The organism is Roseateles saccharophilus, assembly GCF_031458095.1.
GTDB classification, from domain to species: domain Bacteria; phylum Pseudomonadota; class Gammaproteobacteria; order Burkholderiales; family Burkholderiaceae_C; genus Pelomonas; species Pelomonas saccharophila_A.
The window spans coordinates 230687-286696 of record NZ_JAVDXU010000001.1; the positions used below are offsets into that span (position 1 = coordinate 230687).

Annotated in this window: 50 protein-coding genes (2 of these 50 only partly in view); 36 read left to right on the forward strand and 14 right to left on the reverse strand. The window is 68.5% G+C overall.

The window, feature by feature from the left end:
* The 14 genes from gyrA to J2X20_RS01000 all read left to right on the forward strand — a co-directional run.
* On the forward strand, window positions 1–626 hold the final stretch of the coding sequence (gyrA, locus tag J2X20_RS00935; RefSeq protein ID WP_310259499.1) for a DNA gyrase subunit A. The gene continues 2017 nt to the left of window position 1, outside the view; 626 of the gene's 2643 nt are visible here — the last part of the coding sequence; its start codon lies beyond the left edge, outside the window; it ends in the stop codon at window positions 624–626.
* A gap of 1 nt (window position 627) precedes the next feature.
* Window positions 628–1215 (forward strand): DUF2059 domain-containing protein, encoded by a 588-nt coding sequence (locus J2X20_RS00940; RefSeq protein WP_310259502.1) that lies wholly within the window; start codon window positions 628–630, stop codon window positions 1213–1215.
* Window positions 1216–1231: 16 nt separating this feature from the next.
* The gene (serC, locus tag J2X20_RS00945; RefSeq protein WP_310259505.1) at window positions 1232–2320 is read left to right on the forward strand and encodes a 3-phosphoserine/phosphohydroxythreonine transaminase; all 1089 of its coding nucleotides are present in this window, start codon (window positions 1232–1234) and stop codon (window positions 2318–2320) included.
* Window positions 2313–3410, forward strand: a complete 1098-nt coding sequence (pheA, locus tag J2X20_RS00950) for a prephenate dehydratase (RefSeq protein WP_310259509.1) — start codon at window positions 2313–2315, stop codon at window positions 3408–3410. The genes serC and pheA overlap by 8 nt, the downstream gene beginning before the upstream one ends.
* Before the next feature lie 9 nt (window positions 3411–3419).
* Complete coding sequence (locus tag J2X20_RS00955; RefSeq protein ID WP_310259511.1) at window positions 3420–4316, forward strand: prephenate dehydrogenase; 897 nt, start codon at window positions 3420–3422, stop codon at window positions 4314–4316.
* Window positions 4316–6316, forward strand: coding sequence for a bifunctional 3-phosphoshikimate 1-carboxyvinyltransferase/cytidylate kinase (locus J2X20_RS00960; protein WP_310259513.1), 2001 nt, complete (start codon window positions 4316–4318; stop codon window positions 6314–6316). Before J2X20_RS00955 ends, J2X20_RS00960 begins: the two co-directional genes overlap by 1 nt.
* A 198-nt stretch (window positions 6317–6514) precedes the next feature.
* On the forward strand, window positions 6515–8230 hold the full coding sequence (gene rpsA, locus J2X20_RS00965) for a 30S ribosomal protein S1 (protein ID WP_310259515.1): 1716 nt from the start codon (window positions 6515–6517) through the stop codon (window positions 8228–8230).
* Between the two features lie 111 nt (window positions 8231–8341).
* Complete coding sequence (locus J2X20_RS00970) at window positions 8342–8641, forward strand: integration host factor subunit beta (RefSeq protein ID WP_056202110.1); 300 nt, start codon at window positions 8342–8344, stop codon at window positions 8639–8641.
* A gap of 26 nt (window positions 8642–8667) precedes the next feature.
* Complete coding sequence (locus J2X20_RS00975) at window positions 8668–8967, forward strand: LapA family protein (protein WP_310259522.1); 300 nt, start codon at window positions 8668–8670, stop codon at window positions 8965–8967.
* Window positions 8957–10099 carry a lipopolysaccharide assembly protein LapB gene (gene lapB, locus J2X20_RS00980; protein WP_310259525.1) on the forward strand — a complete coding sequence of 381 codons (1143 nt, stop codon included), beginning with the start codon at window positions 8957–8959 and terminating at the stop codon, window positions 10097–10099. Before J2X20_RS00975 ends, lapB begins: the two co-directional genes overlap by 11 nt.
* Window positions 10083–10829, forward strand: a complete 747-nt coding sequence (locus J2X20_RS00985; RefSeq protein ID WP_310259528.1) for a glycosyltransferase — start codon at window positions 10083–10085, stop codon at window positions 10827–10829. Before lapB ends, J2X20_RS00985 begins: the two co-directional genes overlap by 17 nt.
* Window positions 10826–11773 (forward strand): glycosyltransferase family 32 protein, encoded by a 948-nt coding sequence (locus tag J2X20_RS00990; protein WP_310259531.1) that lies wholly within the window; start codon window positions 10826–10828, stop codon window positions 11771–11773. Before J2X20_RS00985 ends, J2X20_RS00990 begins: the two co-directional genes overlap by 4 nt.
* On the forward strand, window positions 11770–12732 hold the full coding sequence (locus J2X20_RS00995) for a glycosyltransferase family 2 protein (RefSeq protein ID WP_310259534.1): 963 nt from the start codon (window positions 11770–11772) through the stop codon (window positions 12730–12732). The genes J2X20_RS00990 and J2X20_RS00995 overlap by 4 nt, the downstream gene beginning before the upstream one ends.
* 277 nt (window positions 12733–13009) lie before the next feature.
* On the forward strand, window positions 13010–13720 hold the full coding sequence (locus J2X20_RS01000; RefSeq protein ID WP_310259537.1) for a hypothetical protein: 711 nt from the start codon (window positions 13010–13012) through the stop codon (window positions 13718–13720).
* 135 nt (window positions 13721–13855) lie between these two features.
* On the opposite strand, the gene J2X20_RS01005 is transcribed toward J2X20_RS01000, so the two are convergent.
* Entirely contained in the window at window positions 13856–14887 is a 1032-nt protein-coding gene (locus J2X20_RS01005; RefSeq protein ID WP_310259540.1) for a glycosyltransferase family 4 protein, read from the reverse strand.
* Between the two features lie 37 nt (window positions 14888–14924).
* On the opposite strand from J2X20_RS01005, the gene J2X20_RS01010 reads away from it, so the two are divergent.
* Both J2X20_RS01010 and J2X20_RS01015 read left to right on the forward strand, forming a co-directional pair.
* A complete protein-coding gene (locus tag J2X20_RS01010) occupies window positions 14925–16661 on the forward strand; it encodes an ATP-binding cassette domain-containing protein (protein WP_310259543.1) in 1737 nt (578 codons plus the stop codon).
* Window positions 16658–16933, forward strand: coding sequence for a ComEA family DNA-binding protein (locus tag J2X20_RS01015; RefSeq protein WP_310259548.1), 276 nt, complete (start codon window positions 16658–16660; stop codon window positions 16931–16933). The genes J2X20_RS01010 and J2X20_RS01015 overlap by 4 nt, the downstream gene beginning before the upstream one ends.
* Here the strand turns inward: J2X20_RS01015 and J2X20_RS01020 are convergent.
* Window positions 16907–18169, reverse strand: coding sequence for a patatin-like phospholipase family protein (locus J2X20_RS01020; protein WP_310259551.1), 1263 nt, complete (start codon window positions 18167–18169; stop codon window positions 16907–16909). The genes J2X20_RS01015 and J2X20_RS01020 overlap by 27 nt on opposite strands.
* A 65-nt stretch (window positions 18170–18234) precedes the next feature.
* Window positions 18235–21783, reverse strand: coding sequence for a DNA polymerase III subunit alpha (gene dnaE / locus J2X20_RS01025; protein WP_310259554.1), 3549 nt, complete (start codon window positions 21781–21783; stop codon window positions 18235–18237).
* Window positions 21784–22033: 250 nt separating this feature from the next.
* Here dnaE and J2X20_RS01030 point away from each other — a divergent pair, with 250 nt between their 5' ends.
* Genes J2X20_RS01030 through J2X20_RS01040 form a run of 3 tightly spaced genes read left to right on the forward strand, consistent with a single transcriptional unit; the run spans window position 22034 to window position 24867 of the window.
* Window positions 22034–23011: a glycoside hydrolase family 43 protein gene (locus J2X20_RS01030; protein ID WP_310259558.1), complete on the forward strand. Its 978-nt coding sequence runs from the start codon at window positions 22034–22036 to the stop codon at window positions 23009–23011.
* Entirely contained in the window at window positions 22990–23865 is an 876-nt protein-coding gene (locus J2X20_RS01035; RefSeq protein WP_310259561.1) for a hypothetical protein, read from the forward strand. Before J2X20_RS01030 ends, J2X20_RS01035 begins: the two co-directional genes overlap by 22 nt.
* Window positions 23866–23913: 48 nt before the next feature.
* Window positions 23914–24867, forward strand: coding sequence for a peptidylprolyl isomerase (locus tag J2X20_RS01040; RefSeq protein WP_310259565.1), 954 nt, complete (start codon window positions 23914–23916; stop codon window positions 24865–24867).
* Here the strand turns inward: J2X20_RS01040 and feoB are convergent.
* From feoB to J2X20_RS01065, 5 genes are all read right to left on the reverse strand, one after another.
* Complete coding sequence (gene feoB / locus J2X20_RS01045; protein WP_310259568.1) at window positions 24852–26723, reverse strand: ferrous iron transporter B; 1872 nt, start codon at window positions 26721–26723, stop codon at window positions 24852–24854. The genes J2X20_RS01040 and feoB overlap by 16 nt on opposite strands.
* Window positions 26716–26979 carry a FeoA family protein gene (locus J2X20_RS01050; RefSeq protein ID WP_310259571.1) on the reverse strand — a complete coding sequence of 88 codons (264 nt, stop codon included), beginning with the start codon at window positions 26977–26979 and terminating at the stop codon, window positions 26716–26718. The genes feoB and J2X20_RS01050 overlap by 8 nt, the downstream gene beginning before the upstream one ends.
* Before the next feature lie 116 nt (window positions 26980–27095).
* Window positions 27096–30938 (reverse strand): hybrid sensor histidine kinase/response regulator, encoded by a 3843-nt coding sequence (locus J2X20_RS01055; protein ID WP_310259574.1) that lies wholly within the window; start codon window positions 30936–30938, stop codon window positions 27096–27098.
* On the reverse strand, window positions 30938–32170 hold the full coding sequence (locus J2X20_RS01060; RefSeq protein WP_310259576.1) for an urea ABC transporter substrate-binding protein: 1233 nt from the start codon (window positions 32168–32170) through the stop codon (window positions 30938–30940). The genes J2X20_RS01055 and J2X20_RS01060 overlap by 1 nt, the downstream gene beginning before the upstream one ends.
* Window positions 32171–32181: 11 nt before the next feature.
* Window positions 32182–33348: a response regulator gene (locus tag J2X20_RS01065; protein ID WP_310259579.1), complete on the reverse strand. Its 1167-nt coding sequence runs from the start codon at window positions 33346–33348 to the stop codon at window positions 32182–32184.
* A gap of 181 nt (window positions 33349–33529) precedes the next feature.
* Here J2X20_RS01065 and J2X20_RS01070 point away from each other — a divergent pair, with 181 nt between their 5' ends.
* The 12 genes from J2X20_RS01070 (at window position 33530) to J2X20_RS01125 (ending at window position 46242) form a co-directional block, all read left to right on the forward strand.
* A complete protein-coding gene (locus J2X20_RS01070) occupies window positions 33530–35797 on the forward strand; it encodes a hybrid sensor histidine kinase/response regulator (RefSeq protein ID WP_310259582.1) in 2268 nt (755 codons plus the stop codon).
* Entirely contained in the window at window positions 35794–37818 is a 2025-nt protein-coding gene (locus tag J2X20_RS01075; RefSeq protein ID WP_310259585.1) for an ATP-binding response regulator, read from the forward strand. The genes J2X20_RS01070 and J2X20_RS01075 overlap by 4 nt, the downstream gene beginning before the upstream one ends.
* The gene (locus tag J2X20_RS01080) at window positions 37815–38918 is read left to right on the forward strand and encodes an HD-GYP domain-containing protein (RefSeq protein WP_310259588.1); all 1104 of its coding nucleotides are present in this window, start codon (window positions 37815–37817) and stop codon (window positions 38916–38918) included. The genes J2X20_RS01075 and J2X20_RS01080 overlap by 4 nt, the downstream gene beginning before the upstream one ends.
* Window positions 38919–39022: 104 nt before the next feature.
* Entirely contained in the window at window positions 39023–39763 is a 741-nt protein-coding gene (locus J2X20_RS01085; RefSeq protein ID WP_310259591.1) for a sulfurtransferase, read from the forward strand.
* The gene (locus J2X20_RS01090) at window positions 39760–40836 is read left to right on the forward strand and encodes an alpha/beta fold hydrolase (RefSeq protein ID WP_310259594.1); all 1077 of its coding nucleotides are present in this window, start codon (window positions 39760–39762) and stop codon (window positions 40834–40836) included. The genes J2X20_RS01085 and J2X20_RS01090 overlap by 4 nt, the downstream gene beginning before the upstream one ends.
* An 18-nt stretch (window positions 40837–40854) precedes the next feature.
* Window positions 40855–41640 carry an ABC transporter substrate-binding protein gene (locus J2X20_RS01095; RefSeq protein WP_310259596.1) on the forward strand — a complete coding sequence of 262 codons (786 nt, stop codon included), beginning with the start codon at window positions 40855–40857 and terminating at the stop codon, window positions 41638–41640.
* Entirely contained in the window at window positions 41640–42419 is a 780-nt protein-coding gene (locus J2X20_RS01100) for a transporter substrate-binding domain-containing protein (RefSeq protein ID WP_310259599.1), read from the forward strand. The genes J2X20_RS01095 and J2X20_RS01100 overlap by 1 nt, the downstream gene beginning before the upstream one ends.
* Window positions 42420–42603: 184 nt before the next feature.
* Entirely contained in the window at window positions 42604–43296 is a 693-nt protein-coding gene (locus tag J2X20_RS01105; RefSeq protein WP_310259603.1) for an ABC transporter permease, read from the forward strand.
* Entirely contained in the window at window positions 43293–43979 is a 687-nt protein-coding gene (locus J2X20_RS01110; protein ID WP_310259605.1) for an ABC transporter permease, read from the forward strand. The genes J2X20_RS01105 and J2X20_RS01110 overlap by 4 nt, the downstream gene beginning before the upstream one ends.
* Window positions 43980–43981: 2 nt before the next feature.
* Entirely contained in the window at window positions 43982–45097 is a 1116-nt protein-coding gene (locus J2X20_RS01115; RefSeq protein ID WP_310259607.1) for a succinylglutamate desuccinylase/aspartoacylase family protein, read from the forward strand.
* Window positions 45098–45107: 10 nt separating this feature from the next.
* On the forward strand, window positions 45108–45878 hold the full coding sequence (locus J2X20_RS01120; protein ID WP_310259610.1) for an ABC transporter ATP-binding protein: 771 nt from the start codon (window positions 45108–45110) through the stop codon (window positions 45876–45878).
* Window position 45879: 1 nt separating this feature from the next.
* A complete protein-coding gene (locus J2X20_RS01125) occupies window positions 45880–46242 on the forward strand; it encodes a YbaN family protein (RefSeq protein ID WP_310259615.1) in 363 nt (120 codons plus the stop codon).
* Here J2X20_RS01125 and J2X20_RS01130 read toward each other — a convergent pair.
* From J2X20_RS01130 to J2X20_RS01145, 4 genes are all read right to left on the reverse strand, one after another.
* Window positions 46239–47024, reverse strand: a complete 786-nt coding sequence (locus J2X20_RS01130; protein WP_310259617.1) for a hypothetical protein — start codon at window positions 47022–47024, stop codon at window positions 46239–46241. The genes J2X20_RS01125 and J2X20_RS01130 overlap by 4 nt on opposite strands.
* Window positions 47021–48037, reverse strand: coding sequence for a hypothetical protein (locus J2X20_RS01135; protein ID WP_310259620.1), 1017 nt, complete (start codon window positions 48035–48037; stop codon window positions 47021–47023). Before J2X20_RS01135 ends, J2X20_RS01130 begins: the two co-directional genes overlap by 4 nt.
* 66 nt (window positions 48038–48103) lie before the next feature.
* Entirely contained in the window at window positions 48104–50146 is a 2043-nt protein-coding gene (locus tag J2X20_RS01140) for a M3 family metallopeptidase (protein WP_310259623.1), read from the reverse strand.
* A gap of 78 nt (window positions 50147–50224) precedes the next feature.
* Window positions 50225–50890 (reverse strand): hypothetical protein, encoded by a 666-nt coding sequence (locus J2X20_RS01145; RefSeq protein WP_310259625.1) that lies wholly within the window; start codon window positions 50888–50890, stop codon window positions 50225–50227.
* Between the two features lie 114 nt (window positions 50891–51004).
* On the opposite strand from J2X20_RS01145, the gene J2X20_RS01150 reads away from it, so the two are divergent.
* The 3 genes from J2X20_RS01150 to argG are packed head-to-tail and all read left to right on the forward strand — an operon-like array spanning window position 51005 to window position 53155.
* Window positions 51005–51565 (forward strand): YaeQ family protein, encoded by a 561-nt coding sequence (locus tag J2X20_RS01150; RefSeq protein ID WP_310259627.1) that lies wholly within the window; start codon window positions 51005–51007, stop codon window positions 51563–51565.
* The gene (locus J2X20_RS01155; RefSeq protein WP_310259629.1) at window positions 51562–51828 is read left to right on the forward strand and encodes a GNAT family N-acetyltransferase; all 267 of its coding nucleotides are present in this window, start codon (window positions 51562–51564) and stop codon (window positions 51826–51828) included. The genes J2X20_RS01150 and J2X20_RS01155 overlap by 4 nt, the downstream gene beginning before the upstream one ends.
* Before the next feature lie 10 nt (window positions 51829–51838).
* On the forward strand, window positions 51839–53155 hold the full coding sequence (gene argG / locus J2X20_RS01160) for an argininosuccinate synthase (protein ID WP_310259631.1): 1317 nt from the start codon (window positions 51839–51841) through the stop codon (window positions 53153–53155).
* Between the two features lie 158 nt (window positions 53156–53313).
* Here the strand turns inward: argG and J2X20_RS01165 are convergent, their stop codons facing one another.
* Together J2X20_RS01165 and murB are read right to left on the reverse strand one after the other, a co-directional pair.
* A complete protein-coding gene (locus J2X20_RS01165) occupies window positions 53314–54129 on the reverse strand; it encodes a DNA ligase (RefSeq protein ID WP_310259634.1) in 816 nt (271 codons plus the stop codon).
* Window positions 54129–55202, reverse strand: coding sequence for a UDP-N-acetylmuramate dehydrogenase (gene murB / locus J2X20_RS01170; protein WP_409034119.1), 1074 nt, complete (start codon window positions 55200–55202; stop codon window positions 54129–54131). Before murB ends, J2X20_RS01165 begins: the two co-directional genes overlap by 1 nt.
* Before the next feature lie 38 nt (window positions 55203–55240).
* Between murB and J2X20_RS01175 the strand changes: the two genes are divergently transcribed.
* Entirely contained in the window at window positions 55241–55729 is a 489-nt protein-coding gene (locus tag J2X20_RS01175; RefSeq protein WP_310259641.1) for a YajQ family cyclic di-GMP-binding protein, read from the forward strand.
* Window position 55730: 1 nt separating this feature from the next.
* On the forward strand, window positions 55731–56010 hold the start of the coding sequence (locus J2X20_RS01180) for a retropepsin-like aspartic protease family protein (RefSeq protein WP_310259645.1). It continues 380 nt past the right edge of the window; the window shows 280 of its 660 coding nt (coding positions 1–280); it begins with the start codon at window positions 55731–55733; its stop codon lies beyond the right edge, outside the window.

Here is a 56010-nt window from a genome sequence, read left to right on the forward strand (position 1 = left end):
ACTTCAGCAACCCGCGCAAGGCCGGCATCATCGCCGTCGACCTGGACGAGGGCGACCATCTGATCGGTGCGGCGCTGACCGACGGCCATCACGACGTGATGCTGTTCAGCGATGGCGGCAAGGCCGTGCGCTTCGACGAAGACGATGTGCGCCCCATGGGCCGCACTGCCCGCGGCGTGCGCGGCATGATGCTGGAGCCCGACCAGCGCCTGATCGCCATGCTGGTGGCCGAAGACGAAACCCAGAGCGTGCTGACCGCCACCGAGAACGGCTATGGCAAGCGCACCTCCATCGTCGAGTACACGCGACACGGCCGCGGCACCAAGGGCATGATTGCCATCCAGCAGAGCGAGCGCAACGGCCGCGTCGTCGCCGCCACCCTGGTGCGCCCGGAAGACGAAATCATGCTGATCACCGACAAGGGCGTGCTGGTGCGCACCCGCGTCGCCGAGATCCGCGAACTCGGCCGCGCGACGCAAGGCGTCACGCTGATCGCGCTGGATGACGGCGCCAAGCTGTCAGGCCTGCAACGCATCGTCGAGAACGATGCCAACGAAGCCGATGCCAACGCCGAAGGCGGTGAAGCAGGCGCGGCCGATGACACCCCCGAAGCTCCCAAGGACTGACATGACTTCTCGCAAGCTGGGCCTGGCCCTCGCCCTGGCCCTGGCCGCCGGCAACGCCCTGGCCGACCCCTCCCCGGCCAAGAAAGCCTTGATCGACAAGATCGTCGCTCTGCAGCAGCAGGCCCTGGCCGACAACCTGGCCGCCAGCATCGTGCAAGGCCCCCTGCCCCAGCTGATGAACGGCGGCCGCGCCGCCCTGCAGCAGGTGCCCGCCGACAAGCGCGAAGCCACGGCCAAGGCCATGGACGCCGAGCTGAAGAAGTTCATCGACGAGAACGTGCCCTATCTGAAGGACAAGGTCTCCAAGGCCGTGCCCGCCACGGCTTCGGCCCTGCTGGACGAACGCTTCAACGAGGACGAACTGAAGCAGATCGTGGCCTGGGCAGAATCGCCGGTCAGCCAGAAGTTCGGCCTCGCCAGCGTTGAACTGCAGAAGGCCGTCGCGCAAAAGGTGATGGCCGAGGCCGGCCCGACGCTGGAAGGCCGCCTCAAGACCACGCAGAACAACCTCGCCAAGCTGCTGGGCCTGCAGCCGCCGCCGGCCAACACGGCGCCCAAGCCCGCAGCCTCGGCACCCGCCAAGAAGTAGCTCCCCGCCCATCTCGATGATCTCATCCCGCCCGTTCAATTTCTCCGCCGGCCCGGCGACCCTCCCTGAACCGGTGCTGCACCGGGTGGCGAGCGAGATGCTGGACTGGCACGGCAGCGGCATGAGCGTCATGGAGATGAGCCACCGCGGCAAGGAGTTCTGCGCCATCCTCGAAGCGGCCCTGGCCGACCTGCGCGAACTCCTCGCCGTGCCGGCCAACTTCCGCATCCTCTTCATGCAGGGCGGCGGCCTGGGCGAGAACGCCATCGTGCCGCTGAACCTGAGCCGTGGCGGCAAGGTGGACGCCATCGTCACCGGCTCCTGGTCGCGCAAGAGCGCGGCCGAGGCGCGCCGCTACGCCGATGTGCATATCGCGGCCGAGGGCAATGGCCGCAACATTCCCAAGGACTGGCAGCTGCGTGACGACGCAGCCTATGTCCATGTCTGCACCAACGAGACCATCGATGGCGTCGAGTTCCACGACCTGCCGCGCATCGCCAACGGCGTGCCCCTGGTCATCGACTGCTCGTCCCACATGCTGTCCCGCCCCATCGTCTGGGACCATGTCGGTCTGGCTTTCGGCGGCGCGCAGAAGAACATCGGCCCCGCCGGCGTGACCCTGGTCTTCGTTCGCGAAGACCTGCTCGGCCACGCCCTGGACATCTGCCCCACGGCCTTCAACTACGAGACCGTGGCCGCGAACAACTCCATGTACAACACGCCGCCGACCTTCGGCATCTACGTTGCCGGCCTGGTGTTCCAGTGGGTCAAGGGCCTGCAATACGCCGGCAAGCGGGGCCTGGCGGCCATCGAGCAGCGCAATATCGACAAGGCGGCGCTGCTGTACTCGGCCCTGGACGCCTCCGGCTTCTACGAAAACCGCGTCGAGCCGAGCTGCCGCTCGCGCATGAACGTGCCCTTCTTCCTGAAGGACGAGAAGCTCAACGACAGCTTCCTCGCCGAAGCCAAGTCGGCCGGCCTGCTGCAGCTCAAGGGCCACAAATCGGTGGGCGGCATGCGTGCCTCGATCTACAACGCCATGCCGCTGGAAGGCGTGCAGGCCCTGGTGTCTTTCATGAAGGATTTCGAGGCCCGCCATGGCTGAACCCATCGCCTCCCAGGCCCTGCTCGCCCTGCGCGACCAGATCGACGGCCTGGACAAGCAACTGCTGGAGCTGCTGAACCAGCGCGCCCGCGTGGCCGAGCAGGTCGGCGAGATCAAGCGCGCCGAGGGCACGCCCTTCTTTCGCCCCGACCGCGTCGCCCAGGTCATCGACAAGATCCGCGCCGCCAACCCCGGCCCGCTGAAGGCCGAGCATGTGTCGGCGATCTGGCGCGAGATCATGTCCGCCTGCCTGGCGCTGGAGTCGCCGCAGCGGGTCGCCGTGCTGGGCCCCATGGGCACGTTCTGCGAGCAGGCGGCGCTGGAATACTTCGGTGGCGCGGCCGACATGACGTATTGCGCCAACTTCGACGAGGTCTTCCACGCGACGGCCAGCGGCAGCGCGCAGTTCGGCGTCGTCGGGGTGGAGAACATGACTGAGGGCGTCGTCACGCGCTCGCTGGATCTCTTCCTGCACACGCCCTGCCATGTCGTCGGTGAGGTCAGCCTGCTGATCCGCCACAACCTGATGCGCAAGGAACCGTCGATGCACGGCATCGAGGCCGTGCTGGCGCATCCCCAAGCCCTGGCGCAGTGCCAGAACTGGCTGAACAAGCACTTGCCCGACGTGGAACGCCGCGCCGTGTCCAGCAATGCCGAGGGCTCGCGCCTGGCCGCGACCAACCCGGCCTGGGCGGCATTGGGCAGTGAACGCGCCTCGACGCTGTTCGGCCTGCACATCACGGCCCACGCCATCCAGGACGAGGCCTACAACCGCACCCGCTTCGCCATCATCTGCCTGCCGCAGACCATGGCGACGCCGCCTGCCACCGGGCGCGACTGCACCAGCCTCGTCGTCTCCGTGCCCAATCGCCCGGGCGCCATGCACGATCTGCTGGTACCGTTGAAGAAGCATGGCGTGTCCATGACGCGCCTGGAATCCCGCCCGGCCCGCACCGGCCAGTGGGACTACTACTTCTACATCGACCTGGACGGCCATCCGACCCAGCCCCATGTCGCCAACGCGCTGGCCGAGTTGCGCGAGCTCTGCGCCTTCTTCAAGATGCTCGGCGCCTACCCCGTGAAGAACTGAGGCCTGACCATGTTCAACCAGCTCGGCGTGATCGGATGCGGCCTGATGGGCGGCAGCTTTGCGCTGGCGATGAAGAAGGCCGGCCTGGTGCGCCGCGTCATCGGCTACAGCAAGTCGCCGTCGACGACCGAGCAGGCCAAGAAGCTCGGCGTCATCGACGTCGCCGCCGAATCGGCGCTGCTCGCCGTCTCGGGCTCGGACATCGTGCTGATCGCCGTGCCGGTGTCCGCCACCGAGGCCACGTTGAAGGCCATCCGCCACCTCGTGAACCCCGGCGTGCTCTTCATGGACGTGGGCTCGACCAAATGCGACGTCATCGAGGCCGCCCGCCGGGCCCTGGGCGAGCGCGCCTCCAGCTTCGTGCCCTGCCATCCGATTGCCGGCAAGGAGTCGGGCGGCGTCCAGCATGCCGAGGCCAATCTCTACGAAGGCCGCCAGGTCATCCTGACGCCCCAGCCCTTCACCAATCCTCAGCTCGTGCAGCGCGCCACTGATGTCTGGTCGGCCCTGGGCTCGACGGTGCTGAAGATGCGCCCGCACAACCACGACGCCGCCTTCGCGGCCGTCAGCCATCTGCCGCATCTGCTGGCCTTCGCCTATTTCCAGGCCATTGCCGAACAGCCCGCTGCGCGCGACTACCTGAGCCTGGCCGGCCCCGGCTTTCGCGACTTCACGCGCATCGCCGCCGGCGAGCCCGCGGTCTGGCGCGACATCCTGCTGGCCAACAAGCACGAGGTGCTGGCCCAGTCCAAGCGTTTCCGCACCATGCTGGACCAGCTCGAAGCCCTGATCGAAACCGGTGACGCCGCGGCCCTGGAAGCCGCGCTGCGCCCCATCGCCGAAGGCCGCTCCGCCTGGGGCAATCCGCCCCCTGTTACCCCTCCCGGCCGCCCGGCCGGCAAGTGATGTTCAAGATCCCCTTCCTCGACCTGCCGCCGCTGCGCGGTGCCGCGGGCACGGTGCGCCTGCCCGGCTCCAAGAGCATTTCCAACCGCGTGCTGCTGCTGGCAGCCTTGAGCGAAGGCAAGACCGTCGTGCGCGACCTGCTGGCGTCCGATGACACGGCCGTCATGCTGGACGCGCTGCGGGCCCTGGGCTGCGGCGTGTGGCGCGAGGGTGAAGCCATCGTCATCGACGGCCTGGGCGGCCAGCTGCGCGCCAAGGAAGCCCAGCTGTTCCTCGGCAATGCCGGCACGGCCATGCGCCCTCTCACCGCGGCGCTGGCGGTGCTGGCGGCCACGCAAGGCGGCAGCTTCGAGGTCTCGGGCGTGCCGCGCATGCACGAGCGGCCCATCGGCGATCTGGTCGACGCGCTGCGCGGCCTGGGTTGCGCCATCGACGACCTCGGCAACCCCGGCTACCCGCCGCTGCGACTGCGTGGCCCCTCGGCGCTGGCTCTGGATACGCCAGTGCGGGTGCGGGGCGACGTGTCCAGCCAGTTCCTGACCGCCCTGCTGCTGGCCCTGCCCCTGGTCGCCGAACGCGACATCCGCATCGAGGTCATTGGCGAGCTGATCTCCAAGCCCTATATCGAGATCACGCTGGCCCTGCTGGCACGCTTTGGCATCGAGGTCAGGCGCGAGGCCTGGGAAGCCTTCGTCATCCCGGCCGGCAGCCGCTACCGCTCCCCGGGTGAGGTGTTTGTCGAAGGTGATGCGTCTTCGGCCAGCTACTTCGTCGGCCTGGGCGCCATCGCCGCGGCCGACGCGCCCATGCGCATCGAGGGCGTTGGCAGCGAGTCGCTGCAGGGCGATGTGCGCTTCATCGAAGCCGCCGCCGCCATGGGCGCAGAAGTCAAGGCCGGCCCCAACTGGTTGGAGGTGCGCCGCGGCGCCTGGCCGCTCAAGGGCATCACGCTGGACTGCAACCACATCCCCGACGCGGCGATGACGCTGACCGTCATGGCGCTGTATGCCGACGGCCCGACGACGCTGATCAATATCGCCAGCTGGCGCGTCAAGGAGACCGACCGCATCGTCGCGATGGCGACCGAATTGCGCAAGCTGGGCGCAACGGTCGACGAGGGCCCGGACTGGATCCGCGTGCAGCCGCTGCGGGACTGGAAGGCCGCCGCCATCCACACTTATGACGACCACCGCGTCGCGATGTGTTTCTCGCTGGCGGCCTTCAACGGCTTGGTCACGGAAAGCCCCGTGCCGGTGCGCATCCTCGAACCGCATTGCGTCGCCAAGACGTTCCCGGACTATTTCGAGACGCTGTTCGGCGTTGTCACCGCGAAAGCCGAGGACATCCCGGTCATCACCATCGACGGCCCCACCGCCTCCGGCAAGGGCACGCTGGCCGACGAAACGGCCAAGGCCCTGGGTTTCGAGGTGCTGGATTCCGGGGCGCTGTACCGCGTGACCGGCCTGGCCGCCCGCCGTGCCGGCCTGGACCTGGACAACGGCGAGGCCGTCGCCGCCATCGTGCCGACGCTCAAGCTCAGCTTCCGCGACGGCCATGTCTTCCTCGGCGACGAGGATGTCAGCGCGCGGCTGCGCGCCGAAGCCACTGGCCTGCTCGCCTCCCAGGTTGCGGTGCACACGCCGGTACGTCAGGCCCTGCACGAGCTGCAATTGAGCTTTCGCCGCCTGCCCGGCCTGGTGGCCGATGGCCGCGACATGGGCACGGCCATCTTCCCGGACGCGCCGCTGAAGGTATTTCTGACGGCAAGCGCCGCCACGCGCGCCGAGCGCCGCTATAAGCAATTGATTTCCAAAGGGATTTCGGCTAATATCAAAGGCTTGCGCGAAGATTTGGAGGCGCGGGACGAACGGGACAAGAACCGCTCGGCCTCACCTCTGGCTCCCGCTCAAGACGCGCTGCTGCTGGACAACTCGGCACTGGGCATCGAGGAATCGGTGACTCAGGTGCTGGATTGGTGGCAACAACGCAGGCCGTTCTGACGTCGCAACCCTTTCCGGGTATGGCGATTGCCTGAATGGTCCAGGCCTAAGAAGCCAGGGCCCGCCGGCCTCCATCGGATGCCAGTCCGATTGGCAGAGGAACGCAAGTTCCTCGTGATCGGCGGAACTCAACAAACTAACCCGCAGGTTCGCCTGCACCGCAGCGCCGCTTTCGGCGGCGCATCAGGATCCATCAACATGTCCCAAACCCAAACCGCCCAAGCCTCCGGCATGGAATCCTTTGCCGCCATGTTCGAGGAGTCGCTGCAGCGCTCCGACATGCGCGCCGGCGAAGTGATCTCCGCTGAGGTCGTTCGTGTCGAGCACAACTTCGTCGTCGTCAACGCCGGCCTGAAGTCCGAGGCCTATGTGCCCATCGACGAATTCAAGAACGACCAGGGCGAACTGGAAGTCCAAGTCGGCGACTTCGTCTCCGTCGCCATCGACGCCATCGAAAACGGCTACGGCGACACCATCCTGTCGCGCGACAAGGCCAAGCGCCTGGCCTCGTGGCTGAGCCTGGAAACGGCCCTGGAGTCCGGCGACTTCGTGACCGGCACCGTCTCCGGCAAGGTCAAGGGCGGCCTGACCGTCCTCGTCAACGGCATCCGCGCCTTCCTGCCCGGTTCGCTGCTGGACACCCGCCCGGTGAAGGACATGAGCCCGTTCGAGGGCAAGACCATGGAATTCAAGGTCATCAAGCTCGATCGCAAGCGCAACAACGTTGTGCTGTCGCGTCGTGCCGTGGTCGAAGCCTCCATGGGTGAAGAGCGCGCCAAGCTGCTGGAAACGCTGTCGGAAGGCGCGATCGTCCAGGGCGTGGTCAAGAACATCACCGAGTACGGCGCCTTCGTCGACCTCGGCGGCATCGACGGCCTGCTGCACATCACCGACATGGCCTGGCGCCGTGTCCGTCACCCGAGCGAAGTGGTGACGGTTGGCCAGGAACTGACGGCCAAGGTCCTGAAGTTCGACGCCGAGAAGAACCGCGTCTCGCTGGGCATCAAGCAGCTGGGCGACGACCCGTGGTTCGGCGTGGCCCGCCGCTACCCGACCGGCACCCGCCTGTTCGGCAAGGTCACGAACATCGCCGACTACGGCGCCTTCGTCGAGATCGAGCCGGGCATCGAAGGCCTGGTCCACGTCTCCGAGATGGACTGGACCAACAAGAACATCGCTCCCAGCAAGCTGGTCTCGCTGGGCGACGAAGTCGAAGTCATGGTCCTGGAAATCGACGAAGACAAGCGTCGCATCAGCCTGGGCATGAAGCAGTGCAAGGCCAACCCGTGGGAAGAGTTCGCCGAGAACGTCAAGCGCGGCGACAAGGTCAAGGGTCCGGTCAAGTCCATCACCGACTTCGGCGTGTTCGTGGGCCTGGCCCAGGGCATCGACGGTCTGGTGCACCTGTCCGACCTGTCTTGGGACGAGACCGGCGAAACCGCCGTGCGCAACTTCAAGAAGGGCCAGGAAGTCGAAGCCGTCGTGCTGGCCGTGGACGTCGAGCGCGAGCGCATCTCGCTGGGCATCAAGCAGCTGGACAGCGACCCCTTCACCGCCTACACCACGATCAATGACCGTGGCGCGTCGGTGACCGGCAAGGTCAAGACCGTCGACCCGCGCGGCGCCGAGATCGAGCTGGCTGACGGCGTGATGGCCTATCTGCGCGCTTCGGAAATCTCCCGCGACCGCGTGGAAGACGCCCGCAACGTGCTGAAGGAAGGCGACGAAGTCACCGCCATCATCGTCAACGTGGATCGCAAGACCCGCAACATCCAGCTGTCCATCAAGGCCAAGGACAACGCCGACAGCCAGGAAGCCATGCAGCGCCTGAACCAGTCGAGCGAGCGTGAAAACGCCGGCACGACCAGCCTGGGCGCCCTGCTGCGCGCCAAGCTGGACAACCAGGGCAACTAAGCCCTGTTTGAACTGCCCGGCCCGTTCGCAGGCCGGGTATGCTCCCCAACAGGCTCGCCGGCCCTCGCCAGCGGGCCTGTTTCAATTTCATAACGACAAAGCCGCTCTGCCATGACCCGCTCCGACCTCGTCGCCGTGCTCGCCGAAAGATTTGGCCAATTGACCCAGCGCGACACCGAGTTCGCCGTCAAGACCATCCTCGACGCCATGAGCGACGCCCTGGCGCGCGGCCACCGCATCGAGATCCGCGGCTTTGGCAGCTTCTCCATCAGCCGCCGCCCGCCCCGCGTCGGCCGCAACCCGCGCAGCGGCGAGCAGGTCATGATCCCCGAGAAGCTGGCGCCCCACTTCAAGCCGGGCAAGGCTCTGCGCGAGGCCGTCGACAAGCATCTTCCGGTGACGGACGCCTGAGGTCGCCTGAGTCAGAATCCGGGGCCATGCGCACCCTTGTCTGGCTCCTGCGGGCCCTGCTCTTCTTCACGCTGTTCGCCTTTGCGCTGAACAACAGCCACGAGGCCGTCGTGCGCTGGTTCTTCGGCCACGAATGGCGTGCGCCGCAGGTCATCATCGTGCTGCTGGCCTTTGGCTTCGGCGCCGCCTTCGGCGTGCTGGCCATGGTGCCGGCCTGGTGGCGCCACCGCCGCGCCGCCCAGCGAGCCGAACCCCTGCCGGGCGCTCCCGTGCCGGCTCCCGAAGTCCCCACTGCCCCTTACGCTGCTCACCAAGATGGAGTTTGATCCGCGCTGGCTGCTCTTCGTCCTGCCCGTCGTCTTCGTCCTCGGCTGGCTGGCCTCCAAGCTCGACTCCAAGCAGTGGAAGCTCGAGCAGCGCGAGTCGCCCAAGGCCTATTTCAAGGGGCTGAACCTGCTCTTGAACGAGCAGCAGGACAAGGCCATCGACGCCTTCATCGAGGCGGTCCAGAACGACCCCGACACCTCCGAGCTGCACTTTGCGCTGGGCAGCCTGTTCCGCCGCCGCGGTGAGACCGAGCGCGCCGTGCGTGTGCATGAGCATCTGCTGCGCCGGGGCGACCTGCCCAAGGCCGACCGCGACCGCGCCCAGCATGAGCTGGCCCAGGACTTCTTCAAGGCCGGCCTGTTCGACCGCGCCGAGGCCGCCTATGCCGAGCTGCGCGGCACCGCCTTCGAGCGCGAGGCCCGTCTGGCCCTGCTGTCGCTGTACGAGCGCTCGCGCGACTGGGCCAAGGCCGCCGAGGTGGCCGCCGAGCTGGAATCGGCCGGCACCGGCTCCTTCTCCAGCCGCATCGCCCACTATCTCTGCGAGCAGGCCCTGGTCGCCCAGTCCCAGGGCCACACCGACTTGGTGCCATCACTGCTCGAACAGGCCCAGCGCCGCGCGCCCGAGTCGGCACGGGCCTATGTGCTGCAGGGCCAGCTGCTGCTGAAGGCCGGGCAGGCGGAGGCCGCCCTGGCGGCATTTGCCAAGCTGCTGACCGCCAATCCGCCGGCCTTCAACCTCGTCGCTGCCGATTGCGCCGCGGCCGCGCAGAGCCTGGGCCAACCGGAGCGCGCCGTCGCCATCCTGCAGGAGCAGTATCAGCGAGCGCCCAGCATGCATCTGCTGCGCGCCCTGGCCACGCTGCAGCCCGGCCCGCAGCGCGAGCGCCTTGCCGCCCATCTGCGTGAGCAGCCCGCCCTGTCCGCCGCGACCGACCTGCTCAAGCTCAACGCCAACGCGCTGCCTGCCGACGAGGCCGGGCCCATGGTGCAGACGCTTGAAAAAGCCACCAAGCCGCTGCTGCGCTACCGCTGCGCCGCCTGCGGCTTCGAAGCCGCCCATTATTTCTGGCAGTGCCCCGGCTGCCTCAACTGGGACACCTACCCCCCGCGCCATGTCGAAGAACTCTAAGCGCACCATCGTCTGCATGAAGTGGGGCACCAAATACGGCCCCGAGTACGTCAATCGCCTCTATGCGATGGTGCGCCGGCATCTGAAGGGCGACTTCCAGTTCGTCTGCCTGACCGACCGCACCGAAGGCATCCGCCCCGAGGTGCGCTGCTTCCCCATCCCCGAGCTGACCCTGCCCAACGGCGAGCCCGAACGCGGCTGGAAGAAGCTGACCACCTTCAGCCCCGTCCTCGTCAACGACTACGGCCTGAGCGGCACGGCGCTCTTCCTGGACCTGGACGTCGTCATCGTCGGCGACATCACGCCCTTCTTCGAGGTCTCCGGCGAGTTCCTCGTCATCCACGACTGGAAGCGCCCCTGGCGCGTCACCGGCAACTCCTCGGTCTACCGCTGGGAGCTAGGCGCTCACCAGGACGTGCTGACCGAGTTCGTCGCTGACCAGGCCAAGGCCAAGGCCGAGTTCCGCAACGAGCAGGCTTTCCTGTCCGCGGTGCTGCACCGCCAGGGCAAGCTGCAGTACTGGGACGACGCCTGGTGCGCCAGCTACAAATACCACTGCATCCCGGCCTGGCCGACGAGCTACTGGCGCGACCCCTTCATCCCCGACGGCGCCCGCATCCTGATCTTCCACGGCGTCATGAACCCGCCCGACGCGCTGGCCGGCCGCAGCAACGGCAACTGGCGGCATGCGCGGCCGGCGCCCTGGATCGCCGACCACTGGAAAGAATGAACATCGTCGTGCTGGCCGTGATGGCCATCATCGCTGGCCTGGTGCTGCGCGAACTGGCCACCGTGCTGCGGGCCAGGGTGCCGGCGCAGACCCGCGCCGTCATGGTGGGCGACAACGCACCGCTGTGCCAGGGCGAAATTCCCAAGCTCATCTGGACCTACTGGCAGACCGCGCCGGCGCCCGCCTTCATCCAGGCCTGCCTGGCCAACTGGCGCCGCTTCGCCCCCGATCATGAGGTGCGCCTGCTGGACCGTGACAGCGTCTCCAGCTGGCTGCCGGAACTGCGCGCCGACTTCGACGCCCTGCCCGCCTACCGTCAGGCCGACTGGCTGCGCATCCAGCTGCTGGCGCGCCACGGCGGTATCTGGATGGACGCCTCCATGCTGCTGAGCCGCGACCTGGCCTGGCTGCACGAGACCCGCAAGCGCCGCGCGGCAGACTACATCGGCTTCTACATCGACCGCTACACGACGCGGCCGGAGCTGCCCATCGTCGAGAACTGGCTGATGGCCTCGGTGCCCGGCGGGCGCTTTGTCACGGCCCTGGCCACGGCCTTCGACCGCGCGCTGGACGAAGGTGCCGAGGCCCTGCTGGCGCGCCTGCAGGCCGAAGGCCGTCACGCCCGAGTCGTGCAGGCCCTGACCGACGACTTCCAGCGCTATCTGCTGATGCATGTCGCCGCCAGCGAATTGCTGGACCGCGAACCGCAACTCGCGCGCCTGCTGCTGCTGCGCGCCGAGGACGGCCCCTTTGCCTGGCATGCCGGCGTGGGCTGGCGCAAGCGCCACCTCTATGCCCGCCTGGCCCTGGTGCCCTGCCCCCGCGTGCTGCCGGCCGTGCTGAAACTGCGCGGAGGTGATCGCACCATCGTCGAGCGCAACTGGCGGCGCGGCTGGGTGTCGCCCTTCAGCGCCCTGCGCCACTTGCTCGACAGCAAGCCGTGAGCACGGCGCCTTGGCTAAGCCTGCTGTTCCCGATGTATCGGGTGGAGCCCTGGCTGCGAAGCTGCATCGAGTCGTTGAAGCCACAGCTCGATGAAGGCGTGGAGCTGGTCTTCGTCGACGACGCCTCGCCCGATGCATCTGCCGCCCTCGTCGAGCAATTGCTGCCCCAGGCCCGCCTGGTCCGTCAGCCCGAAAACCGCGGCGTCAGCGCCGCACGCAACCGACTGCTGGACGAGGCGCGCGGCGACTACCTCTGGTTCATCGACCCCGATGACCTGGTCGAGCCCGGCGTCATCCCGCGCTTGAAGTCCCTGCTCCAGCAGCATCGCCCCGACCTGCTGACCTGCAACTTCCGCATCTTCGACGACGGCCCGTCGACAGCGTCCACCAAGCCGCGCCACCGCCATATCGCCAGCTTCGACGGCCCTGCCCACGTGATGCAGGAGGACGTGAGCCAGCGCCTGCGCGGCATGTTCGTGTACGGCCAGTTTCATCCCTGGAGCAAGATCGTGCGCCGCGCCTGCTGGCCGGCCCGGCTGCGCTTTCCCGAAGGCCGCGTCTTCGAGGACATGGCCGTCTTCCCGCGCCTGGCCTTGCACACGCCCCGGCATCTGCATGTGGCCGAGGTCTGGATCGCCTACCGGCAGCGCGGCGGCAGCCTGCTGTCCTCGCTGAATGTGAAGCAATTAGACGATTGGACCTGGTCCCTGGCCGGGCTCGCCAGCGAGCTGCCTGCGCTGGACGATGACGCGAGGTTCGAGATTGCGCACTTCTGCGCGCGCACGCTGTTGCGTTCCCGACGGCGCCGTCTGCAACTCGGCGGCGAAGCGCTGGCCGGGCTGCAGGCCGACGCGGCGCGCTTTGACAGCAGCTCGCCGCTATCGCGCCGCGAATTGCTGGTCGCCTACTTCAGGCGGGGCCGCTGGTTGCGCGGCCTCCAATGGTGGCGCCAGGTCTAGCCGCAGCGTCATAGCGCTGCCGTTCCACGGCTCGACTCCAAGCCCACGCCTCGGCATGCCCACGCGCAGAGCCGCTGCACGAACACGGCCGGCGGCCGCATCCCCTCAATCAAAGTATTAGGGTTCACGCGAAGCGCGAAAGCGCCTCAATACGCCCAGTCAGGGAATTAGTGTGCACTCTATGCTGCAGGCGTCGGACTGGCCCGCTTATTGTTTTTCAAGTATCCGCACGGGTCATTTCGACAATCGCGTATTAACCAATTCTGTACAGGGTAAGATGAAAAAATCGTTCACCAAATCAATGATCGCCGCCGCGGCATTGATCTATTCCACAAGCGGCATGGCGCAAACTCTCGCCGTGGCCTGGGGTCAGTTCTACTATGGCCTGCCGGTCAACCAGGAATATATCGATATTCCGTCCATCACCCCGTACGGGCAGGAACTCTTCTATCACAACTGCGGTGGCAGTGCCACCATGGGCTATTGGCGCATCAACGGCCAGAATGATGTCCTGCTGGCCACCATGAGTACCGGCGGCTATATGACCGGCCTGCATGTCATCAATAACCAGCTGCTTTGCTCGAAGGCGGCCAGCGACAATTTGTTTGTATCGGACACCGCCGTCGTCCGCCAGGGCATGATCGCCTGCCCGGTCGGCAAGATCATGACGGGCTTGCATGTTCAAAATAACAAGATCTGGTGCGCCGCACCGGTCGGCGGCCGCACGCTGCAGACCTGGAATGAGAGCGTCAACTACAACACCGGTCGCCCGAATTCCGCCGCATCGCATATGCACGCCTGCCCGGTCAACTGGGTCATGACCGGCGTCCACGTCGGCAACAATGCCTTCCTGTGCACGCCGCTGGACGGCGCGGGTATCGACCCCTGGAACAACACCATGCCCTCCTACCCGGTCGTCGGCCCGACCTCGGCCGGTGGTGGTGGTGGTGGCGGCGGTGGTGGCGGCGGCGGAATGGTTCTGAACTGATATTGCCCAGTCAGCACCGTTCGACTGAGTGAGTCGACCAAACGGCGAGGCGGCTATTTATTGGGCCGCCTCGCCGTTATCGCTTGAATATGGGCAACTGCGAATGAAGCAGGGCGGCAGATGGAGTCGCCCTGTTCAAACGATTGACCGGCGTCGCCGTGCGGCGATGCAATCGCGGTAGAAGTCCTCGATCTCCGCCGCCCGCGCCGCCCGGCCGAAGCGCTCGACGGGGTGGAGACGCCGCAAGTCCTCGCCCTTGGACCTGGACTCGCTCACCCGCGCCAGCGCGACCGCCAGTTCGGCAGCGTCACCGCAGGGCGTCAGGGCTTCGAAGCTGCCGCCCAGATAGGTGGCGCCCTCGGTCGCCGTCGCGACGATAGGCAGGCCGGCATGCATGGCTTCCAGAAACACCAGGCCAAAAGGCTCGCTGCGGGCGGCGCTGACGAAGACGTCGAAGGCGGCCAGGCAGTTTTCCGGCTCATTCGTGAAGCCCGGCATGACGACCTCGGCCGGCGCCCGCACACGCACGGCATTCCACTCCGGCCCTTCGCCCACCAGCACCAAGCGCGCGTCCGGCAGGCGGGCCCGCATGAAGGCCTCGACCAGCAGGTCCCAGCCCTTGCTGTACTCGCCCCGCCCCAGCGTGCCGATCAACAGGTCCTGCGGCGCCACGCCCCAGGCCGCACGCAGGCGCTCGCGTGCGCCGGCGGCGGGCGTCCGTGGCTCGCTCCAGTTGGAGATCTGTGCCACCCGCCCCGCATAGTCGGCCGGTATCTGCGCCAGCTGCTGCGGCGTGATGGCAATCAGCCCATCGAGGTGGGCGTGCTGGCGCGCCTTGTAGGCGATGTGCAGGGTCGCGACTCCGGCCGCCGGCATGCCCGACAAGGCCTTGCAGGCATAGCTGAGGTGGGCGTGGCAGACGTCGGGCCGCCACGCCCGCGCCCAACGCGCTGCTCGCGTGGCGGGCATCAGCCACGGTAGGCCCAGGCGCACCTGCTGCACGCGCGGATCAAGCCGCCCGGCCCAGGCGTCCGGCCGGTCTTCGGCGGCGGCCGGGTTCAGCAGGAAGCAGACCTCGTGATGCTCGGCCTGCGCGTTCGCCAATTCGATCGCGTAGCGCTCGCTGCCTGCAAAGCGTTTGGTGAAAAGAAGGTGGGCAATGCGCATGGGGGCGCCATTGAAACACGGACGACAATCGCGCCCCATGTCTGTCGACACTCACGCTTCCGTCGCCCGTCGCCTGGGGCAATTCGTCTACCCCCACCGCTGGGGCGCCCTGTTCACCGTGCTGGCCTATGTCGGCGCGGCGGCCACCGAGCCCATGATCCCCAAGCTGATCGGCTATGCCTTCGGCGAAGGCTTTGCCAAAGACGCCTTTCCGCTGTGGATGATTCCGGTGGTATTGATCGGCCTCTATCTGATGCGCGGCGTCTTTGGCTTCGCGGGGCAGTACCTCTTCAACTGGACCGTCACGCGCAGCGTGATGGACTTCCGCGCGGCCCTCGTCAACGCCCTGCTGCGCCTGGATGCCCAGATCTACACCCGCATGCAGCCGGGCACGGCCGTCAGCAAGATCGTCAACGACCCGCAGCAGATCCTGCAACTCGTCGGCGACGTCGGCATCAGCGTGTTGCGCGACGGCCTGCCCGCCCTCGCGATGCTGGCCTACCTCTTCTACCTGAACTGGCAGCTGACCTTGCTCAGTCTCGTCGTCACACCGCTGATGGCCCTCATCATGAAGAAGGTCAACCAGCGCATGCGACTGATGGCCACGCGCAGCTACGACTCGCAGCTGATGCTCGTCAACAAGGTGGACGACCTCGCCCGTGCCTGGCGCGTGGTGCGGCAGTTCGGCGCCGAGGCGCATGAACGCCAGCGCTTTGCCGACGTCGCCCACGAAGTGCGCCGCAACAATCTGAAGACGGCCACCGCCGGCGCCCTGGCCCAGCCCCTGTCCCAGCTCGTCGCCGCCATCGGCCTGTCCTTCATCATCTGCGTGACGCTGTGGCAAGCCCGCGCCCAGGGCACCGGCGTGCAGGCCTTTGCGGAGTTCGTCACCGCCCTGCTGCTGCTGACTTCGCGGCTGCGCCATCTGTCCGACCTGGCCGCGCCGCTGACGCGCGCCTCCGTCATCGCCAAGGGCTGCTTCGAGCTGATGGACGCGCCCAAGGAAGCTGACAGCGGCGCCCTTGAGCTGCCGGTCCACGCGCATGGCGACCTCGAGATGCAGGATGTGCGGCTGACCTATCCGGGCGCGGTCCAGCCGGCCCTGGATGGCCTGAGCCTGGCCTTCCCGGCCGGCAAGACGACGGCCCTGGTCGGCGCCTCGGGCGCGGGCAAGAGTTCCATCATCCATCTGCTGCTGGGCTTCGGCCGACCCGATAGCGGGCGCATCCTGCTGGATGGCAACGACGTCGAGATGCTGACGCGCCTGTCCCTGCGCCGCCAGTTCGCCGTCGTGTCCCAGGACATCGTCCTCTTCGACGACTCGGTGGCCAACAACATCGCCTATGCCCAGCCGCGCGACGAAGCGCGCCTGGAGGCCGCCCTGCGCGCCGCGCATCTGTGGGACTTTGCGCAGACCCTGCCGGAGGGCGTCGAGACCAGTGTCGGCGCCAATGGCAGCAAGCTGTCGGGCGGCCAGCGCCAGCGCCTGGCGATTGCCCGGGCTCTGTACAAGGAGGCGCCGATCTGGATCTTCGACGAGGCCACCTCGGCTCTCGACACCGAGAGTGAGCGTGCCGTGCAACAGGCCCTGGCCGCCTGGTCCGGCCGCAAGACGCTGATCGTCATCGCCCACCGCCTGTCCACCATCCGCGATGCCGATGCCATCCATGTGCTCGGTGCCGGCAAGCTCGTGGAAACCGGCACGCATGCCGAGCTGATCGCGCGCGATGGCGCCTATGCGGCCATGGTGCGCGCCCAAGCAGGCGAAGCATGAGACGTCGGGCGCTGCTGCTGTGGGCGGCAGTGCCGGCCCTGGCCCAGGCCGAGATCGATGCGAACACGGCGACCCGAGCCGAACTCGAATCCCTGCCTGGCCTGGGCCCGACCCTGGTTCAGCGCCTGCTGGCCGCACGGCCGTTCAAGGACTGGGCCGACCTGACACGGCGCGTTCCGGGCGTCAAGGCCGCCATGGCCCGCAAGCTGTCCCTCGCCGGGCTGCGGGTGGCCGGCCAGCCCTTCTCAACAGCCGGCAGCGAAGCCGGCTGAGCGGCTGCGGCGCAGCGAGATCGGATCGATCTGCGGCGCTCGTGCCGGCCAGCCGAAGAAGCGCTGCACCTCGGCCCGCTTGGCTAGGGTGTCGCTCATGCCCAGGTTGATCAATTCGTTGACGAAACTGGGCTCGAACAGCAGATAGCTGACCAGGGCCGAGCCGCTGGTCTTGTTGCCCTTGCCGCTGACGCCGAAGGCGCGCAGCATGGCTCGCACCGAATTCGGCAGGCTGGCCTGGTGCTCGCCGGCCAGATCGTCCAGGCGCCGGCTCGGCGCGATGACGAGTAGCTCGATGGGCCGCAGCGCCGTCGCCGCCCGCGTCTCGCGTGGCAGCAGGGCGAGCGTGCGGTTGATGCGGCGCAGACGCTCGACGTCCACCGACAGCGCATCCAGGAAGATGTTGGACAGGGCATGACCGGCGATCTGGGCCATGCTGGGATGCTGTTCATTCGCGCCGACACGCCGGCCTTCGGGCTCCTTCATGCGACCCGCCCCGATGACGAGCACCCGCTCGGCACCCAGGTGCACGGCCGGCGAGATGGGCGCACTCTGGCGCATGGAACCATCGCCGAACCACTCGGGCACGCCTTCGAGGTCGATCAGCTCGGCCGGGAAGATGAAGGGGATGGCCGATGAGGCCATCAGATGGGCCAGGCTCAGCTTGGCCTGCACCGCCATGCGCTGCTCGCGCAGCCAGGGCACGATGTGGTGGTGGGTCTGGAAGAAGGTGACGTGCTGGCCTGAGGTGTAGCTGGAGCCCGTCAAGGCCAGGGCGCGAAGGTGGCCGCCATCCAGCATGGACTCGATGCGCGGCATGTCCAGATAACGCGCCAGCAACTCGCGCAGCGGCGCGTTGTTCAGCAGGCTGCGCGGGCGGCTGCGCGTCCAGCGCGCGATGGCCCAGCCCAGGCTGAGCATGCTCAGCCAGCGTGCGCCGCTGCGCACCGCCTCGAAGGCGTCGGCGCGGTAGATGTTCTCGACATGCAGGCCCTGCCAGAGGTGCAGCAGGCCGTCGACGGCGCCGTCGAAGTCGTCGGCGTGGCAGGCCAGCGTCGACGCGTTGATGGCGCCTGCCGAGGTGCCGCTGATGACGGGAAAGGGATTGTGCTGGGTCTGGCCGGCGTCACGCCGCAGCTGGGCGATGGCTGCCAGCACGCCGACCTGATAGGCCGCACGGGCGCCGCCACCGGTCAGGATCAGCCCTGTGACCGGCTGCGTACGGTTGAGCCCCATCGATTGGGATGCGGGCTTGGGCACGGCTTGCAGCATGTGGGCGAAATCATCGCCGATGGCAAGCCTTATCCCACTTCGTATATGACCTCAGCTGCCGTGCCCAATTTGGCTAAAGCATCGTCGGCGGGCCAGAAACGGCTGGCTTCGCCCAGTTCGACCAGCCAGCGCGCGCCGACACCGCCGCCCTCGGGCTCGGCCTTGACCGACACCCGCACCGGCAGGCCGAGCTTCCTCGTACCGCCCTCTTCCGTCTCGACGTCGCGCGGCGGGAAGCGCTCCACCAGCTCCTTGATGAGCCCGGCCGCGCCGGCATTGCCCAGCAGCAGATGCCGGCCGAACCGCGCCCGCGCCGCGGCCAGGCTCCAGACCGCCTGCACATTCATGCGCAGGCCGCCCGAGAAGCGGTCGTTCTGCACCTTGCCCTGGGCAATGATGAGTTCGTCCTCGGCCAGCAGCTCCTTGTTGGCGTTCAGCAGCTCCTCGTTGGCCACCGCCTCGATGGCATCGCTCTTGTCGTCGATCTTGAAGATGGCGACGCGGCCGCGCTGGCCGTTGATGACGCGCATGCCGCTGACGATGCCGGCGACGAGCACCGGTTCGCGGCTGTCCTGCAGATCGGCGATCTGGCGCTTGACGATGCGCCTCACCTCGGTGCCGCTCTGGTCGAAGAGATGGCCCGACAGATAGAAGCCGATGGCCGTCTTCTCCAGCGACAGGCGTTCCTTGATGCTCCAGGGCGCCGCGTCAACGAGGTCGGGCTCGGCGGTGCTGGATGCGTGCGAGTCACCAAAGTCGAACAGGCCGCCCTGGTCGGCATTGGCCTCGGTCGTCTCGGCATGGGTGTAGCCGCGCGCGACGCTGGCCAGCAGCTTGGAGCGCTCGGGATTGATGGAGTCGAAGGCGCCGGCCTTGATCAGCGCCTCCACCACGCGCTTGTTGACCGCCTTGCGGTCCACTCGCAGGCAGAAGTCGTAGAAGCTCAGGAAAGGCCCGCCGGCCTCGCGCGCCGCGATGATGGCCTCGATGGCGCCGCGGCCCGTGCCCTTGACGGCACCCAGGCCGTAGTTGACCAGGCGGTTGGACAGCGGCTCGAAGCGGTATTGCCCCTTGTTGACGCAGGGCGACTGGAACTCGATGCCGAAGATCTTGGCGTCGTTGAGCAACACCTTGAGCTTGTCGGTGTCGTCCATTTCGATGGTCATGTTCGCGGCGTAGAACTCGGCCGTGTAGTGCGTCTTCAGCCAGGCGGTGTGATAGCTCAGCAGCGCATACGCGGCGGCGTGCGACTTGTTGAAGCCGTAGCCCGCGAACTTTTCCATCAGGTCGAAGACCTCGTCGGCCTTGGCCTGATCGATGCCCTTCTCCGCGGCCCCCTTGCGGAAGATCTCGCGGTGCATGGCCATTTCCTCGGCCTTCTTCTTGCCCATGGCGCGGCGCAGCATGTCGGCGCCGCCGAGGCTGTAGCCGCCCAGCACCTGGGCCGCCTGCATCACCTGCTCCTGGTAGACGAAGACGCCATAGGTCTCCTCCAGCACCTGGCCCAGCAGCGGGTGCGGGTACTCGATGGTCTCCTTGCCGTGCTTGCGGGCCACGAAGGACGGGATCAGGTCCATGGGGCCAGGGCGGTACAGCGACACCAGCGCGATCAGGTCCTCGAAGCGCGAGGGCTTGGCGTCCTTCAGGAGGCGCTGCATGCCGGGCGATTCAAACTGGAACACGCTCTCGGAGTAGCCCTTGCCGAAAAGGTCGAAGACCTTCTTGTCGACCAGAGGCACATTGGCCCAGTCGAAGTCCTTGCGGTCGGCGTGGCGGGCGACGATGAAGTCCTTGGCCAGCTCCAGGATGGTCAGCGTGGCCAGGCCCAAAAAGTCGAACTTGACGAGGCCGATGGCCTCCACGTCGTCCTTGTCGTACTGGCTGACGGCGGAGGTGGAGCCGGGCTGCTGGTACTGCGGGCAGAAGTCGGTGATCTTCCCCGGCGCGATCAGCACGCCGCCGGCGTGCATGCCGATGGAGCGCACCGTACCCTCCACCCGCGCCGCCATCTCCAGCAGGCCGGCCACTTCCTCGTCGGCCTTCTCGCGCTCCTCGATCTCGGGCGACTCGTGGCGGGCATAGACCATCTTGGCCTTGTCCGGGTCGAAATTGGGCGGCAGCTTGGCCAGCGTCACTGTCTTGCCGGGCGGAGCGGGAACGAGCTTGGCGATGGAGTCCACATGGCCGAAGCCCATGCCCAGCACGCGGCCGATGTCGCGCAGCGCGCCCTTGGCGGCCATGGTGCCAAACGTCGCGATCTGGCTGACCGCCGGACGGCCGTACTTGTCCTTGACGTAGTCGATGACGCGGTCGCGGTTGCCCTGGCAGAAGTCGATGTCGAAGTCGGGCATCGAGACGCGCTCGGGGTTCAGGAAGCGCTCGAACAGCAGGTTGTAGCGCAGCGGGTCCAGGTCGGTGATCAGCAGCGCATAGGCGACCAGGGAGCCGGCGCCCGAACCCCGGCCCGGGCCCACCGGGCAGCCGTTTTCCTTGGCCCAGCGGATGAAGTCCGACACGATGAGGAAATAACCCGGGAAGCCCATCTTGATGATGGTGTTGAGCTCGAAGTCCAGGCGCTCGACATAGCGCGGCCTCTCCTTCTCGCGCTCGGCCTCGTTGGGGAAGAGATGCTTCAGTCGCCCCACCAGGCCTTCGTGGCTCAGCTCGCGGAAGTACTGGTCCATCGGCATCGGCGTGCCGTCTTCCAGCAGCGGTGTCGGGAAATTGGGCAGCTGCGGCTTGCCCAGCACCAGGGTCAACGAGCAGCGGCGCGCAATCTCGATCGTGTTCTGGATGGCGCTGGGCACGTCCTTGAACAGCTCGCGCATCTGCGCCTGGGTCTTGAAATGCTGGCTGGGCAGGAAGCGCTTGATGCGCTTGGGGTTGGCCAGGGTCTCGCCCTCGGCGACGCAGACACGCGCCTCGTGGGCTTCGAAATCGTCCTCGCCGAGGAACTGGATGGGATGGGTGGCGACGACGGGCAGGCCCAGCTCGGCGGCCAGCGGCACGCTGGCGTGCACCAGGGCTTCCTGGCCCGGCAGGCCGGCGCGTTGCAGCTCGATGTAGAAGCGGCCCGGGAAGATCGCCGCCAGCTTCTGCGCCCATTCGGTGGCGCGCACCTTGTCACCCTGCATCAAGGCCTGGCCCAGGCCGCCATGCTGGGCACCCGACAGGCAGATCAGCCCGTCGCCCAGCTCCTGCAGCCATTCCAACTTCAGGCAGGCCTGGTTGCGCTGCACGTTCTCGATCCAGGCGCGCGACAGCAGCTCGGAGATGTTCAGATAACCCTGCTTGTCCTGCACCAGCAGCAGCAGGCGGGTGGGCGGCTTGTCGGTGGCGTCGCTCTCCAGCCAGCAGTCGGCGCCCAGGATGGGCTGCACGCCCTTTTTGCGGCAGGCCGAATAGAACTTGATGCCGCCGAACAGGTTGGCGAGGTCGGTGATGGCCGCCGCCACCTGCCCGTCCTTGGCCGCGGCGTCGGCGGCGTCGTCGGTTCTCAAGGTGCCATCCACGACCGAGAACTCGGTGTGCATGCGCAGGTGGACAAAGGGAAGCTCTTGAACAGCGGTCTCAGACATCGCGGCATTGTAGGAAGCCGCTGCTGCCTCCCTCCCGAGCCGCCGTGGTTACGCTTGCATGCCCCGGGTGATGCCACAAAAGTTTAAGTATTACTTTTAAGCGATGCCAATTGTTGAATCGGCGTAATCGAGGGGGTGTTTATCTGCAAATAGTCATGTTTAATTGATTTGCCCGGGGCTGGCGCCGGCAACGGGCAACCCCACGAGGCCCGCCCACGACGAGGCGGCCCGCCACACCCGGAGACAAACCATGTTCCTGACCTTGAAGCGCCTCGTGCGCCTGGCCGCCGCATGCGCGCTCGGCGCCCTGCTGGCTCCTGCCCAAGCCGCGCCCTGGACGCTGAGCGGCTCCCTCGGCACCCACGATCCCAATATCTACAAGACCAGCTCGACCTGGTGGCTGTTCGAGACCACCGACAACGGCGGCATCGGCGTCAAATACTCCAGCGACGGCCATGCCTGGACCCAGGGCCTGCCCATCTTCGGCAGCGGCCTGGCTTGGTGGAAAACCTATCTGCCGGCCGACAAGACCGCCATGGTCTGGGCACCCGGCTGCGGTGAGTACAACGGCCTGGGCTATTGCTACTACGCCATCTCCAGCTTCGGCTCGCAGAAGTCGGCCATCGGCCTGACGACCTCGGCCGGCGGCATCGCGGCCGGCCAGTGGGTCGACCAGGGCGCCATCCTGACCTCTCAATCCGGCGACGGCTACAACGCCATCGACCCCAGCTTCGTGGTCGCCGCCAATGGCGACACCTATCTGGTCTTCGGCTCCTTCTGGAACGGCATCCACATCACCCGCGTCAGCAAGGTGAACCTGAAGCCACCCACCGGTGGCATCGTCAACATCGCCAAGGACTCGGCCAACGGCATCGAGAACGGCTTCGTTGTCAAGAAGGCCATCGGCAGCACGACGTATTACTACCTGTTCGCCTCCAAGGGCGCCTGCTGCAAGGGCGCCAGCAGCACCTACTACATTGTCGTTGGCCGCTCGACCTCCATCACCGGCCCCTATGTCGACAAGAACGGCGTGGCCATGCTGTCCGGCGGCGGCACGGTGCTGGCCTCCAGCGGCTCGCGCTTCAAGGGCCCGGGCGGGCAGTCCCTGCTGGCCGATGGCTCGGTGATGGCCTGGCATGCCTATGACGCCAACAACAACGGCGCGCCGGTGCTCTTCATCAACAACGTCACCTGGGGCTCCGACGGATGGCCGCAAGCGGTCTGGTGATCGCGCCGCCGGCAGCGCTGGCGCTGGGCGTCGCGCTGCTGGCCTGGGCGTGGTGGGGGCAGCCGCCGGCGGCCGAAGCACCGCTGCGGCCGCCGGCCGTGGTGACGCCAGCGGTTGCGCCCGAACCCATCCAGAGGGCCACGCCAGCCCCGGTACCGCACGCGGCGTCGCCGGCTTCAGCCCTCAGCCTGACCGGGCTGCTGTCGGCCCCGGAAGCCAGCCTGCGCACCAGCGTGCTGGCGGCCCTGAGCCAGCCGGCCCAGGGCGGGCGACTCCATGCCCGCGCGCTGGCCCGGCGCTGCGCCGATCTCGCCGGCCTGCAAGCCAGCGCGACGCCCGACGTCAACGATGCCCGCCACCAGCGCGCCATCGCCCGCCAGGCGGCCCTCTCGGCCGGCTGCAGCCAGTTCGCGAACGGCGAGTGGCTGGCCCTGGTCAATATCGCTCCCGATGAAGCAGGCGCTGGCGACCCACTGCTGGCCATCCAGCAGTCCGACCTCGACGACGGGGCCCTGCTGAAGGCGGTCATGGCCCACCCCGACGCCCTGCTGCTCGACGAACTCGGCGAGCGCCTGCTGCTGCGCCGCATCGCTGGCGAGCCGCACCTGTTCTTCGATGGCCAGCGCTTCGACGACGAAGCCGACCGCGCCACCGCACAGGCCGCCCTGCGCCTGCTGCCCTGCCACTTCGGCCTCGCCTGCGATGAACGCGACCCCGAAGTATGGTTGGCCTGCCTGCGTGGCGACGGCTGCGCGGCGTCCCGCGCCGAGCAGGCGCCGCCGGAAGCCCAGGCGCTCGTAACGCGCATGGCGGCGGCCCTGCGCGCCGGCGAACTGCAGCGCTTCCTACCCTGAGGTTTGCGCCAAGCCGCGGCCCTCGGGGCGCCGTTAAGCTGCGCGGCCATGAAACACCTCGCACTCGCGCTGGCCACCGCCGGCCTGCTGTCCTCCGTCCTGGCCGCCCCCAAGACGGCGCCCAAGTCAGGGGCCCTCAAGATGACGGCCCAGCAGATCCTGGCCGCATCCCCGGCCAGCGACTGGCGCGGCCTCGATCCCGAGAACACGCTGCTGATGGACCTGGCCACGGGCCAGGTCATCATCGAGCTGGCGCCGCGCTTTGCACCCGCGCACGCCGCCAACATCCGCGCCCTGGCCCGTGGCGGCTACTGGGACGGCCTGGCCATCCTGCGCGTGCAGGACAACTTCGTCACCCAATGGGGCGATCCCGATGGCGATGACGCGGCCAAGGCCAAACCGCTGCCGGCCGGTGTCAATGCCAAACTGCCCGCCGAGTTCTCGGTACCGCTGGACCGCGTCGGCAAGGACGCCGGCTTTGCCAAGCTGCCCGATATCGAAGGCTGGGCACCGCGCACAGGCTTTGCCGGCGGCATGCCGGTCGCGGCCGACCCCAAGGCGGGCAAGGCCTGGCTGGCCCATTGCTATGGCGTCGTCGGCGCTGGCCGCAGCGACGCGGTCGACTCCAGCAACGGCACCGAGCTCTATGTCGTCATCGGCCAGGCGCCGCGCGGGCTGGACCTGAACATCACGACGGTCGGGCGCGTGCTCAAGGGCATGGAGCTGCTGTCGGGCCTGCCGCGCGGCGGTGCCGCCATGGGCTTTTATGACAAGCCCGAGCAGCGCACCGGCATCCAGCGCATCCGCCTGCTGGCCGAGGTGCCGGCGACCGAGCGCCCGGCCCTGCAGGTGCTGCGCACCGAGTCGGCCACCTGGACCCAGTTGCTCGACGCGCGCCGCTACCGTGGCGGCTGGTTCGTGCACAGCCCGGGCTATATCGACGTTTGCAGCGCATCAGTTCCGACGCGCCCGATTCCGCCTGCTCCTCAGCCGCCGAAGTAAAGCGCGACGCGGTAGGTGATGAAGGACGCCAGATAGGCCAGTCCGAACAGATAGCCCGTCATGATCAGCGGCATCTTGTAGCCGCCGGTCTCGCGCTTCACCGCCGCCAGCGTCGCGATGCACTGCGGCGCGAACACATACCAGGCCAGCAGCGACAGGGCCGTCGCCAGGCTCCAGCTCTGGGCGATCAGCGGCGAGAGGGCCTGGGCGGCTTCGTCGCCGGTGGCGGACAGCGCGTAGACCGTGCCCAGGGCGCCGATGGCGACCTCGCGCGCGGCCAGGCCGGGCACCAGCGCCAGGCTGATCTGCCAGTTGAAGCCGATGGGCGCGAAGATCTTGGCCAGGCCCGCGCCCAGCCAGCCCGCCACGCTGTACTGGATAGGGGCGCCGGTCGCGCCTTCGGGCGGCGCGGGGAAGCTGGACAGCAGCCACAGCGCCAGCGTCAGCACGAGGATGATGCCGCCGACGCGCTTGACGAAGATCATCGCGCGCTGCCACAGGCCGATGGCGATGGAGCGCGGATGCGGCCAGTGGTAGCTGGGCAGCTCCATCATCAGCGGCCGCACCAGGCGGCCCGTGCTGGTGAAGCGCTTCAGGATCCAGGCCACCGCCAGCGCGCCGAGGATGCCGGCGAAGTACAGGCCGAACAGCACCAGGCCCTGCAGCTCGAAGCCCGCCACCTCGCGATGCGGCACGAAGGCGCCGATCAGCAACGCATAGACCGGCAGCCGCGCCGAGCAGGTCATCAGCGGCGCGATCATGATGGTGACGAGGCGGTCGCGCGGATTGGAGATGGAGCGCGTGGCCATGATGCCGGGAATGGCGCAGGCGAAGCTGGACAGCAGCGGGATGAAGCTGCGCCCCGACAGGCCGACGCTGCCCATCAGCCGGTCCAGCAGCAGGGCCGCGCGCGGCAGATAGCCCGACTCCTCCAGCACGAGGATGAAGAAGAACAGGATCAGGATCTGCGGCAGGAAGGCCAGCACGCTGCCGCAGCCGGCGATGATGCCGTCGACGAGCAGGCTGCGCAGCCAGCCCTCCGGCAGCCAGGTGCCGATCTGGGTCCCGAGCCAGGCCATGCCGCCCTCGATCGCGTCCTTGGGCGGCTCGGCCCACGAGAACACGGCCTGGAAGAGCAGGAAGAGCAGCACGGCCAGAATGACGGAGCCGGCCAGCGGATGCAGCAGCACGCGGTCGACGCGGTCGCTGGGCAGGTGCGGCAGCTCCTCGTCCAGGTGCAGGGCGCGCAGCAGCGTCTTGACGGTGACGTGGTCGTCGACCTGCTGCTCGCCCGCCGTGGGCAGCGGCGCGGCCTCCCAGACCTCGGGTTTGTCTAGCAGGCTGCGCAGCTCGTCCAGGCCTTCCTTGTGGATGGCGACCGTGCGCACAACCGGCAGGCCGAGCTGGGCCGAGAGGGCCGCCGCATCGACCTTGAGGCCGCGGCGGGCTGCCAGGTCGGCCATGTTCAGCGCGACGACGATGGGCAGGCCCATGCGCCGCACGGCCAGCACCAGGCGCAGGTTGCGGCGCAGATTGGTGGCGTCCAGCACGCAGACGACGAGGTCGGGCCGCTTCTCGCCCTTGGCGCGGCCGGCCAGCACGTCGCAGGTCACGCGCTCGTCGGGCGAGCGCGGGTGCAGGCTGTAGGTGCCGGGCAGGTCGACCAGGCGCACCGTCTTGCCGGCGACCGTGACGAGGCGGCCTTCCTTGCGCTCGACGGTGACGCCAGCATAGTTGGCGACCTTCTGGTGGCTGCCGGTCAGGCCATTGAAGAGGGCCGTCTTGCCGCAGTTGGGGTTGCCGACGAGAGCGACGAGCTTGCCCCCGCGGTGCACATGGACAACCGCCTCAGTCATGACGGCGCGGCGTCACGGCGATGCATTCGGCTTCGGCATGACGCAGCGCAAACGTCGACTGGCCGACCCGCACGACGAGATTGCCCGTCAGCTGCGCGCCGCGGCGCAGCACGCGCACGGCTTCGCCCGGCAGAAAGCCCAGGTCGGCCAGCCACGACGCCCATTCCGGCGAATGCCCGGGGGCGCTGACCTGATGGACGGTCAGCGCCTGCCCGGCAGGGGCGGCGGCGAGGCTGGAGGGCAGCGGCTCGGACATGGGGCGGGCTCGGCAGGCGAGTCGATTTGATGAGAATGATTCTCATTGTACTCAGTCCAGCCCTCCCCGTGCCCCGGGAATGGGTTTTGCCCAGCGCTTTGACCGCCCTTGGGAGTTCAGCGCGGATTGAGGCGGTCCAGCAGCAGGTCGCAGGCCTTCAGCGCCTTGGCGAAATCCAGGCGCGTCACGGCCGCGGTCAGCTGGGCCAGTTCGGCGCCCAGAGCACCGGCATGCTCGGCCGCCAGCTGTTCGCAGACGGCGACGGAGCGCATATTGCGCTCGACCAGCAGCTGGCGCAGCCGGCGCAGCGCCTCCAATGGATCACCCGCGGCGGGGCCGGCGGGAGCCGGCGGTGCGGGCGGAGCCGCCACGCTTTCCAGCGCGGCCAGGCTGGCATCGAGCAGACCTTGCAGCGCGGCCAGGTCCACGGCGCTCATGTCGGCGCCTTCGCGCAGCGCCAGTTCCTGGCGGCCTGCCACGGCGGCCAGGGCCGTCGCGCCGACCGCACCGGCCAGGCCGCGCAGGGTGTGCAGCACGCGCGTCGCGTCGGCACTGGCCTGCTGCTGCAGATGGCGCTTCAGCGCTTCCAGCTCCACCGGCGCGTCCTGGGCAAACGACTTCACCAGGCGTTCGTACAAGGCCTGGCGCCCGCCCAGGCGGTGCAGGGCGGCTTCCTTCTCCAGCAGCGGGGCCGGCGCCAGCGGCGGTGCGGGACGCGCAGCGATGAGGCCGACATGGCGGCGCAGGCAGGCAACCAGCTGTTCCAGGTCGACCGGCTTGGCGACATGGTCACGCATGCCGGCAGCCAGGCAGGCCTGACGATCCGACTCCATGGCATTGGCCGTCATGGCGATGATCAATGCATCGGGCCGGCGTTTGAGGATGCGCTGGGTGGCCTCGAAGCCATCGATGTCGGGCATCTGCAGGTCCATCAGGACGGCATCGAAACCCGGCTCGGCAACCTGGGCCAGGTGGGCGCCCTCGACGCCACCACCGGCCAGCGTGACGATGGCGCCCTCACCTTCCAGCAGCTCCTGCGCCACCTGCTGGTTGAAGCCGTTGTCCTCGACGATCAGCAGGCGCATGCCCGCCAGACGGGGCTCGCCAGCGCCGGCGCGCGGCAGCGGCGCGGGAACCCCTTGCGTGGCCTCGGCGACGGCGTCGTGCAGCATCGAGGCCGTCACCGGCTTGACCAGATAGCCGCCCAGGCCCTGGATGTCCTGCTCGCTGCGCTCGGCCAGCAGTTCGCGGCCATGGGCCGTCACCATGATGATGACGGGCGCATCGGATTCATGGCTGTCGCGGATGCGCCGCGAGGTCTCCCAGCCGTCCAGGCCGGGCATGCGCCAGTCCATCAGGATGAGCTGGTACGGCTTCGACGGGCCGCCCCTAGAAGCCTGCACCCCCTCGGGGGGCGGGCTGGGCGCAGCCCAGCCCTGGGGGTCGTAGGGCCGTTCGCCACGCTCCGCGGCTTCGTGCACCAGGGCCAGGGCCTGCTCGCCGCTGGCCGCCAGGTCGCAGTCCCAGCCCAGGCTCTCGCCTATGCCCTGCAGCACCTCGCGGGCCATGGGGTTGTCGTCGACGATCAGCACCTTGAGGCCGCGCTGGGCCACATCGGCCGCGTCGCTGTCGGCCGGGGCGGCGTCCATGGCCAGCTCGAAATGGAAGCGGCTGCCCTCGCCGACGCGGCTGTCCACGCGCAGCTCGCCGCCCATCAACGCCACCAGACGGCGGCTGATGGCCAGGCCCAGCCCGGTGCCGCCATAGCGGCGCGAGGTCGACTGCTCGGCCTGGCTGAAGCCGACGAAGATGTGCTCCAGCTTGTCAGCCGCAATGCCGATGCCGGTGTCGCTGACCTCGAAGCGCAACCGGGCCCGGTCGCCCTCCTGGCCCAGCAGCGTCAGCCCCAGCACGACCTCGCCGCGCTCGGTGAACTTGAGCGCATTGCCGGCCAGATTGAGCAGCACCTGGCGCAGCCGCGTCGCATCGCCCACCAAGGCGCTGGGCAGGCGCGGGTCGAGGCGGAACAGCACCTCGATGTCCTTGTTGCCGACATTGGCCGACAGGATGACGGCCAGCTCGCGCATGAAGTCGCTGAGCTCGAAGCGGTGCGGGTCCAGCTCCATCTTGCCGGCCTCGACCTTGGAGAAGTCCAGCACGTCGTTGATGACGGCCAGCAGGGCCTGGGCCGCCGTACGGGCCTTGCTCGCATAGTCCAGCTGGCGCGGCGTCAGCTCGGTGCGCAGCAGCAGGTTGAGCATGCCCAGGGCCCCGCTCATCGGGGTGCGGATCTCGTGGCTCATATTGGCCAGGAAGTCGCTCTTGGCCTGACTGGCGGCCTCGGCGGCCAGGCGGGCGCGCACCAGGTCGACCTCGGCACGATGCCTCTCGGTCACGTCGACGAGCATCTGCACGACGTTGACGAGCCGGCCGCGCCGGTCGCGGATGGCGCTGGCACTGCCGTCGATGAAGAGCTCGCCGCCGCCCGGCAGCGCAAAGCCGCGCTCGAAGCGCACATGCTCCAGCCGCGCCGACGCCAGGCGCGCCAGCTCGCCGCCGAGCACGCGCCCCGGGCGGAAGTCCGGCAGATCGGCGAGCTTGGCACCGCGCAACTCGCCGGCCTCCCGGCAGAGCATGGCCGTCAGGGCCTGGTTCACGTCGAGGATGGCGCCCTGGGCGTCGCACAGCGCGATACCGACCTGAGCGCGCTCGAAGACACCGCGAAAGCGCTGCTCGCTGTCATTGAGCGCCCGCGTGCGCTGCTCGACGCGCGCTTCCAGCAGCTGGCGCTCGACGACGAGCTGCTCGGTCATGTGGTTGAAGCTGCGCGCCAGGCCGCGGAACTCGGCAAAGCCGCAGACCGGCGCCCGCTCGTCCAGCTTGCCGCCGGCGATGCGGTTCGCCGCATCGTTGAGCATCTGCACCGGCTCGACGAGGCGGCGCCCCAACAGCAGGCCCAGGCCCAGGGCCAGCAGCAGTGACAGTCCCAGCGCGATGAAGACCCGGTCGCGCAGCGCACGTGCCGGCGCATAGGCCTCGGCCGCGTCGATGTTGACCGAGATACCCCAGTCCAGAGCCGGCAGATGGCGCCACGACGCGACAACGTCGACGCCGGCGTAGTCGCGCGTCAGGCCGCTGCCGCTTTCGCCGCGCAGGCCGCGCACGGCGGGCGGCAGATCCATTGCAGCGAGGTCCAGCGAGCCGCTCAATGTCTGCCGCGGCGCCCGCTTCAGCTCGTTGATGAAGACCGCCCTGTCTCCCTCGCGTTGGGCGAGCACGGTCTCGCCGGTCAGCGCCAGGCCCGAGCGCTCCGTCGCGACGCGCAGCAGGCGGTCCAGGTCGAGCTGCAGCACGACGCTGCCGAGCACGCGGTCGCCATCGACGACCGGATGCACGAGGAACAGCGTTGCCGGCCCCTCGCCGCGCAGGCGCTGCGCTGGGGTCAGCTGCGGGTCCAGCTGGCCGAGGGCGCGCCGATGCGCGGCCAGCAGCTCGCTGCCTTCATAGGCGCCGCCGTCCAGTCGCGCCAGCTCAGGCGTCGAGCCGGCCGGCGCCTTCATCGCGAAGCTGATGCGGCCGTCGGGTTGCACCAGGAGCAGGTTGAGGTATTTACCGCTGTCGTAGAGGCGCTCGAAGAAGGCCCGGCTGCCGGCGGTCACCCGGGTTGCGACCGCATCGCCGCGCTGCACCAGCAGCTCGCGCGTGTCGCCGGCCTGGGCGACGAGGCGGCCGTCGACCTCGACCTCGTTGAGGTATTCGTTGATCTCATGGACCTTCTTGCGCGAGATCGCGACCAGGCCCTCAGTCACCGTCTCATGCAGACTGGCCTCGAAGCTCGAGAGCTGCCACAAGCCGACCAGGCCCAGCGGCAGCATGGACAGCAGCATCAGCCCCAGCAGCAGGGCCGGCCCGACACGCCAGGCCCGGCGCGGCGATTCGGGTGCCTGAACCGTGGCCATCACGGCGTCCCCTCGCTGCGCGGCAGCACCGCCATCCAATGCTCTGCCGAGCGGAACACCGGCCAGGGTTCGGGTTTGATGTAGCGCGGCAGGGCGAATACCTCGCTGAGTTGGCCGCCCGGCTTGACCTGGGCGATGCGCAACTGGCGCCACAGATGCCGGCTCTGGCTGTCCACCGACCCGAAGCCCTGCGGCAGGGCCACGCTCTGCTGCAGCACATTGGCGTTGACGACGTCGGTCCGCGGGCTGCCCACCTCGCGCACGGCAGCGGCCCACAGCTGCACGCCGACATAGGCCGACACCGCCGGATCGCTGGCTTGGATGCCCTCCCCCTGGCTGCGCCGCAACCGGGCCAGGAAGGCCTGGTTGGCCGGCCCGGGCTGGGACTGCAGATAGCTCCAGGCCGTGAAGTGGCGGTCGAGCCGGCCACCGTCATAGGCCGCCATCTCGGGTTCGGCGGCGCGCAGCGACAGCAGCGGCAGGTCGGTCAGGCTGGCGGCCACCAGCGCGTCGAAGAAGGCGCGGTTGCTGCTGCCGCCCAGAGTGCTGAGCACGAGATCGGGCTGCAGGTTCTGCAGATCGGCCAGCACGCCGCCCATGTCGGCACCGCCCAGCGGCACATAGCGCTCGCCCAGTACCTTGCCGCCACTGAGCAGGATGAAGTCGCGCAGCATGGCGTTGACGCGCCGGGCATACAGAGCATCGGTGCCGACGAGATAGACGCGCCGGCCGAAGCCATGCATGGCCCAGTCGGCCGCCGGCAACGCATGCTGGTTGGGCGTCGGGCCGGTGTAGATGATGTGGGCCGACTGCTCCAGGCCCTCGTAGGCCAGCGGATAGAAGAGCAGATGCCGGTGGGTCTCGACCACGGGCCTGACGGCCTGGCGGCAGTTGGACGACCAGCAGCCGAACAAGGCCACGGCCCGCTCGCTGCTGATGAGGCGTTCGGCGGCCGCGGCCGCGACTCGCGGTTCGGAACGCGTGTCCTCGATCTTCAGCTCGACGCGCCGCCCCAGCAGGCCGCCCGCGGCATTGATCTCCTCCACGGCCAGCTTGACGGTGGCCACCAGCGGTGCCTCGCTGGCCGCCATCGGGCCGCTGAGGGCGTGCAGCAGGCCGATGACGATGGGGCCGCGCTCGGCTTGGTCCGACGGTCTTTGCAACAGGTACACAGCCAGTGCCACCGCGAGCACCAGCAGCAGGCCGCCCAGCAGCGCCAGTCGGGCGCGCATGCCGACCAGCATCAACCCGCCACGCGCCGCGCCTCGGGCGAAATCAACGGCAGGGTCAGCCGTACCGTCGTGCCCAGGCCGGGCGTGGACTCGACCTGGATCTGGCCACCCAGTGCGAAGGTGACGAGGTTGCGCACGATGTACAGGCCAGGCTCACTGCGGTTGGGGCCGAAGCGTGTCGAGAAGAAGGGGTCGAAGACCCGCCCCAGCATGCCGGGCGGGATGCCGACGCCATGGTCCTGAACGGTCACGACAAGTTGGTCGGTCCCCAGCGGGCGCACGCGCAGATGCACCTCGCCGCCGGCTTCGCGATAGGCATGCTTGACCGCGTTCTGGATCAGGGTGGATAGGACCTTGGCCAGGGCGCCGCGAAAGCTCAGCAGATGCAGGTCGTCGGCTGCGTCCAGTTCGCAGCGCACCTGGTGGGCTTCCAGGGCCGGTGCCAGGGCAGCCACCACCTCATGCACCAGTTCCAGCAGCGAGAAGCTGCGGCGCTGGTCGCCGAAGTTGTCCGCCGTGGACTGCAGGAAGGAGTCGACGATGGACAGGGTGCGCTGAAGGTTGGACAGCACCAGGCCGACGCTCTCCTCACTGACGCGCAAATGCTTGTCCAGGTCGCTGCGCTTGATGGTGCCCTGGGCCGTCAGGCCGCGCAGATGGGTCAGGTCATCCTGCAGCGTGCAGGCCGAGATCAACGCATTGCCCAGAGGCGAACTCAGCTCCTGCGCGATGCCCGAGATGGTGCGCCCCACCGAGGCCAGCTTGTCGCGCTGGAAGAGTTCGATCTGCGAGCGTGCAAAGCTCTCGGAGGCAAGCTTGAGCGCCAGCTGGGTGCGCACTCGCGCCTTCACGACGACGTCGACGAAGGGCTTGGGGATGTAGTCGACAGCGCCATGCGCGAAGCCCTCGGCCTCGTCGTCGGCGCTGCCCTGCACGGTGACGAAGATGACCGGCACGCCGCGCGTTCGCGGGTCGGCCTTCAGGCGGTCGCAGACCTCGTAGCCGCTCATCTCCGGCATCAGCACATCGAGCAGGATGAGGTCGGGCAGCTGCTGGGCGCAGAAAGCCAGGGCCTCGGCGCCGCTGGTGGCCATGGACACCTCGCATTCGTCCACCAGCAGCTGGTAGAGCGCATGGATATTGCTCGGCTGGTCGTCGACTACGAGGATGAGCGGCATGGCGAATCAGAATAACCGCTGCACCTGGCCGGCGAGCGGTGGCATGCCCTGGGCTTTCCCCAGGGCGTGGCCGTGGTTTCCGTCGCACATTCGGGCCGTCCGCCACAACCATAATCGGCCAGCTCCCACGGACCGTCCAATGCCCCAGCGCACGCTCACGCTCGGTCTTCTCTGGCTTGCCATGGCGGCACTGCTGGCGCTTCTCGCCCTCCTTTGGAGCCTGCGTGGCGTCGGCGGCTCGGCCATCGACACCGCCCTGGTGATTAATGCCCTTTTGCTGCCCCTGCCGCCGCTGTGCCTGCTGGCGCTGCGGCGCAGTGTCGACGCCGCCGCAGGTCACCAGGCCGCGACCGAGGCCAAGACCCGCTTCCTGGCCCAGATCAGCCACGAGATCCGCACGCCCATGAATACCGTCATGGGCATGACGCAGCTGGCCCTGCAGACCCAGCTCACGCCCGAGCAGCGCGACCTGCTGACCAAGGCCGATGCGGCCTCGCGCGCCCTGCTCGGCCTCGTCAACGACGTGCTGGACGTCTCCAAGATCGAGGCCGGCCAACTGGAGATCGAGTCCCTGCCGCTGCGGCTGGAGGATGTCGTCGGCCAGGCCATCGAGGTGCTGCGGCCCATGCACGCCACCCCCGCCGTCGCGCTGATCTGCGACTGGGCCGACGCCAGCTTGCTGGGCGCGCGTGGCCAGCTGCGCGGCGATGCACTGCGGCTGCAGCAGGTGCTGGTCAATCTGCTCTCCAACGCCCTCAAGTTCACGCCGGCCGGCCAGGTGATGCTGCGCCTGGCCGCCGCGCCGACCGACGAGCAGGGGCGCGTGCCGCTGCGGCTGACCGTGCAGGACAGCGGCATCGGCATGAGCGCCGAGCAGCTCGACGGCTTGTTCCGCGAGTTCTGGCGGGGCGATGTCTCGATCTCGCGGCTTTATGGCGGGACCGGCCTCGGGCTGGCCATCACGCGCCGCCTTGTCGAGCTGATGGGCGGCAGCCTGGAGGTGCAGAGCGCGCCGGGCCGCGGCAGCAGCTTCGAGATCCGACTGAGCTTGCCGCTGGATGCCGCCGCCGCGGCACCCGCGCCACTGAAGCCGCAGCGCCTGCTGCTGGCCAAGGCCCGCCCCGAGGGTCGCGAGGCGACGCTGGCCCTGCTGCGTCATCTCGGCCTGGGTGCCGGCCTGGCGGCCAGCACCGACGCCGCCAGCACCCTGGCGGCGCTGGTGGGCGCCCGCGAGGCGGGCCGGCCTTTCGAGTGGCTGCTGCTGGACTGGCAACTTCCCGGCCCGGGCGCGACCGGCGCCGAGCTGCTGGCCCAACTGCGCCGCGACCATCCCGCTCTGCGCATCGCCGTGCTGTGCCCGCCGGGCAGCGACGAGGGTCCGGCCCAGGCCCGCGGCTTCGGCGCCCGGGCCCTGTGCCCCAAGCCCCTGCTGCCCGGGGAACTGCGCCGCCTGCTCGACGACGCGCCAGGCGAGCGCCCAGCCGGCTTGGACGGCCAGTCCCTGGCCGGATTGCGCGTGCTGCTGGTCGAGGATCACCCCATCAACCAGGACATCGCCGTACGCCTGCTCAGCAGCCGCGGCGCCCAGGTCGATGTCGCCGGCAACGGCCAGGAAGGTCTGGAGCGCCTGCTGAGCCGAGGCCCGGCCGCCTATGACCTCGTGCTGATGGACCTGCAGATGCCGGTGCTGGACGGCCTCAGCGCCACGCGCAAGTTGCGCGAGCTGCCCGAATTCGACGCCCTGCCCGTGCTGGCCATGACGGCCCATGCCCTGGCCGAGGAACGTGCCCAGTGCGCGGCCGCCGGCATGCAGGGCCACATCGCCAAGCCGCTGGACGTGGCCCGGTTGGTGCGTGAGCTGCAGCGCTATCGCCCGCGCCCCGCCTCGCCTCCTTTGCGCCCGACGCTGGACCTGCAGACCGGCCTGCGCCAGTTCGACGGCCAGTCGGCCCTGTACCGCCGCACTCTGAAGGGCTTCGCCGACCAGTACGCCGCGGGCCTGGCCGGCTGGCAGGACTGGCTGGCCAGCGGCAACTGGGCGGAACTGCGCCGCGCCGCCCACACCTTGCAGGGCCTGGCGGCGACGCTGGGCGCGCAGCCCCTGCACCAGGCCGCCCTGGCGCTGGAACGCAGTGCCGCCCTTGCCGATGCAGGCGCTGCCGAGCGCCATCTCCGGCGCGTGGAACCTGCCCTCGGCCTGCTGCAGGCGGAGATCCAGGCCGCCCTGGCACGCAGTTGGGAGGGCGCCGCGGCGCCGCGTGCCAGCGGCCCGGGCGATGTGGCCGAACTGCAGCGGCTGCTGGCCCAGAGCGACAGCCGCGCCCTGGACTGGTGGCAGGCCCATGGCGCTCACAGCGGCCTGGCGCCCGAATTGCAGCAACGCCTGGACCGCGCCCTGGCCGCCCTCGATTTCGATACCGCGGCCCTGGCACTGAAGGACAGGGTTTGAGGACACCGGTCATCATCGTCCTCGGCCCCACCGGCACGCGCTGGCTGTTCAAGGTCATCGTCGCCTCCGGACTGTTCGCTTGGGCCAGCGAGACCTGGCTCGGCGTCATCGAACCCAGCGACCGCATCGCCTATCCGCTCATCGTTTCGGCCTTCACGGCATTGGCCCTGCTCGTCTGGCGCCAGCCGCAGCGGCTGCGGCTGTGGCAGCGTACCGGCGTCACGCTGCTGGCCCTGTATTTCTCGCTGAGCATGCTGGTCTTCACGCTGCGCCCCGACCCCGGGCCCAGCGTCTACACCCTGGGCAGCTTCGCCCCCTGGGCCATGGGCGGCAGCCTGCTGCTGTTCACGACCTGGCGGGCCCGCGAGGCCCTGTTCATCTCGCTGGGCCTGCTCGTCCTCATGCTCGCGCCGCCGACGCTGCTGCGCTTCTTCGGCACGCCGCCGCAATGGCTGCTGGAAGGCTGGCCACTGATCGCCAACCTGGGCCTGTGCCAGACCATGTTCTGCATCGCGCTGTGGGGGCTGTCGCGCCAGATCGGGCGCCTGACCCAGCTGGCCCCGGTCGCCGGCGGCATGGCCACGGCCGAGGACCTCATCAAGGCCCGCATGGCCGAGCTGGAACGCTCGCGCGCCGCCGCCGAAGCCGCCTCGCGCGCCAAGTCCGATTTCCTGGCCAATATCGGCCACGAGATCCGCACGCCGATGAATACCGTGCTCGGCCTGACCCGGCTGCTGCTGGAGGGCCGGCTGCACGCCGAGCAGCGCGGCCGCCTGACCGAGGTGGCCAGGGCGGGCGAATCCCTGGTCAAGCTCATCGACGGCCTGCTGGACTACGCCGATCTGGACGCCGGCCGCATGCAGCTCGCCACCGAGCCGCTGCAGCTCGAGCAGTTGCTGGCCAGCGCCTTTGACGCCGTGCGGCCGGCGGCCCAGGCCAAGCAACTGGAGCTGATCTGCGACATCGCCTCGCCGGAGCTGCTGGGTACGGCCGGCGCGCGCCGCGGCGACGCCGTGCGCCTGACCCAGCTCATCACCGAGCTGCTCGTCAACGCCGTCAAGTTCACGCCGGCCGGCCAGGTCAAGCTCAGTGCCGCGGTCGACGCCGCCGGCGGCTGGGTGCTGCGCGTGCGCGACAGCGGCGTGGGCATGGCGCCCGAGCAACTCGCACGCCTGTTCACTCCCTTCGCCCAGGCGGAAGCCAGCGCGACGCGACGCTTTGGCGGCACGGGCCTGGGCCTGGCCATCTGCCGCGCCCTGGCCGAGCGCATGGGCGGCACGCTGACGGCGCGCAGCGCCCCGGGCCGGGGCAGCGAGTTCGAACTCAGCCTCCCGCCCGCGCCCTGCCCCGACCTGGCCCCGCCAGCGCCGCCGCCGGCGCGGCGCGTGCTGCTGGTGCAGGCCGCCCACAGCGGCGGCCACGAGACGCTGATCGCGCTGCTCAAGGCCCTGGCGCCGAGCAGCCGCGTCGACCTGCTGACTCAGGGCCGCCAGGCCCTGGCGCGCCTGGTTGCCATGCCGGCCAGCCAGCCCTATGACCTGCTGCTCATTGACTGGGTGCTGCCCGACATGGAGGGCAGCGAGCTGCTGGCCAGCCTGAAGGACAGTGGCCCGCCGCGCGCGCGCCGCACCGTGCTGCTGAGCGCCTTCGACACGCCGGTGCTGCGCGATCGCGCCCTGCGCCTGGGCGCCGAGGCCCTGTGCGCCAAACCCCTGCTGCCCCATATGCTGCGCCGCCTGCTGGACCTGGACCGCCCGCTGCCCGTCGACCTGCCGCTGGCCAATGTCAGCGATCCGACCGTGACAGGCGTCGACCCCAACACCCTGATCAGCGAGCTCGACACCCTGCTCGGCGAGGCCGACAGCAATGCGCTGACGCTGTACGAGCAGCATGAATCCGCCTTCATCGAGGCCCTGCCGGCACCGCAGGCCAAGGCCCTGGCCGGGGCGATGCAGCGCTTCGATTTCGACGAGGCCCAGGCCGCGCTGCGCGGCCAGACCAAGGACGCGAGCAAGCCATGACGATGATGCCGCACGAGATCGCCAACCAGGCCACCGTCCTCGTCGTCGACGACACGCCGGCCAATCTGACGCTGCTGGCCCAGGTGCTCAAGCCCGACTACCGCGTGCAGCTGGCCGTCAGCGGCGCCAAAGCGCTGGAGATCTGCCGCCGCCAGCCGCCGGACCTCATCGTGCTGGACGTCATGATGCCGGAGATGGATGGCTACGAGGTCTGCCGCCAGCTGAAGACCGACCCGGCGACGCGCCGCGTGCCCGTCATCTTCCTGACCGCCCTGACGCGGCCCGAGGAAGAGAGCGCCGGCTTCGATGCCGGCGGTGCCGACTTCATCCACAAGCCCTTCAACCCGGCCACCGTGCTGGCCCGCGTGCGCACCCATCTGCAGCTCAAGCTGGCCGAAGACCATCTGCTGCGCCACAACGCCCAGCTGAGCGGCGAACTGGAGGCGCGCCAGCGCGAGGTCGAGCGGCTGCGCGATACCACCCTCTTCGTCATGGTGGGTCTGGCCGAGTTCCGCGATGCCGACACCGGCAACCACATCCAGCGCACCCAGGAATATGTGCGCACGCTGGCGCAGTGGATCGCCGCCCAGCCTGACGGCCCCGTCGACCTGACGCCGCAAGCCATCGACGAACTTGCCAAGGCCGCGCCCCTGCACGACATCGGCAAGGTCGCCATCCCTGACGGCATCCTGCTCAAGCCCGGCAAGCTGTCGCCTGACGAATGGCAGGTCATGAAGACCCATGCCGAGCAGGGCGCGGACCTGCTGCAGCGCGCCATCGATCGCCTCGGCGACGACGCCGGGCCGATGCTGACCTTCGGCAAGCAGATCGCCCGCCACCATCACGAGAAATGGGACGGCAGCGGCTACCCGGACGGTCTGGTGGGCGAGGCCATCCCGCTGTCGGCCCGGCTGATGGCCGTCGCCGACGTCTACGACGCGCTGATCAGCGTGCGGCCGTACAAAAAGGCCATGACTCATGACGAAGCCCTGGCCTTCATCCGCAGCGGCAGCGGCAGCCATTTCGATCCGCGCATCGTCGATGCGCTGAACGCCTGCCTGGACGAGGTGCGATGCATTGCCTCAAGGTGGGCCGACTGATTAGGCTCGTTGCGCGTTGCCTCCAGATGTGACGATCGGCGCAGGCTGCCTCCTCTTGCGCAACAGCGGTTCACATGCAACGAGCCATTGATAATCGCGAGCCCATGCAGTCCGGCCCCATCCTCAATATCTCCTGCTACCTCTTCGTCTCGCTGGCCGACACGGCGGCGCTGCGCGATTGGCTCCACGCGCGCGCCGGGGCCCTCGGCCTCAAGGGCACGGTGCTGATCGCCGAGGAAGGCATCAATCTCTTCCTGGCCGGCACGGCCGAGGCCGTGAACACCTGGGTGGGCGAGCTGCGTGCCGACCCGCGCTTCGCGGCGCTGACGCCCAAGGAAAGCTGGAGCGAAACCCAGCCTTTCCAGCGGCTCAAGGTCAAGGTCAAGCCGGAGATCATCCGCATGAACCGGCCCACCGTGCGTCCCGACCAGGCCCCGCGCGCGCCGGCCCTGGCGCCGACGACGCTGGCGCGCTGGCTGGACCAGGGCCATGACGACGCCGGCCGCGAGATCGTCATGCTGGACACCCGCAACGGCTTCGAGGTCGACTTCGGCGCCTTCGACGGCGCCATCGACTGGCGGCTGCACAAGTTCAGCGACTTCCCCGACGCTCTGGCCGCCCACCGCGAGGAGCTGGTCGGCAAGACGGTGGTCAGCTATTGCACCGGTGGCATCCGCTGCGAGAAGGCGGCCATGGTGCTGGAGGCCCAGGGCCTGACGGCCTGGCAGCTGGACGGCGGCATCCTGAAGTACTTCGAGGACACCGGCGGCAAGCACTATCACGGCGGCTGCTTCGTCTTCGATGAGCGCGAGGCGCTGGCGCCTGACCTGGAGCCGGTCAAGTGAAGGGCAGGCTGGGCGAGTTTGCGCTCAAGGTCTTCGGCATCCTGCTGATGCTGGCGGCCCTGGGCTTCGCCGTCAGCAAGGCGCCCGACCGCTCGCTGGAAAGCCTGGTGCCGCGCTGGGCACCACCGCCGTCGGATTTCGTCGATCTCGACGGCCTGCTCGTGCATTACCGCGACCAGGGCCCCAGCAGCGACCCGCTGCCCATCGTCCTCATCCACGGCACCAGCGCCAGCCTGCACACCTGGGAAGGCTGGGCGAGCGAACTGGCACGCACGAGGCGCGTCATCAGCTTCGACCTGCCCGGCTTCGGGCTGACCGGGCCGAACGCCGACAACGACTACAGCGACGCCCGCTATGTCGCCTTCGTGCGCCAGCTGCTGGCGCGGCTCGGCGTGGGGCGCGTCATCCTGGGCGGCAATTCGCTGGGCGGCGAAATCGCCTGGCAGGTGGCCCTGGCCGACCCGGCGCGCGTCGCCGGCCTCGTCCTGGTCGACGCCGCCGGCTTCGATTTCGAGCCCGAATCCCTGCCGCTGGGCTTTCGCATCGCCCGCATCCCGGTGCTTCGCGAGCCCATGCGCTGGGTGCTGCCACGCCGCGCCATCGAGGACAGCGTGCTCGACGTCTATGGCGACAAGAGCCGCGTCACCGCCGCCCTGGTCGACCGCTACTACGAACTGGCGTTGCGCGAAGGCAACCGTGTCGCCTTGATGAGGCGCATGGACCAGCTTGCCCCCGGCCCCTACGGGCGCCTGCCCGAGATCAAGGTGCCCACTCTCATCCTCTGGGGCGAGCGCGACCGGCTGATCCCGCTGAAATGGGGTCGCGAGTTCGAAAAAGCCATCCCCGGCAGTCGATTGGTGGTTTTCCCGGACCTAGGCCATGTGCCTCAGGAGGAGGACCCGGCTGCTACCCTTGCGGCCTTGCGCGACTGGTTGCCGACGGTCCCCTCGTCCAAGGACTACCTTGGCCGGTCCCCCGAGGGGACGGCGATGCTTGCCGGATCAACCGGCAAGCCCATCGCCCCAGGCGGGCCGGCTAGGGAGCGGCCCGTCGCTCGGCCCGCAAGTCGCTGAATAAACGGAAGGTCTGACATGAAGAAGATTGCGCTGTTCACCGTGGCCTTGGCCGCATCGCTTGCCCAGGCCCAGGCCCCCGAATGGAAGAAGCTGCGCATCGGCGTCGAAGGCGCCTACCCGCCCTTCTCCGAGATCGGCCCCGATGGCAAGTTGAAGGGCTTCGAGATCGAGCTGGTGCAGGCCTATTGCGCCGAGATGAAGGCCCAGTGCACCCTGGTGCAGCAGGACTTCGACGGCCTCATCCCCGCCCTGCAGTCGCGCAAGGTCGACGCCATCTTCGCCAGCGTCTCCATCACCGAGGAGCGCCAGAAGGTCATCGCCTTCTCCAAGCCCTACTACAACACCCCGGCCCGCCTCATCGCCAAGGCCGGCGTGAAGCTGGACCCCACGGCCGCAGGGCTGAAGGGCAAGAAGATCGGCGTGCAGCGCGGCACCACCCATGAGACCTATGCCGCCGCCAACTTCAAGCAAAGCGAGATCGTGCGCTACGGCAGCCAGGACCAGGTCTTCCTGGACCTGAAGAGCGGCCGCATCGACGCCACGCTGATGGACACGCCCGCCGGCGACTTCGGCTTCCTGAAGAAGCCCGAGGGCAAGGGCTTTGCCTTCTCCGGCCCGGCCATCCTGGACGACAAGGTCTTCGGCGTCGGCACCGGCGTGGGCATGCGCAAGGCCGACGAGGCGACGCTGGGCAAGAAGTTCAATGCCGCCATCGACGCCGTGCAGGCCAACGGCACTTTCAAGAAGCTGGCTGACAAATACTTCGACTACGACATCGCGCCCCGCACCAAGCAGCCGTGATGCGACGCCGCTCGGCCCTGGCAGCGACGACCCTGGCCTTCGCCGGCACGGCGATGGGCCAGGCCGCGCGCCTGCGCATCGGTTTCGCCGTCGGCTATGCGCCGTTCAGCGAGATCGGCACCGACGGCCAGCTCAAGGGCTTCGAGATCGACGTGGCCCAGGCCCTGAGCGCCAAGCTCGGGCAGGCCTACACGCCCGTCATCCTGGAGTTCGACGGCCTGATCCCGGCGCTGCAGTCCCGCAAGATCGACGCCATCATGGCCTCGATGTCGATCACGCCGGAGCGCCAGCAGGTCATCGCCTTCTCCTCGCCCTACTACTTCTCGCCGGCCCGCATGGTCATGCGCGGCGACACGCGCACCGACGTCAGCCCGGCCGGCATGAAGGGCAAGCGCATCGGGGTGGAGCGCGGCACCATCCATGAGCGCTTCCTGGCCGAACAGTTCGGCGGCATCCAGCTGGTGCGTTATGCGACCCAGGACCAGGCCTTCCTGGACCTGAAGTCCGGCCGCCTTGACGCCACCCTGGTGGACGCCGCCATCGCCCAGTTCGGCTTTCTCAACCATGCCGACGGGCGCGGCTTCGGCTTTGTCGGACCCGACTTCGCGCGCGACCAGCGCTACTACGGCAAGGGCATAGGGGTCGGCCTGCGCAAGGCCGAGGCGGCGACGCTGGGCCAGCGCGTCGACGAAGCCCTGGCCGCCTTGCGCAGCAACGGCACGCTCAAGACCCTCAACGACCGCTATTTCAGCTTCGATCTGGTGACTCCGCCCAAATGAGACTGCCCCTCGCCCAATCTCGCATCGCTGAACGCGAGCGAGCCCGGTCGGTCCCCCGAGGGGACTGCGATGCGTGCGGCATTGAGCCGCACGCACATCGCCTGCGGGCCGGCTTGGGAGCGGCCCGGCGCCAGTCCGCGAATTAAATTCCAGCGCGCATCGCGCTGCGCTATCGACAACTTACATGCTGCTGCACGGATTCCTTCCCAGCCTGCTCGAAGGCTCCGCCGTCACCTTGGCGGTGGCCCTGTCCTCGCTGGCCATCGCGGCCCTGCTGGGCCTCATGGGCGCCCTGGCCAAGCTGTCGCGCTCGCGCGTGGCGCGCGGCGTGGCCGCCACCTACACGACGCTGATCCGCGGCGTGCCCGACCTGGTGCTGATGCTGCTCGTCTTCTACGGCGGCCAGCTCGCCATCAATGCGGCGGCCCCCATGCTGGGCCATGAGGACTACATCGACATCGATCCCTTCTTCGCCGGCGTGCTGACCATCGGCTTCATCTTCGGCGCCTACCTGACCGAAGCCTTCCGCGGCGCCTTCCTGGCCGTGCCGCCGGGACAGCGCGAAGCGGGCCTCGCCTATGGCATGAGCCCGCGCCAGGTGCTGTGGCGCATCACCCTGCCGCAGATGCTGCGCCATGCCCTGCCGGGCATCTCCAACAACTGGCTGGTGCTGATCAAGAGCACCGCCATCGTGTCCGTCATCGGTCTGTCGGACCTGATGACGCGCGGCAAGCAAGCCGCGGGTACCACACGCGAGCCCTTCACCTTCTTCCTGGCCGTGGCCATCATCTACCTCGTCTTCACCAGCGTCTCCGAACTCGTCTTCGCCTGGGCGCAGAAGCGCCTGGCCATCGGTACCAAGCGGGGTCAGCTATGAACTTCGACGCCGTTGCCGAGAACTTCCCGCTCTATCTCACCGGGCTCGTCACGTCGCTGCAACTGCTGCTGCTGTCGCTGCTGGGCGGCCTGGTGCTGGCCGTGCCGCTGGCCGTCGTGCGTACGGTCTTCCTGGGCTGGCCGTCGCGCCTGGTCTGGCTCTACACCTATGTGTTCCGTGGCACGCCCATGCTGGTGCAGCTCTTCCTCATCTACTACGGTGCGGCCCAGTTCGAGATCGTGCGCGACAGCTGGGCCTGGCCCTGGCTGTCCTCGGCCACCTTCTGCGCCTGGCTGACCTTCACGCTGAACACGGCCGCCTACACGACCGAGATCATTGCCGGCAGCATCCGCGCCCTGCCGGCCGGCGAGGTCGAGGCCGCCAAGGCCCTGGGCATGAGCCGCGGCCTGATGCTGCGCCGCATCGTGCTGCCGGCCGCGCTGCGCCGCGCCCTTCCCGCCTATGGCAACGAGGCCATCTTCATGCTGCATGGCACCTCGCTGGCCAGCACGGTGACGCTGCTGGACGTGACCGGCGCCGCCCAGCAGGTCTATGCCAAGTACTACCTGCCCTTCGAAGCCTTCATCACCGCCGGCGCCTTCTACTTCGTGCTGACGCTCAGCCTGGTCGGGCTGTTCCGCTGGGCCGAGAACCGCTGGCTCAAGCCGATGATGTCCCGCTAGCCATGAACATCCTTCGCCACCCCCTGCTCTCTCCCGCGCCAGGCACCCAGCGCGAACTCGTCTCCCTGCACTACGGCCGGCCCGGTGGCCAGAAGGCCTATGTCCAGGCCTCCCTGCATGGCGACGAACTGCCCGGCATGCTGGTCGCCCACCATCTGCGCCTGCAACTGGATGCGCTGGAGGCCGCCGGCCAGATCAGCGGTGAAATCGTCCTCGTGCCCATGGCCAACCCAATAGGCATCAGCCAGTTCGTGCTGCACGCCCATCTGGGCCGCTTCGAGCTGACGACCGGCGAGAACTTCAACCGCCACTACCCCGACCAGATCGATGCCGTCGCGGCTGCCGTCGAGCCTCAGCTCGGCAATGACGCCAAGGCCAACGTCAGCATCCTGCGCCGCGCGCTGAAGGCGGCCGTCGAGGCCGCGCCCATCGATACCGAGCTGCAATCCCAGCGCCGCCAGCTGATGGCCTTGTCCTGCGATGCCGACATCGTGCTGGACCTGCATTGCGACGCCCAGGCCCTGATGCATCTCTACACCGAGACGCCCTGCTGGCCCGACTGCGAGCCGCTGGCGCGCTTCCTCGGCTCGCGCCTGACGCTGCTGGCCCAGGACTCGGGCGACAACCCCTTCGACGAGGCCTGCTCCCAGGTCTGGTGGAAGTGGGCCAAGCATTTCGGCGGCCGTTTCCCCATCCCGCAGGCCTGCCTGTCGGTGACCGTCGAATTGCGTGGCGCAACCGACGTGACGCATGAGCTGGCCTCGGCCGACGCGAAGAACATCATCGACTTCCTGCGCTGGCGCGGCCTGATCGCGGGTGACAAGCCGGTCGTGCCGGAGGCTGTTGGCGACGCCCGCCCGCTGGCCGGCAGCATGCCCATCAAATCGCCCGTCGCCGGCGTACTGACCTTCGTCAGGGAGGTCGGCGCCGAGGTGGGTGCCGGCGAGGTGCTGGCCCACGTCATCGACCCCATCACGGCCCAGGTCACCGAATTGAAGAGCCCCGTCGACGGCCTGTTCTTCGCCCGCGACTTCCTGCGCTTCGCCAACGCGGGCATGCGCGTCGCCAAGGTCGCCGGCCGCGAAGCGCTACGCACCGGCAAGCTATTGGGTGCATGACAAGAACAGCATGAGCGATATCCAACTCCAAGCCACCAACATCCACAAACGCTTCGGCGAGCGCGAGGTGCTCAAGGGCATCTCCTTCAGCGCCCGCCGCGGCGACGTCGTCACGCTGATCGGCTCCTCCGGCTCGGGCAAGAGCACCTTTCTGCGCTGCCTCAACCTGCTGGAGCAGCCCAACGAGGGCGAACTGAGCCTGTGCGGCGAAAGCCTGAAGCTGGTGCGCGACCGCGACGGCAGCCTGAAGGCGGCCTCGCCCAAGCAATTGCAGCTGTGGCGCGCCAAGCTGGCCATGGTGTTCCAGAACTTCAACCTCTGGGCCCATATGACGGTGCTGGAGAACGTCATCGAGGCCCCGGTCCACGTGCTGGGCAAGCCCAAGGCCGAGGCCGTCGAACGCGCCCAGGCCCTGCTGGCACGCGTCGGCGTCTCGCACCGGGCCCATGTCTACCCGGCCCAGCTGTCGGGCGGCGAGCAGCAGCGCGTGGCCATCGCCCGGGCGCTGGCCGTCGACCCCGAGGTCATGCTCTTCGACGAGCCCACCTCGGCCCTGGACCCGGAGCTGGTCGGCGAGGTCCTCAAGGTCATGCGCGACCTGGCCGCCGAAGGCCGCACCATGGTCGTCGTGACCCACGAGATGGGCTTTGCCCGCGAGGTCTCCAACCACTGCCTCTTCCTGCACCAAGGCAAGGTCGAGGAGCAGGGCAACCCCAAGGAGATGCTGCTGAAGCCGCAATGCGAGCGCCTGCAGCAATTCCTCAGCGGCGGCCTCAAATAGCGTGACGCTGCGCAGCCTGCTGTGGCGCGCGCTGGCCCTGCTCAGCCTGGCCCTCGGCCTGATCGGCATCCTGCTGCCGGTGCTGCCCACCGTGCCTTTTTTGCTGCTGGCCGCCTGGGCCGCGGGCAAGGGCTGGCCGGCGCTGGAAACCTGGCTGCTCAACCACGCGCATTTCGGCCCCCACATCCGCGCCTGGCGCGAGCATGGTGCCGTGCCGCGCCGAGCCAAGTGGCTGGCCAGTCTCATGATGGCCCTCAGCGCCGCGGCACTGACGCTGACGCCGCTGCACCTGGCCCTCAAGATCGGCGTGCCCACGCTGATGCTCGTGGTCGCGATCTGGCTCTGGCGCCGCCCCGAGAACTAGTCTTCCTGCCAGATCAACTGCAACTGCAGGCGACGCAATTCCGTGCGCGGCTGACGCGCCGACTGCAGCGGCACGCCCTGCAGCGTGATGGGTTTCTCCTCGCCAGCCCCCAGCGTCAGGCGTTCGGCCGTCAAGGCCCAGCGCCATCCCGGCATGAAGGCGTCGCCCAGGCTGGCCCGCCAGGTGCGGACGCTGCCCAGCGGCAGCTCGGCCGGGTCACGCCCCGGAAGTTGCACGCGGTTGCGGCCTCGCGGTCCGCCACCAGCTTCGATGCCGAGCTGCCAGCCCGAATCGCTGGCGGCCTGCAGGCCCACGAGCAGCAGCCCCTGGCGATAGTGCTCGGGATAGCCGCTGACGCTGCCCGCGTCGCGCAGGTGGCGGCGCCATTGCCAGAGCTCGGCAGCGGCCAGGGCCTGGCCGTGCCAGCCGCCAGCCAGTGGCCAGGGCGCCGGCCCGCCCTCGACGCGGACGAAATCATGTCCCACGTCGCTGCGTGTCTGCACCTCGTTGCCCTGGTTGCTGAAGCCGCGGTAGTCGCGCGCGCCGCGCAGCACGCCCAGCCGCAGCGCCACCGTGGCCGATCCCGGCGGCGCCCAGCGCCAGCTGGCGCTCAGGCCGCTGAGCCGGCCGTCCTCGGTCAGCAGGCGGCGGCCGTCGCCGCCGGTTTCCCGCCATTGCTGCCATTCCTGCTGGCCGGCCAGTTCGGCCTGCCAGGGCGAATCGGCCCGGGCAGGTGGCGCCAGCAGGCCTGCAAGCAGGGCCAGCGCGAGGGCTCGCCTCACTCCAGCTCGGCCCAGGTCTTCAGCACCTGCGTCTCATAGGCGCCATCGCCCTGGGCGTCCAGCTCCAGGCGCGCCTGGGTGCGGTTGACCGCCGTGATGCGCAGCGCCGAACTGGCATTGCCCTGCACCAGCAGATAGCCGCTGCTCGGATAGGTATCGCTGCCGGTGATGACCAGCGGCTGGGGCGTGGTGATGAGCACCTGCTTGTTGTCAAAGCCACTGCCGGCGAGGCTGCTGTTGTAGCTGATGCTGGTGCGCGGGCTGCCGTTGACGGTCTCGATGCGCAGCGTCAGCTTGGTGTCGGTCAGCGTCGTCGTGAAGTTCTGGCCACCGGCCCGGCCGCTCAGCACGAGGCGGCTGGTGGCCAACACCACTTCGCCGACACCGGCCGGCGTCTGGCTGACCGTCAGCGTGATGGTGCCGTCGCCCTGGGCCATGTCGCTGCCCGTGGTGACGTTGAAGGCCGTCAGCGTCATCGCCAGCGTCGCGCTGTAGTTGCTGCTGTCGTAGACACCGGTCAGGGCCTGCACGCTCAGCGAGATGCGGCCGTTCATGACGTCGCCGTCTTCCTTGCAGGATTGCGCGTCGAGGCTGAGGCTGTCGCCGAGGTCGAAGTTGCCGTTGTTGTTGACGTCGGTGACCGTGACCGCCAGGCTGCCGCCCTGACTGCAGGGCACGGTCTCGCGCACCTCGGCGCCCGTCAGCAGGGCCTGGCGCCCGCTGGCCACGCTCATGGCGCGGCGCGCCGTGTCAACGGCATGGCGCAGCAAGCGCGGGTCGCTGCCGGTCTCGGCACCGGTGATCACGCCGCCGGTGTCATTGAGGAAAAAGGCGCTGGAGACGGCCGACTGGCCGACGACCTGGTAGTTGCTGGCGCTGATGCCGAGCATGGGCGACTCGGTCGGCGCCGGGTTGCTGGGGGTGCCGGCCGAACCGCCACCACCGCCGCAGGCGGACAGGCCGAGCAGGCAGACGAGGACGGTGGCCGACAGGCCAATGCGATGTTTGATCATTTGAATGGACTCCCTGGGTAACGCCGCGACCGCATGCAAGCCGGCCACGGCAGCCGTGGTTTTACCTCAGGCCGGCAGCAGTCCGCGATCCTTCAGCATCGGCTCGACGACCGGGTCGCGGCCGCGGAAGGCGCGGAAGGCCTCGCCCGGCTCGCGGCTGTTGCCCGCCGAGTAGATGCATTCACGCAGCCGCGCCGCCACCGCCGCGTCGAAGACATTGCCGGCTTCGACGAAGGCGTCGAAGGCGTCGCAGTCCAGCACCTCGGCCCACAGATAGACGTAATAGCCCGCCGCGTAGCCGGCGCTGCTGAACAGATGCTGGAAATGGGTCAGCCGGTGATTGAGGCCGACCTCGGCCGGCAGGCCCCAGCGGCTCAGCGTCTCGCGTTCGAAGGCCACCACGTCGGCGGGCGCCGCGGGCAGCGCGTGGGCCGCCATGTCGACGAGGGCGCTGGCCGTGTAGCGCAAGGTCTCGTAGCCCTGGCCGAACTGGCGCGCCGCCTGCAGCTTGGCCAGCAGCGCGTCGGGCAGGGGCTCGTCGGTCTGCCAGTGGCGCGCAAATTTCTTCAGCACCTGGGGTTCGGCCATCCAGTGCTCGTAGAGCTGGGAGGGCAGTTCGACGAAATCGCGCAGCACCTGGGTGCCGGCCAGGCGCTCATGCTCGACGCTGGACAGCAGGCCGTGCAGGCCATGACCGAACTCGTGGAAGAGGGTGCGCACATCGTCGAAGCTCAGCAGCGTCGGTTCACCGGCCGCGCCGCGGGCGAAGTTGTTGTTGTTGAGGATGATGGGCGTGGCCCCGAGCGCGCGGCTCTGGTTGCGCATGGCGTTCATCCAGGCACCGCTGCGCTTCGTGGGCCGGGCGAAGTTGTCCTGCAGGAAAAGCCCGCGCAGCGAGCCGTCGGCATCGAGGACCTCGTAGGCGCGCACATCGGCGTGATAGCCGACGAGATCGGGGCGCGCCTTGAACTGCAGGCCAAACAGACGACTGGCGCAGTCGAACATCGCCGCCACCATGCGGTCCAGCGAGAAATAGGGCTTGACCTCGGCCTCGTCCAGCTCGAAGCGGGCGCGCTTGGCCTGCTCGGCATAGAAGCGCCAGTCCCAGGCCTGCAGCTCATGCGTCACGCCGGCCGCCGCCATGGCGCCCAGCACGGCTTCGCGCTCGCGGGCCTGGGCCGCCAGGGCCGGGTGCCAGACGCGCTCCAGCAGGCCCATGACGGCAGCCTGGCTGCGCGCCATGGTGTCCTCCAGCGCGTAGTCGGCGTAGCAGGCATGGCCGTGCAGCCGAGCCTGCTCGGCACGCAGCTCGAGGATCTCGCGGCAGATCTCGCGGTTGTCGGTGTCGCCCGTGTCATCCCCGCGGCCGACCCAGGCGCGCCAGGCCTGCTCGCGCAGATCGCGCCGCGCGCTGAAGCTCAGGAAGGGCACGATCAGCGAGCGCGACAGCGTGATGACGTGGACACCCTCCTCCAGGCCACGGTCGATGGCGGCCTGGCGGGCGGCGGCCCGCACGAAGTCCGGCAGGCCGACGAGTTCAGCCGCCGTCGTCAGCCGCAGCTGGTAGCCGCTCTCCGAGGCCAGCACGTTCTGGGCGAAGCGCGTGTTCAGCTCGGCCAGGCGGGCCATGATGGCGGCGTAGCGCTCGCGCGCCGCGGGTGCCAGGCGGGCACCGGCGCGCAGGAAGTCCAGGTGCACGCGCTCCAGCAGCCGACGCTGCTCGGCCGTGAGGCCCAGTTGGTCGCGCTGCTCGAACAAGGCCTCGACGCGCCCGAACAGGCCCTGGTGCATATAGACCGCGCTGCCGTGGTCGGCCAGGGGGGCGGCCATGGCGCGCTGCACGGCCTGCAGTTCCGGCGAGGTGGCCGAGGCGGCCAGCGTGTAGAAGAGATGCTCCAGCCGGGTCAGCCGGCGGCCGCTGGCGTCGAAGGCCGCCAGGGTGTTGGCAAAGCTCGGCGCGTCGGCCTGGCCGGCGATGGCGTCGATCTCGGCGCGGTGCTCGGCAAGGGCGAGGTCGAAGGCGGGCTGGAAATGCGCCGCGGCGATGTCGGCGAAGGGAGGCAGGCCGTGTGGGCCGGCCCAGTCCTGCAGCAGCGGGTTGGTGCTCATGCGGGTTGTCCTGGCGGATAACAAAAAGGGCCGCTTCCTGCCGGACGCGGCCCCTCGGGGATCAGTGGGCGCCGCGGATCACTTGCCGGCGGCAGCGGCCTTTTCCTTGCGGATGGCCTTTTCGTCGTTTTCGTCGTAGGCCTTGTTGCTGCACTCGGCCTTCCACTTGTCGTTGGCGTCGAAGTGCTTCTCGGTGCGATCCTCGATGGCCTTGAACTGGGCGTCCAGCGCGTCGACCTTGTCGGAGAAGGCCTTGCGCTTGGCGCCCTGCTCGGCGTCGGCGGCCTTGACCGCGTCAACCATGGTGCCAAAGGCCGTGGTGCGGGCCACATAGGCCTCGTTGCGGGCCTTGAGGTCTTCCTTGCTGAGCTTGGGCGCCTCGGCCGTCAGCGTCTCATGGGCCTTCAGGATGGCTTCCTTCTCGGCCTTGACGTCGGTGACCTGCTTGGCCAGCGCGGCCTCGCCGGCTTCGATGGTGGCCTTTTCGGCCTTGAGCTTGTCGGCATTGGCCTTGTAGGAGGCCTGATCGCCCTTGATGGCCTCGGCCTCCTTGCTGTTGGCCTCCTGCTGGTCCATGCAGGCGCGCAGCTCGTCGCGCGACATCAGCTTGGCCTTGGGCTTCTCGACAACGGGGTTGCTGACCTTGTTGTTCTTCGGGTCGACCTTGGCCTTGGTGTTGTTGGTGATCTGTGCCTGGGCAGAGACGGCGAAGACCAGGACGAGCGGAAGAAGGATGCGTTTCATGTCGAGGGCGCAACTCGGGTTGCGAAGGTTCCAAACGGGAGGCGGAATCATGCCACGAGGCTTCGCCGCGATAATGTCCGGCTGCTTCCGGTTACCACCTCCAGTCCACATCGAATGGCGCTCAAAGCCACCATCTACAAAGCCCAGCTCCAGATCGCCGACATGGACCGCCACGTCTATGGCGACCACAACCTGACCCTGGCCTGCCACCCGAGCGAGACCGAGGAAAGGTTGATGATCCGCGTGCTGGCCTTCGCGCTGAATGTGCCGGCCGACGACCTCAATGGCCGGCTGGAATTCACCAAAGGGCTGTCCGACGTGGATGAGCCCGACCTCTGGCAGCTCGACCTGACAGGCGAGATCCAGCACTGGATCGATCTCGGCCAGCCCGACGACCGCCGCCTGATGAAGGCCCATGGCCGGGCCCGTCGTGTCAGCGTCTACAGCTTCGCGTCCAGCACGCCGGTCTGGTGGAGCGGCATCGAGAACAAGCTGACACGCGCCCCCCGGCTGGCCGTCTGGCAGATTCCCGCCGAGCAGTCGCAAGCTCTCGTCGCCCTGGCCGAACGCAGCATGCAGCTGCAGATCAGCATCCAGGACGGCAGCGTCTATGTATCGACGGCGAACGCGTCGGTCGAGATCCATCCGGTCGCCCTGAAGTTGCCCGCCGAATGACGCCGCAGCACGAGCCCGACCGCCAGCGCTTCACGCTCGCGACCACGCCGACCAGCGTGCTCGACTACGTGCCGGGCGACGGCCAGGTCGTCTTCACCCACACCGGCGTGCCGCCGGCCTATCGCGGCCAGGGCCTCGCAGCCCGGCTCGTCGAGGCCGGCCTGCAATGGGCCCGCGAGCAGGGCCTGAAGGTCGTGCCGGCCTGCAGCTATGTCCAGCTTTACCTCCAGCGCCACCCCGAGTGGCAACACCTCGTCGCCTGAAGAGAACTCTATGTCCACGATCCTGCAATCCGTTCCCGTCGGCCAGAAGGTCGGCATCGCCTTCTCCGGCGGCCTCGACACCTCCGCCGCCCTGCACTGGATGAAGCTCAAGGGCGCCCTGCCCTATGCCTACACGGCCAACCTCGGCCAGCCCGACGAGCCGGACTACGACGAGATCCCGCGCAAGGCCATGCTCTATGGCGCCGAGAAGGCCGTCCTGGTGGACTGCCGCGCCCAGCTCGTCGCCGAAGGCATCGCCGCCCTGCAGGCCGGCGCCTTCCACATCAGCACCGCTGGCGTCACCTACTTCAACACCACGCCCATCGGCCGCGCCGTGACCGGCACCATGCTGGTGGCGGCCATGCAGGCCGACGGCGTCAACATCTGGGGTGACGGCTCGACCTTCAAGGGCAACGACATCGAGCGCTTCTACCGCTACGGCCTGCTGACCAACCCGGCGCTGAAGATCTACAAGCCCTGGCTGGACCAGACCTTCATCGACGAGCTGGGTGGCCGCGCCGAGATGTCGGCCTTCATGACGGAGAAGGGCTTCGCCTACAAGATGAGCGCGGAGAAGGCCTACTCCACCGATTCCAACATGCTGGGCGCCACCCACGAGGCCAAGGACCTCGAGCACCTGAACAGCGGCATCAAGATCGTCAACCCCATCATGGGCGTGGCCTTCTGGCGCGAGGACGTGGTCGTCAAGGCCGAGGAGGTGTCGGTGCGCTTCGAGGAAGGCGTGCCGGTCGCGCTGAACGGCGTCGAATACCGTGACCCGGTGGCCCTGCTGGCCGAGGCCAACAAGATCGGTGGCCGCCACGGCCTGGGCATGAGCGACCAGATCGAGAACCGCATCATCGAGGCCAAGAGCCGCGGCATCTACGAAGCCCCCGGCCTGGCCCTGCTGCACATCGCCTACGAGCGCCTCGTCACCGGCATCCACAACGAGGACACCATTGAGCAGTACCGCGACAACGGCCGCAAGCTGGGCCGCCTGCTCTACCAGGGCCGCTGGTTCGACCCGCAAGCCATCATGCTGCGCGAAGCCGCCCAGCGCTGGATCGCTCGCGCCATCACCGGCGAAGTGGCCATCGAACTGCGCCGCGGCAACGACTACTCGCTGCTGGACACCAAGAGTCCCAACCTGACCTATGCGCCCGAGCGCCTGAGCATGGAGAAGGTGGAGGACGCGCCCTTCAGCCCGGCCGACCGCATCGGCCAGCTGACCATGCGCAACCTCGACATCACCGACACCCGCGCCAAGCTGGGCATCTACACCGGCACCGGCCTGCTGGCCGGCGGCGGCCTGCCCCGGCTCGAGTAATTTCTGCTGAAAGCTGGCGCGGCTCCGGCGAATACTGTATAAATCTACAGCATTCGCTTTTGAGGAGCCCGCCATGTACAGCCAGTACCGTCAGAACTACGTCCCCGGCCGTCCCCTGCCCCTGTGGCTGCAGAAGCTGCTGAGCTGGCTGTAATCCATCAGAAGGCCTCGGCCACGCGCAGAAAGCTGGCAAAGCGCGGCTTGCCGCCCGGCGTCAGGTCGCGATAGCGGTAGGTGACGATCGAGCCGATGGGCGGTGGATCGCGGCGCTGGGCTTCGCTGAAGCCGGTGCCGAGCTTGAAGCGGATGCCCTCCGGCGTCCGCACCTCCAGGGCGCCCAGCTGGCCCGCAAAGCGCCCGCTGCCGGGCTCATGCCCCACGACGACGGCCTCGGCATCCGCCACCGGTTTGAGCTTGAGCAGCAGATCGCTGCGACCTGAGGCCAGCGGTGCATCGGCGCGATGCAGCATCAGGCCCTCGCCGCCGGCGTCGACCACCTGCTTGAGCAGGGCCCGCAACTCGGCGTTGGAGTTGAGACGCTGCTGCTGCACCGGCATGACGACACCGCCTGCCAGGGTGGCCAGCTTGGCGGCCCGGCGCTCGAAATCGCCTTCCCCCGCCGGCAGTTCAAAGACTCGATAGCTGATCAGTCGCCACTCGGCGTCCACCGGCTGCGTGCGCCGCACCGTGGCCGACAGCGCATCGAAGCTGCGCCGTCCCATCCACAACTCGCCGTCCAGGGGCTGGCTGGGCAATTCGGCCAGGAACCAGGCGGGCACGGCGACGCTGCGGCCGCTGCGGAACTTCAGCGTCTTGCCATCCCACAGTGCCCGCACGCCGTCGAACTTCTCGCTGACGAGATAGGGCCGCGGGTCGATGCCAGGCGGCGCGTTGCGCGCCAGCAGAGGCTCCAGCGCCGCCGCGGGCAGCCCGACTGAACCGAGCAGAGCCAGCAGCGCGCGCCGGGCCAGCATCAGATCACCACGGGTTCCGGCTCCAGCCGGATGCCAAAGCGTCCATAGACGCTTTCCTGGATGGCCCGCGCCAGCGTCACGACTTCGGCGCCGCGCGCGTCCGCCTTGTTGACCAGCACCAGGGCCTGCTTCTCGTAGACCGCCGCTCCGCCCACCGTCTTCCCCTTCCAGCCGCAGGCGTCGATCATCCACCCGGCGGCCAGCTTCACGCTTCCATCAGGCATGGGATAGTGAACGATGCCGGGGTCGCGGCCGATGATGTCGCGGCACTGCTCGGCCGTCACGACGGGGTTCTTGAAGAAGCTGCCGGCGTTGCCGATGACGGCCGGGTCGGGCAGCTTGGCGCGGCGCACGGCGCAGATCCAGTCGTAGATCTGGCGTGCATCGGGCGCCGTGATGCCGGTATCAAGCATCTTGCGCTCGATCTCGAGGTAACCCAGCACCGGCTGCCAGGGCTTGGGCAGGCGAAACCGCACCTTGGTGATGACGCTCTTGCCCGCCAGGCCGCCGAAGTCGCTGTGCTTGAAGACGCTGTCGCGGTAGCCGAAGCGGCAGACCTCGGCTGGCAACAGGGCCGGCCGGCCGGTGACCAGGTCCATGACCTCGACCGCCTCCAGCCTGTCCTTGACCTCGATGCCGTAGGCGCCGATGTTCTGCACCGGCGCGGCGCCGACCGTGCCGGGGATCAAGGCCATGTTCTCCAGGCCGGGATAGCCGTGATCCAGCGTCCAGGTGACGAATTCATGCCAGACGACGCCGGCGCCGGCTTCGACGATCCAGGCATCGTCGCGCTCTTCCAACAGCCGGATGCCGGTAATTTCCACCTTCAGCACGACGGCGTCGACGTCCTTGGTCAGCACCAGGTTGCTGCCGCCCCCCAGCACGAACTTCGGAGCCCGGCCCAGCTCCGGGTGGTCGACGACACGGCGTACATCGGCCGCCTCGCGGATGCGCACGAGACGCTTGGCCACGGCCGGCAGGCCGAAGGTGTTGTAGGGCTTGAGATTGACGTCGGCCTCGATATGGAGGGGGAGCGGCACTCCGTTCGAGGGGGTCTGTAACTGCGTGGGCATGGGAAAATTTTCGCCGATTCCATTCACCGGTCCCGCAAATGCCCAGCTTCGACACCGTTCTCGAGCCCGACCACGTCAAGATCCGCAATGGCGTGGACAACGCCATCAAGGAAATCGGCACCCGTTTCGACTTCAAGGGCACGGGCGCCAAGGTCGAGCTGAAGGACAAGGAAATCCACGCCACCGGCGACAGCGAGTTCCAGCTCGAGCAGATTGAGGCCGTGCTCTACGGCAAGCTGACCAAGCAGGACGTCGTCATCAGCTTCCTGGACAAGCAGGAAAAGGTCGAGAAGCTCGGCGGCGACAAGGTGCGCCAGGTCTACAAGATCAAGGAAGGCATCGAGGCCACGCTGGCCAAGAAGATCGTGAACTCGCTCAAGGAGAGCAAGCTCAAGGTCCAGGCCAGCATCCAGGGCGATGCCGTGCGCGTGACCGGCAAGAACCGCGACGACCTCCAGACGGCAATCGCCCACCTGAAGAAGAGCTTCAGCGACACGCCGCTCACCTACAACAATTTCCGGGACTGAGATGAACTGCCTCGGCGGGCGCCTGGCGCCTGTGCTCCTGCTGCTGGCCTCGGGCCATGCCCTGGCCCAGCTGCCCCCGGCCCAGGTGAACCTGAACGGCACGCTGGGCTCGCGCGCAGCCCTGCTCGTCATCGACGGCCAGCCGCGCACCGTCGAGGTCGGCGCCAGCGTCCAGGGCGTGCGCCTGCTCGCCATCGAGGATGGCCGCGCCGTCGTCGAATACGGTGGGCGGCGCCAGTCCCTCACCCTGGGCGCCGCGCCGGGCCGCGTGCTCTCGCAGG

Excerpts from the sequence above, each read along its gene's own strand:
- J2X20_RS00985 (WP_310259528.1), top strand. The coding sequence starts at position 10,083 with ATGTCGAAGAACTCTAAGCGCACCATCGTCTGCATGAAGTGGGGCACC.
- J2X20_RS00940 (WP_310259502.1), top strand. The coding sequence starts at position 628 with ATGACTTCTCGCAAGCTGGGCCTGGCCCTCGCCCTGGCCCTGGCCGCC.
- J2X20_RS00975 (WP_310259522.1), top strand. The coding sequence starts at position 8,668 with ATGCGCACCCTTGTCTGGCTCCTGCGGGCCCTGCTCTTCTTCACGCTG.
- J2X20_RS01145 (WP_310259625.1), bottom strand. The coding sequence starts at position 50,890 with ATGAAACGCATCCTTCTTCCGCTCGTCCTGGTCTTCGCCGTCTCTGCC.
- J2X20_RS00960 (WP_310259513.1), top strand. The coding sequence starts at position 4,316 with ATGTTCAAGATCCCCTTCCTCGACCTGCCGCCGCTGCGCGGTGCCGCG.
- J2X20_RS01175 (WP_310259641.1), top strand. The coding sequence starts at position 55,241 with ATGCCCAGCTTCGACACCGTTCTCGAGCCCGACCACGTCAAGATCCGC.
- J2X20_RS01115 (WP_310259607.1), top strand. The coding sequence starts at position 43,982 with ATGAACATCCTTCGCCACCCCCTGCTCTCTCCCGCGCCAGGCACCCAG.
- murB (WP_409034119.1), bottom strand. The coding sequence starts at position 55,202 with ATGCCCACGCAGTTACAGACCCCCTCGAACGGAGTGCCGCTCCCCCTC.
- serC (WP_310259505.1), top strand. The coding sequence starts at position 1,232 with ATGATCTCATCCCGCCCGTTCAATTTCTCCGCCGGCCCGGCGACCCTC.
- J2X20_RS01065 (WP_310259579.1), bottom strand. The coding sequence starts at position 33,348 with ATGCCGCTCATCCTCGTAGTCGACGACCAGCCGAGCAATATCCATGCG.
- J2X20_RS01095 (WP_310259596.1), top strand. The coding sequence starts at position 40,855 with ATGAAGAAGATTGCGCTGTTCACCGTGGCCTTGGCCGCATCGCTTGCC.
- J2X20_RS01010 (WP_310259543.1), top strand. The coding sequence starts at position 14,925 with ATGTCTGTCGACACTCACGCTTCCGTCGCCCGTCGCCTGGGGCAATTC.
- J2X20_RS01020 (WP_310259551.1), bottom strand. The coding sequence starts at position 18,169 with ATGGGGCTCAACCGTACGCAGCCGGTCACAGGGCTGATCCTGACCGGT.
- J2X20_RS01135 (WP_310259620.1), bottom strand. The coding sequence starts at position 48,037 with ATGATCAAACATCGCATTGGCCTGTCGGCCACCGTCCTCGTCTGCCTG.
- J2X20_RS01000 (WP_310259537.1), top strand. The coding sequence starts at position 13,010 with ATGAAAAAATCGTTCACCAAATCAATGATCGCCGCCGCGGCATTGATC.
- J2X20_RS01085 (WP_310259591.1), top strand. The coding sequence starts at position 39,023 with ATGCAGTCCGGCCCCATCCTCAATATCTCCTGCTACCTCTTCGTCTCG.
- rpsA (WP_310259515.1), top strand. The coding sequence starts at position 6,515 with ATGTCCCAAACCCAAACCGCCCAAGCCTCCGGCATGGAATCCTTTGCC.
- pheA (WP_310259509.1), top strand. The coding sequence starts at position 2,313 with ATGGCTGAACCCATCGCCTCCCAGGCCCTGCTCGCCCTGCGCGACCAG.
- lapB (WP_310259525.1), top strand. The coding sequence starts at position 8,957 with ATGGAGTTTGATCCGCGCTGGCTGCTCTTCGTCCTGCCCGTCGTCTTC.
- J2X20_RS01155 (WP_310259629.1), top strand. The coding sequence starts at position 51,562 with ATGACGCCGCAGCACGAGCCCGACCGCCAGCGCTTCACGCTCGCGACC.
- J2X20_RS01030 (WP_310259558.1), top strand. The coding sequence starts at position 22,034 with ATGTTCCTGACCTTGAAGCGCCTCGTGCGCCTGGCCGCCGCATGCGCG.
- J2X20_RS00990 (WP_310259531.1), top strand. The coding sequence starts at position 10,826 with ATGAACATCGTCGTGCTGGCCGTGATGGCCATCATCGCTGGCCTGGTG.
- dnaE (WP_310259554.1), bottom strand. The coding sequence starts at position 21,783 with ATGTCTGAGACCGCTGTTCAAGAGCTTCCCTTTGTCCACCTGCGCATG.
- J2X20_RS01005 (WP_310259540.1), bottom strand. The coding sequence starts at position 14,887 with ATGCGCATTGCCCACCTTCTTTTCACCAAACGCTTTGCAGGCAGCGAG.
- J2X20_RS01055 (WP_310259574.1), bottom strand. The coding sequence starts at position 30,938 with ATGGCCACGGTTCAGGCACCCGAATCGCCGCGCCGGGCCTGGCGTGTC.
- J2X20_RS01015 (WP_310259548.1), top strand. The coding sequence starts at position 16,658 with ATGAGACGTCGGGCGCTGCTGCTGTGGGCGGCAGTGCCGGCCCTGGCC.
- J2X20_RS01140 (WP_310259623.1), bottom strand. The coding sequence starts at position 50,146 with ATGAGCACCAACCCGCTGCTGCAGGACTGGGCCGGCCCACACGGCCTG.
- J2X20_RS01105 (WP_310259603.1), top strand. The coding sequence starts at position 42,604 with ATGCTGCTGCACGGATTCCTTCCCAGCCTGCTCGAAGGCTCCGCCGTC.
- J2X20_RS01070 (WP_310259582.1), top strand. The coding sequence starts at position 33,530 with ATGGCGGCACTGCTGGCGCTTCTCGCCCTCCTTTGGAGCCTGCGTGGC.
- feoB (WP_310259568.1), bottom strand. The coding sequence starts at position 26,723 with ATGACTGAGGCGGTTGTCCATGTGCACCGCGGGGGCAAGCTCGTCGCT.
- J2X20_RS01100 (WP_310259599.1), top strand. The coding sequence starts at position 41,640 with ATGCGACGCCGCTCGGCCCTGGCAGCGACGACCCTGGCCTTCGCCGGC.
- J2X20_RS01040 (WP_310259565.1), top strand. The coding sequence starts at position 23,914 with ATGAAACACCTCGCACTCGCGCTGGCCACCGCCGGCCTGCTGTCCTCC.
- J2X20_RS01150 (WP_310259627.1), top strand. The coding sequence starts at position 51,005 with ATGGCGCTCAAAGCCACCATCTACAAAGCCCAGCTCCAGATCGCCGAC.
- J2X20_RS01050 (WP_310259571.1), bottom strand. The coding sequence starts at position 26,979 with ATGTCCGAGCCGCTGCCCTCCAGCCTCGCCGCCGCCCCTGCCGGGCAG.
- J2X20_RS00970 (WP_056202110.1), top strand. The coding sequence starts at position 8,342 with ATGACCCGCTCCGACCTCGTCGCCGTGCTCGCCGAAAGATTTGGCCAA.
- J2X20_RS00955 (WP_310259511.1), top strand. The coding sequence starts at position 3,420 with ATGTTCAACCAGCTCGGCGTGATCGGATGCGGCCTGATGGGCGGCAGC.
- J2X20_RS01165 (WP_310259634.1), bottom strand. The coding sequence starts at position 54,129 with ATGCTGGCCCGGCGCGCGCTGCTGGCTCTGCTCGGTTCAGTCGGGCTG.
- J2X20_RS01120 (WP_310259610.1), top strand. The coding sequence starts at position 45,108 with ATGAGCGATATCCAACTCCAAGCCACCAACATCCACAAACGCTTCGGC.
- J2X20_RS01060 (WP_310259576.1), bottom strand. The coding sequence starts at position 32,170 with ATGCGCGCCCGACTGGCGCTGCTGGGCGGCCTGCTGCTGGTGCTCGCG.
- J2X20_RS01110 (WP_310259605.1), top strand. The coding sequence starts at position 43,293 with ATGAACTTCGACGCCGTTGCCGAGAACTTCCCGCTCTATCTCACCGGG.
- J2X20_RS01080 (WP_310259588.1), top strand. The coding sequence starts at position 37,815 with ATGACGATGATGCCGCACGAGATCGCCAACCAGGCCACCGTCCTCGTC.
- argG (WP_310259631.1), top strand. The coding sequence starts at position 51,839 with ATGTCCACGATCCTGCAATCCGTTCCCGTCGGCCAGAAGGTCGGCATC.
- J2X20_RS01035 (WP_310259561.1), top strand. The coding sequence starts at position 22,990 with ATGGCCGCAAGCGGTCTGGTGATCGCGCCGCCGGCAGCGCTGGCGCTG.